The following is a 44,338-nucleotide window of genomic DNA, read 5'->3' on the forward strand; positions in this document are numbered from 1 at the left end:
GACGGTGCTGAGCGACGTCGTACTCTTCGGAGAGCAAGCCCAGGTCCGAGGCGAAACCCACGGTGGTGCGCATCAACCGCTGGGCGTCCTCGATGCGCCCGGAACGTGCGTACTGCTCGATGAGCCAGAACGTGCAGATCAGGAACGGGTACTCCCGCCCGGACAGCCCGTCCATGGACGTGCCCGAATCGGTGGTGCGGTAGCGCCACACCTGTCCCTCCTCGCCCTGCAACTCGTGCTCGATCCGCTCCACGGTGCGCAGCATCGCGGGGTGGTCGGGCGCGATGAACCCGGTCTGCGGCAGCTGCAGGAGGGAGGCGTCCACCTCCGTGTTGTCGTAGGTCTGGGTGAAGTACCCGAGGTCCCGGTTGTCCCCCTTCTCCCAGATCTCACGGTGCAGACGATCGCGCATTCGCTTCCAGTGCGCCACGTCCCCCGTGAGCCCGTGTTCGGTCACGGCCCGGATGCCCTCGTTGAACGCGGCCCACATCATCACGCGGCCGTGGGTGAAGAAGTGGGGCTCCCCGCGCATCTCCCAGATCCCGTTGTCCGGTTCGTCCATGCGCAGCTCGCAGAAGCCCAACAGGTTGCACTGCAGACCCCACGAGTAGTCGTTCTCGGCCACGTCCGCGTCCCGCAGGGTGGCCAGCGCCATCATGACCTCGCCGGCCACATCCGCCTGGTACTGCTCCACCGCGCCGTTGCCGATCCGCACGGGCCGGGAGTTCTCGTAGCCGCTGAGGTGATCCAGCTCCCGTTCCGCGAGGTCCCGGCGCCCGTCCACGCCGTACATGATCTGCAGTTGTTGGGGGTCCCCGGCGACGGCGCGCAGCAGCCAGTCGCGCCACAGCAGCGCACCGTGCGTGTGCCGGTGTTCCACGAGCGCCTGGATGGTCAGGGCCGCGTCCCGCAACCACGTGTAGCGGTAGTCCCAGTTGCGCTCGCCCCCGAAGTCCTCGGGCAGTGCCGCGGTCGCGGCCGCCACGATCCCGCCGGTGCGGGCGTGGGTGAGTCCGCGCAACACGAGCAGGGAACGGGAGACGGCGCCGTCGAACTCGCCGTGGGACTCCACGTCCGAGGCCCAGTCGCGCCAGAAGTCCTCCGTGGCCCGCTGGGCGCTGTCCGGGTCCGCGGGGACGGGCAGCTCCTCGTACGAGTGGCTCCACGTGAGCACCCAGTCCAGGCCCTCGCCCTCGTGCAGCGTGAACCGGCCACGGTGCCCCCGGCGGATCCCCTCCACCACGCGGATGTCGCTGCCGGGATCGTGCTCACGGTGCAGCACCTCCACGGGGTTGCCCCCCGCGTCCTCCTCGTACGGTTCCAGGTCCGGGCCCGTGAGCAACAGGACGTCCGGACCGGCCACCGCCAGCAACCCGTGGTCCGCGCGGGACGTACTCAGCGCGATGCGCGCGGAGATCTCCCGCAGCAGCTTCTTGAAGTCCGGGTGCCGGCCGTGCTGCTCGCCGACTGTCGTGATTTCCGGGTTCGACGCCGCACGGCCGGGTTCCTCGGAGGTCCCCACCGGGTGGGGTTCGGTGGCGGAATCCCCCAACCGCGCCTCGTCCGGGTGCTGGGGGCGGTGGTTGCCCAGCTGCACGCGGCGCACCCACGGGATGACCTTGCCGTAGTCGAAGCGGAACCGCAGATCGTGTTCCACCTCCGCGGTGCCCTCGAGACACGTGACGCGCCGGATCAGGTCCCCTCGGTCGTCACTGGGCGGCAGGAAATCGGTCACGCGCACCCGCCCGGTGGGGGTTCGCCACTCGGTCTCCAGCACGAAGGTGTCCGGGACGTAGCGGCGGGAGACCACGTGTCCGTCCACGGCGCTGAGTTTCCAGCGCCCGTTGCTCTCGTCGCCCAGCAGGGCGCAGAACACGGCGGGTGAATCGAAGCGCGGGAAGCACAACCAGTCCACGCTGCCGTCCCGGGACACCAACGGTCCGGTCTGCAGGTCCGCGAGCAGTGCGTAGTCCTCGAGCGGGGTACTCATGGGCTCATTGAACCACCGCCCCGTCGCGCCCGTCAGCGCCCGCTGGTTAACACGTGCGACCCCGCGGGTGGGCACCCGTGACACTCCTGATCCGGGGGCATACCGTGAGGGCATGGAAGACATCAAGACCCTTGTGATCCTCGGCGGTTCCGGAGACCTCTCGGCGCGCCTGCTGCTGCCCGGCCTCGGAAGCCTCCTGCACCTGCAGCCGGAACGGGAGATGACCGTGATCGGCGCGGCCCTCGGCGAGTTCCCCGGCCCGCTGGGTCCGGACGACGACGTCCGTGGCGAGGACTGGCCCTCGACCGTCGCCAAGGCGTTCGCGTCCGTGGGTGCCTCCGGGCCCTCCGTGACGCACGCGCAGGAGACCACGCGCTGGGTCGACTGCGACGTGAGCGAGGCGTCCGACATGAGGTCCCTGCTCGACGACGTCGAGGGTCCCGTGTGCCTGTACTTCGCCCTGGCGCCGGCGATCACCCGCAAGGCGTGCGAGACGCTCGCGAGCCTGGAATCACTGCCGGACGGGCTGTACCTCGCGCTGGAGAAGCCCGTGGGGACCGACCTCGACTCCGCGCGCTCGCTCAACGCGCTCGTGGGCACCCTCGTGGACGAGGAACACACCTTCCGCGTGGACCACTTCCTGGGCATGCCCGGGGTCCTGGACATCGCCGGGCTGCGCTTCGCCAACCGGATCCTGGAACCCGTGTGGAACCGCGAGAACGTGGAGTCCATCGAGATCGTCTTCGACGAGACCCTGGGCCTCGAGGGCCGCGGTGACTTCTACGATGCGACGGGTGCGGCGCGGGACATGCTGCAGTCCCACCTGTTGCAGGTCATGGCGTTGACCATGATGGACCCGCCCTCGCGCTTCGACCCCGTGGAGGTCCCGGCCAACACCGCCCACGTCCTGCGGGCCACGCGGCTGTGGGACCAGGAATCCGCCCGGCACTCGGACGACGCGCACGAGATCACCCCCGTGGTGCGCGGGCGCTACACGGCCGGCACCGTGGGCGGTCACGACCTGCCGGACTACGCCTCCGAGAAGGGCGTGGACCCGTCCCGCGAGACCGAGACGTTCGCCCAGGTGACCCTGGAGGTGGACACGTGGCGCTGGAGCGGTGTCCCCGTGACCCTGCGCTCGGGCAAGGCGATCGGCAACCCCGCGCAACACATCCGCGTGAACTTCCGCAAGCCCCCGCACTCCTACCACGGCTGGCCGCAGCCCACGGCGGCGGACGCCCTGTCCGTGGGGTTCGAGGAGGAACACGTCCAGCTCGAACTCAACGTGGGCTCGCCGTACGACTCCCGCGGGATGAACCGGCTGACGCTGTCCAGCGCGACCCCCGAGCCGGGGCTCACGGCCTACGGCTCGGTGATGCGCTGGATCATGGCCGGGGACCCCACGTTCACCGTGCGCGCGGACGCCACCGAACAGGGCTGGCGGATCATCGACCTGATCCAGCACGCGTACGACACCTCCGCGCCGCTGCGCGAGTACGCGGCGGGTTCGGGGGGTCCCGTTTCGCTCTGAGAGCTCGCTTGCGAGAGGGTGCCACCGACGGCGCGAGCCGCGTGACCGATGATCGGTCACGCGGCTCGCGCCATGTCAGCGGATGCCCCGGAAGGGTCTCACCGGGACAGCTCGTCCACCACCCGTTGCATGGACTGGCTGTGGTTGCCGAAGCGGTGCATCGTGATGGACACCGCTTGCTCGTGGAGCATGTACATCATCTCCACCCGACCGGAACCCACCACGTGATCCGTGATCAGGGCGATGTCCGGGTGTTCGGCGCGCACGGCGTAGAGCTCGCGCAGGTCCTCATCGGTCCCGCCCCATGGTGAGATCACGCGGACGCGAGCGCCGTGGCGGACGTCCAGAGCGGCGTCGTCCAGGGCGTCGATGTCCGAGAGCTGACCGAGCGGGCCCAGGGAGCCGGTGCCCAGGGCGTGCGCGAAGTCGGCGTCGGACGCCGGGTTGAGGACGGACGCGAAGAGCCCGTGCACCGCGTGCGGCAGGGACTGGGCGGCGCTGAGGACCACCTGCGAACCCGAGCGCACCGCGGCGAGACCCACGCGCAGGACGTCCGTGAGGGACGCGCCTTCCTGCGCGCGCACCACCACGGTGCGGGGGCGGTAGCGGAACAGGTTGGCCTCGCTGAGCAGGGCCGTGGGGTCCTTGACCTGACCGAACTCGCGCTGCCACTCGGACTGGTCGGACTGCGCGGCGCGGCGCAACCACACGAGGTCCTCGTCCGAGACGAGTGGCGTGACCGAGTCCAGCGCGCGGTGCACGCGGGGGTCCAGGACCCACGCGCCGGCCGCGCCGCGATCGGTGCTCGTGGACGTGAAGCCCGCGCGCGTCCACCGACCCAGGGTGGCCAGGTAGTTGGGACCGCCCGCCTTGGCGCCCAGGCCCACGGACGAGCGCTTCCACCCGCCGAACGGCTGGCGCTGCACGATCGCACCCGTGATCCCGCGATTGACGTAGAGGTTGCCCGCCTGGACGGTGTCCACCCAGCGCAGGATCTCGTCCGCGTCCAGCGAGTGGATGCCCGCGGTGAGCCCGTAGTCCGTGGCGTTCTGCAGTTCCACGGCGTGGTCCAGGTCCTCCGCGGCCATGAGCCCCAGCACGGGCCCGAAGCACTCGGTGAGGTGGAAGAAGGACCCCGGCTTCACACCGGTGCGGATCGCGGGACGCCACAACCGTCCGGTGTCATCCAGCTGCTTGGGCTCGATCAGCCATTCCTCGCCGGGTTCCAGCTCGGTCAGCGCACGCAGCAGCTTGTCGCCGGGCTGCTCCACGGTGGGGCCCACGCTCGCCTGCAGGTTCACGGGCCAGTCCACGACCATGGAGGACGCCGCGTCCACGAGCTGGCGGCGGAACCGCTCGGACGTGGCCACGGACCCCACGAGGATCCCGAGCGACGCCGCGGAGCACTTCTGCCCCGCGTGACCGAACGCGCTGGACACCAGGTCCCACACCGCCTGGTCGCGGTCCGCGCTGGGCGTGATCACGAGCGCGTTCTTCCCGGAGGTCTCGGCCGTGAGGGGCCGCTCGGGATCCCAGGACGCGAACAGCTGCGCCGTCTCGTACGCGCCCGTGAGCACCACGCGTTCCACGTCCGGGTGGGAGATCAGCTGCTGACCGGCCTCCCCCTCCACGGGGGCCACGAGCTGCAGCACGTCCCGGGGCACACCGGCCTCCCACAGCGCCTCACACATGGCGGTGGAGCAGCGCCGCGATTCGGGCGAGGGCTTGTGGATCACGGCCGAACCCGTGGCCAGGGGCGCCACCGTGGTGCCCGTGGGGATGGCCAGCGGGAAGTTCCACGGCGGGGTCACCACGGTCACGGCGTGCGGCACGAAGTCCCCGCCGTCCACGGCGGCCAGCTCGAGCGCGCGCCGCGCGTAGTAACGGCAGAAGTCCACCGCTTCGGAGACCTCCGGATCGCTCTGCTCCAACACCTTGCCGGTCTCCGCACCGGCCACGGCCATGAGGTGACCGCGGCGCGCGGCCAGGATGTCCCCGGCGCGGTTGAGGATCTCGGCGCGCTCGCGAGCGGGCGTGGCGGCCCACCGCTGCCCCGCGGCCTTGGCGGTGGCGACGACGTCGTTCACGGCCTCGACCGCATCCCCCGAGTTCTCCTCGACGTCCCGCAGCAGCTCCGGGACCGCCAGCGATTCGTACCACTGCGGGTCCCCGATGCGTTCGGCGATCTCCTCCGCCCACTTCTGGTTGGCGGGGACGGAGACGTCCGTGTCAGGTTCGTTGCGGAACGGCTCGTCCAGGGGGATCGTGGGGGTCTCCCCCGCGGTTTCCGCGCGGCGGTCCTGCACGCGCCGCGGGTCGAGCGCCTGGGGATCGTCCTCGAGGTCCGCGAGCGCCGCCCGGAACCGGGCCTCCTCGCGCTGGAAGACCCAGTTGTCCGGGCCCAGATCGAAGATCCCGGACATGAAGTTCTCGTTCGCGGAGTTCTCCTCGAGCCGGCGCACCAGGTAGGACACGGCGACGTCGAACTCCGCGGGCTTGACCGCCGGGACGTAGAGCAGCAACTGGCCCACGTCCTCGGAGACGGCGTCGCTCTGGTTGGTGGCCATGCCCTGGAGCATCTCGAACTCGATGCGGTCGGTGACACCGCGTTTCGCGGCGAGCAGGTGGGCGAACGCGATGTCGAAGAGGTTGTGTCCCGCGACCCCCAGGCGCATACCGCGCATGCGCTCGGGGTGGAACAGCCACGAGAGCACGCGCTTGTAGTTGGTGTCCGTGGCCTGCTTGGACTCCATGGTGGCCAGCGGCCAGCCGTGCATCTCCGCGTCCACGTTCTCCATGGCCAGGTTGGCACCCTTGACCAGGCGCACCTTGATCTGGGCGCCGCCGTCCGCGACCCGGCGCGCGGACCACTCCGAGAGGCGTTCGACGGCGCTCAGCGCGTCCGGGAGGTAGGCCTGCACCACGATGCCGGCCTCGAGGTTCTTCAGCTGGGGCTTGTCCAGCAGCCGCTGGAAGACCTCCAGGGTCAGTTCGAGGTCCGAGTAGACCTCCATGTCCAGGTTGATGAACATGGTGCCCGTGCCCTTGGTGGCCGCGGTCTCGTACAGCGGCAACAGCCGCTCGACCACGCGCTCGGCGGTGCGATCGAAACCCCAGTGGGACAGTTGCGGCACCACGGAGGAGACCTTGAGGGAGACGTAGTCCACGTCCTCGCGGCGCAGCAGGCCCTCGGCGTCCGCGAGGTGCTTCTTGGCCTCGTCCTCACCGAGGACTTCCTCGCCCAACAGGTTGATGTTGAGCCGGTGCCCGTGCAACCGCAGGGCCTTGACGGACTTGCCGAACGGGCCGGGGCGGGCGTCCACGACCATGTGTCCCACCATTTGCCGCAACCGGGTGCGCGCCGCGGGGACCACCACGGAGGGCAGTACGCCGGACAGCGCCGTGCCCGCCTGGATCTGAGCCCGGTCCGCGGCGGGCATGGACTGGGGGGTCAACTTCGCGATGTCCTGCAGGGCCTTGGCCGCGGCCTTGGTGTCCTCGGTGCGGACCACGCGGTCCACGAATCCCACGGTGAACTCCAACCCGTTGGGGTCCTGGAGCACGGCGGCCAGTCGGTCCTCCGCGGGGTTCTTCTGGGTGTTCTTCCGCTGGTTCTCCTGCGCCCTGAGCAGCCACGTGCGCACGAGGTCCACGGCGGGATCGGCGAGGGCGTGAGGATCGGTTCCGGTATTGACGGTGCGTGCCATTGCAGCGCCTCCAAAGTCTCGGCCCGGGAAAGGTGCCGAGGCACTCCCTCGGCCACCAGCCGAGTCTCACCGGGCCCGGCGTGGCTGGTCCTCACACGCTATCGTGATCCCCGCCACGGCGAAGAATCGCCGGTCTACGATCGGTCGGACTCCGCCTGCAGGATGTCCAGCACCCGGATGAGGTTCAGGTGGCCCTCCACCTGCGGGAAGTTGCCGGTGGCCCGGCGCTGGGACGGCGAATAGGTGGAGGGCAACAGACCCAGCTCGTTGGCCGTGCCGAGCACGAGGTCCGTGAGCCGCGTGGCATCGCCCGTGTGACCGCACAGCGCCAGCTGCTCGGCCAGCTGCAGGGTCGCGGACACGGACGGCACCGACTGCCCCGCGAAACCGTCCTGACCGATCGAGGACGCGAACGCCTCGGCGTCGTCCAGGTCGGTGAGCTGCGGGAGGTTGCGGTAGCGGTGCAGCAGCCCCGAACGGTCCGTGAGCTCCTTACGGATGCGCGCCACGGTGCCGAGCATGCGTTCGTCGTCGTAGGCCACGAAACCCACCGTGGGTAGCTGCAACAGGGAGGCGTCCACGTCCGTGGAGCCGTAGTACTGCACGAACGAACCCACCTGGGGGTCGTAACCGTTGGTCCAGATCTCGTGCGCGAGCTGGTCCCGGTGTTCCTCCCACGTCTCCACGTCCCCGGGCAGCCCGTGGATCCGCACGGCGTCCACGCCGGCCTGCAGCGCGGCCCACATCATCACGCGCGAGTGCGTGTAGTACTGGGGTTCACCGCGCATCTCCCAGACGCCCTGGTCCTTCTCCTCGTAGTTCGCCACGACGGCGCGCAGCAACGCCTGCTGCAACGGCCAGGACAAGTGGTCCTCCTGCACGCCGCGCCGGCGCAGCATCTCGAAGACCCGCAGCACGTGACCGGCCACGTCCGCCTGGTAGTGGTTGCCGGACGCGTTACCCTCGCGCACCGGTCGCGAACGCGCGTAACCCGGCAGGTCCACGAGGCGTTCGCGGATCTGCCCGGAGCCGTCCAGCGTGTAGATGTTGGAGGGGTTGTCCACGTCCCCGGCCACGGCGCGCAGCAACCAGTTGCGCAGTTGCGCGGCCTCCCGGTCGTGGCCGTGGTCCAGCATGATCTCCAGCGCGGAAGCCGCGTCCCGGGGCCACGCGTGGCGGTGGTCCCAGTTGCGTTCCCCGCCCAGCACCTCCGGCACGGACGTGGTGTCCGCGGCGATCAGTCCGCCCGTGGCCTGGTGCATGAGCCCGCGCACCACGAGCAGGCTGCGGCGGATGATGTCCTCGGGGGCGTCCTGGGTGCTCGTGAAGTGCACCGTCTCCTGGGCGTCGGCGTCCGCCGGGCGGTCCCCGTGACGCCCCACGTCCCGGCCGGATGCCGGCTCGCCCGCGTCTCGTCTTTCCGTCGACGACGCCGCCCACGCGCCGTCGTCCCCGTCCTCCGGGAGCTCGGGGTCCGCGGTGGGGTCCGTGAGCGGATCGTACGGTTCGTACAGATCCGTCCACTCCTGCCACAGATTCAGCGTGGCCGTGAGGGTCTCGTTGACGTCCACCGCTTCCGGCGGGACGCCGTGGGACGGGAACCACGTGAGCGTAAAGTCCCTGGTCTGGCCCGCGGCCACCGTGAAGGAGCCCGCGTGGCGGCGCTTACTGCGGTCCGGGTCCGCCTCCGGCAGCGGGTCACCGTGGAACACCACGGAATCGGGGCCGGCCATGCCCACGAGCACGGACTCCGCGACCGCACCCTCCTCCGATTCCTCCTCGAGGACGTCGAAGCGGCTCAGCCACGGGACCGACGAGCCGTAGTTGAAGCGCAGCCGCAGGTCCTGGAACATCTCGACCTCGCCCGTGAGCCCCTCGACCCGGCGGATCAGTTCCGTGCGGGAGTTCAGGGGCATGAAGTCCGTGACCCGCACCGTGCCGGTGTCCGTGGTCCACACGGTGTGCAGCACGAACGTGTTCTCCGCGTAGAACCGCTCCACCGCGGTGACGCCGGGCAGGGAAAGGTCCACCGCGGCGTCGTCGTTGACCGCGCAGTACGGTGCCAGCAACCAGCGGCCGTGGTCCGGGGTGCCCAGCAGCGCCGCGAACAGCGCGGGCGAGTCGAAGCGCGGGACGCACCACCAGTCCACCGAGCCGTGACGGGAGACCAACGGCCCGCTGCGCATGTTGGAGAGCAGGGCGTAGTCCTCGATCTTGGAAGCCATGGACCCAGAATCCCATAAACGCCCCCGGCGGCTCACGCCGGGCGGAGGGTTCCGTGGCGGCCCTGGTACGCGGCGGTCCCGGCTGATTGAATGAGCCATCGATTCCACGGCCCGTGACGATCCACCGGCCTCGACGTGACGGGGAGGCTGCATGGCCAGGGGTGAGGGAAAATCCACGCTCTACGACCTCGCGAGCACTATGTGCTTACTGGGGGCGGTCTTCCTGTACTTCTTTTACCATCAGGTCGTCCTGGCGGTGCTCGCAGTGGTCGCCTCGTTCATGCTGAGCCGCTTCTCCGGGCGTGCTCTGAAGGACGGGCGGATCGACGAGGCCCTCGAGGCGAAGGCCGCGTACGACCGGCTGCACCCGGAGGAAGCCGCCTCGGAGGAGGAGCGAAACACCGATCCGCGGGACCGGTGATGGGGGAAGTCTGGCCGGATGGCCACTGTGTTCGGTGACGTTGCGCCGCTAACGTGGTTTGTTCGTTGTCCGCGTTCCCGACAGGAAGAACCCCATGACGTACCCGGCTCAGCCGCTCCCCCGCTCGACCCAACCCGGTGAGTCCGTGGGGCCGCTCGGCGCGGTCCGCAACTACGTGCGCAAGGGTTTCCGGTTCTCCGGTAGGGCGTCCCGGTCCGAGTACTGGTGGGTCGCCCTGTGGACGGTCGTGATCTCGCTGCTGATGGAGCTGGGCAACTTCCGGTTGCCCGATAAACCGGGGGGATCGAGCGCCCTGGGGTTGATTCTGGCATTGCTGCTCTTCGCTATCTCGATCTTCGTGGTCATCTTCAGCCTCTCGCTGTCCGTGCGGCGGCTGCACGACATCAATGCTTCCGGGTTGTGGGTTCTGCTGATGTTCATCCCGTTGCTCGGCCATCTGGCCCTACTCGTGATGGCGGCGTTCCCACCCAATCCGCGGGGCGCCCGCTTCGACAACCAGACGATTCCCAACGGGACGCCCGCAGCGGCCCACGACCGGGGGCAACGCCCGGTGTGAGCGCGGCCGTCGCCGTGAACTGAACCCCAGGAAGAGGTGTTCCCCATGCTCCCCGCCCTCCTCGCCATCGCGGGGTCCGTCCTGTTCTTCTACGCGACCCACGTTCTCAGTCGCGCCAACCCGCACTCGAAGATCCCGGCGTGGATAGGAAACCCGCCGGTTGTCCCGGACAGAGTTTTCGCATGTCGCTTCTTCGGGATGGGGTTCCTGGTTTTCGGCGCCATCCAGGTGGGCACAGCCGTCTGGTACTGGGGTCCTGTGCTCATCGTCGTGCTGATGATTCCCTCCGTCGTGCGCATGGCGCTGCACAACCGCAGGGTCGCCCGGTCGGCAGGCACTCGACCCACCGGGTAGCCATCCGGTTTACGGATTGGTGAGGCCCGGACCCCGGTCGGTGCTCCTCAGCGACCCTCTTGACCCATACCCCCCTAGGGTATAATTTGGACCCATGAGCAGCCCCGAGACCCCCACCCGCGGGTACACCCAGGACAAGGCGGCTTATGCCCGCCGCCTCAAGCGCATCGAGGGTCAGGTGCGCGGTGTGCAGCGGATGATCGACGAGGACACCTACTGCATCGACGTCCTCACCCAGATCTCCGCGATCCAGTCCGCCCTGAAATCCGTGAGCCTGGGGCTCATGGAAGAGCACCTGGGTCACTGCGTCAAGCACGCCGTGGAGGCCGCCCACGACTCCGGGGACACCTCGGACATGGACGCCAAACTCGCGGAGGCCAACGCCGCGATCGCGCGGCTCGTTAAGAGCTGAGCGGGCGCCGTCGGCCCACGCCGCGGCCACCAGGACTTCGGGCCGTACGGCCCGGCAGGAGAATCACGAGCATCGAGGAGAACCCCATGAACACCACCGTCAACGTTTCCGGCATGACCTGCGGACACTGCGTCGCCTCCGTGAAGGAGGAACTGGCCGAGGTTCCCGGTGTCACCTCCGTGGCCGTGGACCTCAACGCCGGCGGCGTCTCCCCCGTGACCATCGAGAGCTCGCGCGAACTGACCTCGGACGAGATCTCCGCGGCCGTGGAAGAGGCCGGGTATGCCGTCGTCTGAACCGGCCATTGCCGAGCCGCAGGTGCACGGGCCGCTGCGTGATCTGGACCTGCAGATCACGGGCATGACGTGCGCGTCCTGCGTGGGGCGGATCGAACGGAAGCTACGCAAGATCGACGGCGTGGATCCCGCGGTCAACCTGGCCCTGGAGTCCGCGTCCGTCAAGGTCCCCGGGGACGTCTCCGACGAGCAGATCCTGGACACCATCCGCAACGCCGGTTACGGCGCCGAGATCACGGGTGGGGATCGCGTCCAGCGGGCCTCCGCTCCTGCCGAAGCGCCCGGACAAGCCGACGACGCCGCGCGGCCGGGTAGGCGGGCTGCGGCGTCGTCGTCCCGTTCAGCGGCGGGAACGAACGGCGCCCCCGCGAACGGCGCATCCCCCGAGGGGAATGCGACCACCGCGCAGGACGACGAGGAGGCCCGGCGGGCCGAGAACGAGCACCGCGACCCCGCGCTCGAAACCACTCCCGCGCAACGGCGCATGAGCGACCTCAAGAAGCGGTTCATCGTGGCCGCGATCTTCTCCGTGCCGGTCTTCATGATCTCCATGGTCCCCGGCGCGCAGTTCCCCCACTGGGGCTGGGTGGCCGCGCTGCTGACACTGCCCGTGGTGACCTGGGCGGCCTGGCCGTTCCACAAGGCCACCGCCGTGAACGCGCGCCACCTCTCCACGACCATGGACACCCTCGTGTCCCTGGGCGTGGCCGCGGCCTACCTGTTCTCGCTGGGCCACCTGCTCGTGGAACCGGACATGACCGCCCACGCCCACCCGGGCATGGCCATGGACATGTCCAGCCACCAGCTGTACTTCGAGTCCGCGGCCATCATCACCACGTTCTTGTTGCTGGGCCGCTGGCTCGAGGCGCGCGCCAAATCCCGCTCGGGTGAGGCACTCAAGGCGTTGCTGGACCTGGGCGCTCAACAGGCCACCGTGGTGGATCCGGGCGGCACCGAACGCACGGTGCCCGTGTCCGAACTGCGCGTGGGAGACACCTTCACGGTGCGCCCGGGCGAGAAAATCGCCACGGATGCCGTGGTCGTGGAGGGCGAATCCGCCGTGGACGCCTCCATGCTCACCGGGGAATCCGTTCCCGTGGAGGTGGGCCCGGGTGATGAGCTCACGGGTGCCACCGTGAACACCACGGGTCGCCTGCTGGCGCGAGCCACGCACGTGGGCGCGGACACCGTGCTCGCCTCCATGAGCCGCACCGTGGCGCGCGCGCAGGCCACCAAGGCCCCCGTGGCGCGCCTCGCCGACCGGATCTCTGCCGTGTTCGTGCCCGTGGTCATGGGTATCGCGGTGCTGACCTTCGCGATCTGGTGGCTCGCGTCCGGGGACCTGAACCATGCGTTCGTCGCGGCGGTCTCCGTCCTGGTGATCGCGTGCCCGTGCGCCCTGGGTCTGGCCACCCCCACGGCCATGCTGACCGGGACCGGACGTGGCGCCCAGCTGGGCATACTGATCACCTCCGCGGAGGTCCTGGAGGACACCCGCTCGGTGGACACCGTGGTGCTGGACAAGACCGGGACCGTGACCCACGGGGACATGGCCGTCACCGCTGTGACCCCGGTGAACTCGTGGTCGCGGGATCAGGTCCTGGACCTGGCCGCGGCCGTGGAGAGTTACTCGGAACACCCGATCGCCCACGCGATTACCGCAGCCACGCCCCACCGCTACGAGGTCTCGCGCTTCGAGTCCGCCCCGGGTGGCGGCGTCAAGGGGTACGTCCCGGACGGCATGAACGCGCGCGCCGTCGTGGTGGGCCGGGAGTCCTGGCTCGCCCAGAACGGGATCCGGCTGACCGCGGACGAGTCCGAGGCCCTGCGCCGCGCGCGCGAGGACGGGTTCACCACCATCCTCGTGGCCGTGGATGGCCGTGTGGCCGGGTTCATCGACCTGCAGGACACCGTGAAGGACGAAGCCCCGGCCGCGATCGCGGAACTCCAGCGTCTTGGCCTGCGCCCGGTACTGCTCACGGGGGACAACGCCGCGGTGGCCCGTTCCGTGGCCGCCCACGTGGGGATCGCCCCGGAGGACGTGATCGCGGATGTCACCCCGGACGGCAAGGTCCAGGCCGTGGAAGAGCTGCAGTCGCAGGGCCGCGTGGTGGCCATGGTGGGCGACGGCGTCAATGACGCTCCCGCCCTGACCCGCGCGGATCTGGGCATCGCCATGGGTTCCGGCACGGATGCGGCCATGCAGGCCGCGGACATCACCGTGGTGCGCAGTGACCTCACCGCCATCCCGCTGGCGATCAGGCTCTCCCGCCGGACGTTGCACATCATCAAGTCCAACCTGTTCTGGGCCTTCGCGTACAACACCGTGGCCATCCCGGTGGCGGCCCTGGGGCTGTTGAACCCCATGATCGCGGGCGCCGCCATGGCGTTCAGCTCGGTGTTCGTGGTGCTGAACTCGCTGCGGCTGAAGCGGTTCGCGCGCTGACGAGCCGGCCGAAGGGCCGCACGACACGAGTCACGCGTTAAGAAAGCGAGGCCCCCGGGGAACCACTGGTTCCCCGGGGGCCTCGCTCTGTCCAGGAGTCTTACGTGCTGCGGTCAGCGAGCGCTCGAGCCCGGCTCCTCGCCCTTCGTGTCCGGGCGCACGCGCTGGCCGAACTGGGGTTCGTCGGTGGTTGCCGCCCCCGCGGCACCGGCGGTACCGGACGACGTCGCCCCCGAGCCCTCCCCGCGCGCCTGCTCGGCCTGCCTGCGGGCCTTGTTCTCCGCGTAGAGCTTGGCGGAGGAACGGTTCACGCCGGTGCCCTGGCCGAGTTCTTCCGCGTTGGGCTTCTCGAGCAGCATGAGGGTCGCGCACACCACCACGGAGGCGATGAACGCGATGCCCGCCGCGATCAGGCCCAGGCCCACCCGGGCGGCGTTGTCGGTGCCACCCGCGGCCACCACGGACACCACCACGAAGGCCACGACCGCCAGAACGGCCGAGATGATCAGAGGCCCCTTGATATCGGTTCTGCGCCGGCCGTTGTGCTCAGTGCGCTGGGCCACGTGATTCCTCCTGGCGGTGGTCGGGGTGCGGGGCGGGGGTAGGGGATCCGCCCGCGAGTTCAACGTGTCAGTCTACGCGCTCAGGCCGTACGGCCCGGGTCCGTCAGGGCCTTGTCCGCTGCCCGCGCATCGTGGCGCAGGCTCAGTGCGGCGATGAGCTGGGTGACGCCGATGATGATGGCCGCACCGCCCACCACTCCGAGTTCAGCCTTGGTCCCGAGGGTCTCCACGAGCACCATACCCATGGCCGCGAACACGGTCACCACGCCGCACAGCGTCCAATCACGGCCCAGCGGGAACTGTCCGCGGAAACGCATGCCCAGCACCAGTTCGGTGATCCCGCACAGGCCCAGGATCACGGCGGAGAACAGGACGAAGAGCCAGTCACTGCTCGCGACCACCGCGGTGAGCACACCGCCCAGGACGTACAGCACACCGTAGGACTGCGGGATGTTCCGGCTCGGACCCAGGTCCACGTCCTCGCGACGGTTCAGCCGCAGCTGCAGGAAGATCGCGGAGACACCCGTTCCCACCAGGAAGAACGCCATGACCCACCGGCCCGCCCCGAGGGACGGCTCCTGCCAGAACACGGTCACCGCCGCGAAGATCAGCGCCACCACGGCGCGCAGCAGGGTGGGTCCCCACAGGTCGTGGCGCACATCGGCCCCGCGGGACCTGCCGCGGTCCTGCCCGCCGTGCGGTGCGGAAATCTGTTGGGGCACGCCGAGAACTCCTGAATCAGCCGGGGATGTCCCGCCCAGTCTAACGAGCTTCCCTGGACGGGTTCAGGGCTCTCCCAGCACCTCCCGCAGCAGCCGGGCCCCGCGTTCCACGTCCCGGTCCGGCGCGGTCAGGCCCAGCACCACCCCGCCCCGTTCGTCGACTCCCCGGCCCGCTTCCGCTTCCGCTTCCGTTGACGACGCCGCTGCCCCACCACGTTCACCACCCGCGCGGCCCTGCCCCGTCCAGTACTCGCCCAGGGCACCCACGAGGACCCCGCGGCGTCGTGCGCGCTCGATCGCGGCGGTCTCGTCCGGGACGGCGAGCACCGCGTGGGCACCGCCGGCCATGGGCAGAACGCTCACGTGCGGGAGGTCGCCGAGGACATCGGAGAGCAACGAGCGGCGCCGTCGGAAGGAGCGGCGCATCCTGGCCGTATGGCGCTGGAACTCCCCCGTATCCATGAACCGCGCGAGCGCTTCCTGGGCGATGAGCGAGACGGGCGAACCCAGCTCCGCGCGCGTGCGCTCGAGGTCCGGGAGCAGGGAATCCGGGGCCACGAGGTGCCCCACGCCCACGGAACTGCCGAGCACCTTGGCGAAACTGCCCAGGGTCACCACGGTGTCCCGGGCGGTGTCCAGCGCCCCGAGGGCGGGCAGGGGTTGGGCGCTGTGGCGCAGTTCGGAGTCGTAGTCGTCCTCGAGCACGAGCGCGCCGTGCTCACGGGCCCACGCGAGCAGTTCCATGCGACGCGTCACCGGCATGGTCCCGCCCAGCGGGTACTGGTGACCGGGCGTGAGCACGATGGCGTCCGGCGCGGGTGCGACGTCCCAGCGCCCCGCCCCGCCCCACCGGCCGCTGGGCAGCTGTTCGGGTACGAGACCGTGCTCGTCCACCCCCACCGGCAAGGCGATGTGCCCGAGCGCCCGCACGACCCGGCGCAACGCGGGGTACCCGGGATTCTCCACGGCCACGCGCAGTCTCCTGCCGCGCGCGAGCCCCAGCACCCGCAACGCGAGCTGTAACCCGTCCCGCACACCCGCCGTGACGAGGATGTCCTCGGGGGAACGGACGATTCCCCGATTGAGCCGCAGGTAGTCCGCGAGGTGGTCCCGCAGATCGGTGCGCAGGGTGCGTCCCGTGGCGACGCCGCTCGCCGCGTCCCGCCACGCCCCGCGCCACGCGGGGGTGTCCAGGGACGTGATGGCGCTCTTCCCCGGGCGCAGGTCGATCACCTCGGGCCGCGCCGCGGACCGACGGGCCGTGCGCGGTGAAGGGGGCGCGGGCGACGTCGTCAAGGCGGGAATGCGCGCAACCGGCATTCCAGGGCGAGGCGACGTGGGGGTGGAATGCTGTCCGACGCGGGGCGACGCCGCGGCGTCGCCCCCGGGTGCCGGGCCGGACGGGCGGGCCCGGTGAGCCTCGGCGGTCGTAGCGACAGCACGGGCGACGGGCCCTGTACCGCGCCGCATTTCCAGGTGCGGGGTGATCCGCGTGGCACCGCGATCGGCCACGAGGTAGCCCTCACCCGCGAGGACGTCCCACGCGGCGGTGACCGTTCCGCGCGAGATCCCCAGCCGGGCGGCCAATGCGCGGGACGAGGGCAGGGGGTCGCCGGGGCGCAGCACCCCGCGCGCCACGAGCTCGCGGATCTGCCGCACCAGCTGCTCCCCCAGACCCGTGCTCGCGGTGCGATCGACGGTCAGGGGGAGATCGGTGTCCCTGGCGTGCCTCATTCCCGGGACTGCCGTGCGATGAAGCCGGCCATGCCGGGAACGGTGAACGCCACCTGACCGTGATCGGGAGCGTAGATCATCCCCTTCTGGATCAGTTGCGCTCTCGTGGGGCCCAGGCTGCTGGCCTTGGTACCGAGCCGGGCTGCGAGTTCACCCGTGCGGGAGGGGCCCGCGCCGTCCACCGCCATGACGCTCATGTACTCGCGCTCCTTGGGCGTCGCCCTGCCCCAGCGGGCCGGAAAGAATCCGGAGTCCAGTTGCGCCCACCCCTTCTCGATGGCCACCCTCGCGTCCTCGACCGTGAACGGCGTGGTCGGTGCGACTTCCCACACCGCTTTCCCGAACTCCTGGATGAAGTATGGATAACCGCCCGAGGCCGCGACGACGGCGTTCAGCGCCTCGGTGTCGAAGTCCGCGCCCACGTCCTTGGCCGGGCGTGCCACCGCGTATCGCGCCTGCTCCGGGTCCAGCGGCCCGATGACCCGGTAGTCGAAGAGTCTCTCCGCATAGCTGCGTGTGGCGCTCAGGATCGTGGGAAGGTTCGGCAGACCGGCGCAGATCACGTAGAACGGCCAGTCGCGCTGGCCCGCGATGTGCTGGACCGTGACGATCGCGCTCATCATGTCCGGGTCCAGGTCCTGCATCTCGTCGATGAACAGGCCGAACGCGCTGTGCTGCGCCTTCAAGGGTTCGCTGAGATCCTCGACCAGCTCCTCCAGATCGATGTCGATCCGGCCGGACTGCGCCCGCACGGGATGAAGATCGACACTGGCCGAGACACCGCTCGCCCCCACGGAGACACTGAAGGACTGGATGGTCTTGAGCGCATCAGCGAAGAGCTGACCGGGATGACGGCCGAGATGACGCCGTGCCGCCACCACGAGTTCCCGGGCGAACCTGTCCCTCACGTCCTGCCTGCCCCGCGCCTCCGGTCGCCCCTCCAGCTGAACGGTGAGCCACCCGTGATTGTCCGCGTGAGCACGCAGGACGTTGAGCAGGACGGTCTTGCCGACTCCTCGGAGACCCGTGAGCACCATGCCCCTGTTGGGGCGGTGGAGCTTGGCGCGCGCGATCATGAGGTCGAAGGCGGAAACCTCTGCCTCCCGGCCACTGAGCACCTTGGGACGCAGCCCGGATCCGGGGCTGTAGGGGTTGGCTGCGAGGTCCATGTACCGAAGTGTAAGGCACTATACGAATATTCTTATACTTACTTAGACTTCGATAGCGTCTCAGTCAGCCGCTGTCGAGAGACGCGGAATGAATGCCGAACGTCGCCTGAGTGGACCACTACATTTCTTCGATTTTGGCTCTGTCACTAGACCACCCGCGCCGCCAGGATGGAGGCCATGACCGAAACCTTGCAGACCTCCGCCCAGAACCCCACCCCCGTGACCGGATCGCGCCTCGTCAAGCGCGGCCTGGCGGACATGCTCAAGGGCGGTGTGATCATGGACGTGGTCACCGCCGAGCAGGCCCGGATCGCCGAGGACTCCGGGGCCGTGGCCGTCATGGCGCTCGAGCGCGTTCCCGCGGACATCCGCTCCCAGGGTGGCGTGGCGCGCATGAGCGATCCCGATCTGATCGAGCAGATCATCGACTCCGTCTCCATCCCCGTGATGGCCAAGGCGCGGATCGGGCACTTCGTGGAGGCGCAGGTGCTCGAGCACCTCAAGGTGGACTACATCGACGAGTCCGAGGTGCTCTCCCCCGCCGACTACGTCAACCACATCGACAAGCACCGCTTCAACGTCCCGTTCGTGTGCGGTGCCACCAACCTGGGTGAGGCGCTGCGCCGGATCACCGAGGGCGCGGCCATGATCCGCTCCAAGGGTGAGGCCGGCACGGGGGACGTCTCCGAGGCCACCAAGCACATCCGCACCATCCGTGCCCAGATCGCCGAGCTGCAGGGGCTCTACTCCTCCACCCCGGACGCCCTCTACGTCAAGGCCAAGGAACTGTCGGCTCCGTACGAGCTCGTGGCGGAGGTCGCCCGCACGGGCAAGCTGCCCGTGGTGCTGTTCACCGCCGGGGGCATCGCGACCCCCGCGGATGCCGCCATGATGATGCAGCTCGGTGCGGACGGCGTGTTCGTGGGCTCGGGCATCTTCAAGTCCGGCAACCCCGCCGAGCGCGCCCGCGCGATCGTGGCCGCGACCGCTTACTACGACGATCCCGCCCGCATCGCGGAGGCCTCCCGCGGACTCGGCGAGGCCATGGTCGGGATCAACGTGGCCGATCTGCCCGCACCCCACCGCCTCGCGGAGCGCGGCTGGTGAGGTGCCGCTGGGCGGCGGGTTCGCCCCGCTGACCCGCGATCCTCGGAATTTGGTATAAAAAGTTATACCCTTGGTTCCATGAAGACAGCGATCAGCCTCCCGGACCAGGCAGCCCTGCGCTTCGACCGGATAGCCCAGCAGTACGGGATGTCGCGGTCGGAGTTCTACCGGCGCGCCGCCGAGCACTACGCGGACACCTTGGCGGATGCGGACCTCACGGCCCAGATCGACGACGCGATCGAGGCCGTGGGGCAACCCGGTGAGGACTCCACCGAGCTGCGGCGCGCCGCCAACGCGCGCCTGGCCGAGGCATCGGACGAATGGTGATCCGGCGCGGACTCGTGTGCTGGGTGGATTTCGGCGAGCCTAGGGGCAGCGCTCCCGCCAAACGGCGCCCCGCCGTGGTGGTCCAGTCCGACCGCTACAACGCGTCACGGATCTCCACGGTGGTGATCCTGCCCATCACGTCCAATACCGCCCTGGCACGACACCCGGGCAATGTCTTCCTGCCGGCATCCGCTTCCGGGCTGCCGAAGGATTCAGTCATCAACGTGTCCCAGCCCATGACCGTGGACCGTTCCGACCTGGAGGACACAGGCTTCGTCCTTCCCGACAGCCTGATGCGCGCGGTCGATGCGGGCCTTCGGCGGGTAGTGAACCTGTGAGGATCCGATAATGCACATTCACGAAGAATCAGAGCTGACACCCGGCCAATCTGCCCCCACCGTCGGTGTCCTGGCCCTGCAGGGCGGGGTGGCCGAGCACCTGGCGATGCTCGAATCGCTAGGTGCCCGGGCGGTTCGCGTCCGTTCCGTGTTCGATCTGCTGGGGGACGACGGCGCTCCCGCCGTGGACGCGCTCGTCCTGCCCGGGGGTGAGTCCTCCACGATGGACCGGCTGTGCCGCACGTTCGGCCTGTTCGAACCCCTCCAGCGGGTCATCCGCGCCGGCCTGCCCACGCTGGGCACGTGCGCGGGACTCATCATGCTGTCCACGCGGATCGCGGATCCCGCGCCGGGGCAGCAGAGCCTGGGCGTCCTGGACGTCACGGTGGACCGCAATGCGTTCGGCTCCCAGGTCGACTCCGCGGAGGTCTCACTCCCCTGGTCCGGCACCGCCGGCCACGCACGGTCGGACGACGACGCCGCGGCGGCCCCGAGCGGCGTCGTCCGCGCGGCCTTCATCCGGGCACCCTCGGTGACCGCGGTGGGGGACGGCGTGGAGGTGCTGGCCCGCTACCGCGACACGGTGGTGGCGGTACGCCAGGCCAATGTCCTGGGCATCAGCTTCCACCCCGAGCTCATGGGCGAGACCACCGTCCACGAGGAGTTACTGAACATGGTCCGGGTGGGCGCGAACGCCTGACGCGGGCCGCCGCCGTGAGCTGCTGCGGGTCCCCGCCAGGTGTGTACCGGGGCACTCACCCCGGGAACGCCCGGGCTCAGAAGCTCCCCGACGCGCCTCCACCGGTGAACCCGCCACCCCCGCCGAAGGACGAGGGGGACGAGCTCCCGAACGACGACCCCGCCGAAGATGCCGCCGAACCGTTGTACACCGCCGGGTACATCACGTAGAGCGGTAGCCACGAGCGGAACGTGGGCGCGTACTGGATCTCGTGCTCGATGCCGTCCGCATCCTTGGCCCTGTTGGGTTTGTCGTTGAGACCGGGGGCTTTGCGATTCTGGTAGCGGTACTTGTAGTACGCCTGGCGCATCCCGTCCGTGATCTCCTCGTCCGGATGCTCCTGCTGGAACTGTTCGATCTCGCGGTCCGCCTGCTCTCGGATCTGCTTGCGCTGCCGGTGATGGCGCCACCAACTCAGCAGGCCCACCAGGACCGCCACGCCCACGACCCCCAGGATCACACGGGCCCACATGTTGCTCGTGGCCTCCCGATCAGCGGCCGCTTGCGGATTCGCCTCGTCGTAGACCTCGGTGATGGTGTTCGTGAACGCTCCCGCGTAGTCCTCCTTCTTGAACCCCGGTTCCAGCTCGTCCTGCATGATGTTCCGGGCGTCCCTGTCCGAGAGCACCTCGCGGGCCCCGTCCGCCACCTCGATGCGCAGCTCACGTTCGCCCATGTCCGCGACCACGAGCACCCCGTTGTTGCGGCCGTCGTCCCCCACACCCCAGTCCGTGGCCACCTTGCGGGAGTAGTCCTCGATGCTTTCGCCCTGGGTCTCGTCCACCGTGAGCACGGCCGCCCGGATGTACTCGTTCTCGGAGTTCTTCTCCCCGATCAACCGATTCAGTTGTGCTTCCTGGTCCGGGGTCAACAGGTCCGCCTGGTCCTGCACCGCACCCTCGGTGGGGCGGGGTGGCACGTCCAGGGCGTGGGCCGGAGCGGCGACTCCGGTGACGAGCACCGCCCCCAGCGCGCCGGTCGTGATGATGCGCCGCAGGGGCGCCATCCTGAGCGTTTCGGTGTCCACGGGTCCTCCCGGGTCTCGTCGAATGCTGTTCGGCACAGGTTCTCGTAGGCCAGGGTACGGCCCGCGCCCGGTTCGCGGAACGACCCCGGCACGACCGTGGGCCGGCTCCCCGAGAAGGGGAACCGGCCCACGACGGCGCCCGAGCGGCGTCGCCCGCGAACGGTACGTATGCCTTGGAAGGCTGCGGGTACGACGACGCCGCGCGGCCCGGCGGACTCGACGGCGCAGCGGTCTCGTTAGCGCAATGTCGCGTAGGAGCGGCTCAGCGGCGCGCGGTGGGGACCACCATCACGGGGCACTCGGCATCCGCGAGCGCCGCCTGGGACACCGAACCCATGAGCAGACCGCGGAACCCGCCGTACCCGCGGGTGCCCATGACGAGCAGCTCGGCGGTGCGGGAGGCGTCCACGAGCGCGTCCGCGGGGCGGCCCTCCAGCACGCGGGTCTCGATCTCCAGGTCCGGGAAGTCCTTGCGCAGTTCCTCGGCCACGGAATCGGTGAGCTCCTTGGCCGGGGCCATGAGCTGTTCCTGCACGGCGCGATCCAGCTCGGCGGAGTTCATGGGCAGGTAGCTCGTGGTGGGGACCACGCTCACGATCGCGAGCCGCAGCCCGTGATCCGCGGCGTACCGGGCGGCCTGCGGGACCGCCTTGTTCTTGGCGCCGAGCTTGTCCACGCCCACAACCACGCGACCCTCGAAGCTCTCACCTTCGGGCCGGGTCTCACGTTCGCCAGGGTGCCACCCCTCCGGGAGGATCACCACGGGCGCGGCGGAGTGGGCGGCCACCGCGGCGGAGACCGAACCCACGCGCCCGCGCACCCCGTGGTGCCCGCGCTTGCCGAGGACCACCACGGAGGCGTCCTGGGCCTCGTAGACGATCACGCCGGCGGCATCGCCGCGCTCGATGATGCCCTGCCCGGTGACGCCGCCCGCCTTGGCCTTCTCCACGGCGCGCGTGGCCAGCCGCTCCGATTCCTGGTGCAGCGCATCCGCGAAGGCTCCGTAGATGGACTGGTCCAGGCCGGTCTGACGGCCCGTGGAGAGCACGATCTTCAACGGCTCCTGCCGCTTCTGGGCCTCGAGGATCGCCCAGTCCAGGGCCCGCTCACTGTGATCGGAACCGTCGTATGCCACCACGATGTTCTGTGTCATCTGTCTGCACCTAGTTTCTTGACTGTGTTTCGAGGGGGAATGCGGATCGGGACTCAGCGCCCGCTGGGGACCACCATCACGGGCCCGGCAGCGGAGCTCAGCACGGCCTGGGACACGGATCCGAGCAGCAGACCCGTGAACCCGCCGATCCCGCGGGAGCCCACGACCACGAGGTCCGCGGTCCGGGTGGCCTGCACGAGCACCCGGCCGGGGCGGCCCAGGAACGCGTGCTGCGTGACCCGCAACCGGGGTTCCCGCTCTGCAATGGTGCGCGCCAGTTCTGAGAGCCGTTCGAGCGATTCCTGGAAGTAGTAGGTCTGGTTGTACTGGTCCTGGAACCACTCCGGGGTCCCGGACAGGGCGCCGTTCACGGAGACCAGGCTCAGGGTCGCGTCGTGGGACAGGGCGTACTGGATCGCGTGCGCGACCGCGGGGTTCTTCTCCCCCGCGCCGTCCACGCCCACGACCACGGAGCCGGAGAAGTCCATCTCGGAGGCCGGGGTGCGGGTTCCGCCCTGGGCCTCGTCATCCGAGACGCGCACGTCCTTGCCGTCCCGGGCCTCCTCGCGGGCGAGCTCGGCGTCCGAGTCGTCCTCGTGGGTTCCGGGCGGGACCACGATCACGGGCACGGGGCTGTGGGCCGCCACGGCCGCGGAGACCGAACCCAGCCGACCCCGCAGGGCACCGCCCTTGCCGCGCTTGCCCATGACGACCAAGCAGGCATCCTTGGCGGCGTGCAGGACGGCCCGAGCGGCGTCGCCCTCGCCCAGGACCTTGCGGATCTCGACGTCAGGGGCGTGGGAGCGGGCGTACTCCTCGGCGGCCTCGAGATGGGATTCGCTCTCCGCCTTCACGGCGTCGTGGAAGCGCTGTTCCAGGCCGGGATCCCCCACGACCGCGACGGGGAACGCGCACAACAGGCGCACGGGGGCCTTGCGGGCGGTGGCCTCCGCGAGGGCACGGTCGAGGGCGCGCAGCGCGATCTCGGAACCATCGATGCCCACCAGGACGGGAGCGTTGGACGAGGTGTTCAGAACGTCATTGTTCATACCTCCAGAATAGTCTCCGCGCCCTGCAACGGCGCGGTCCACCACGCGATTTCCGGCCCGTGACGACGCCGCACGGAGCGTCCTCGCGCTCCTCTCGCCGGGCCGGCTCCGCGGGCCGCTCACGCCATCGCGAACATCCACCGGTCCCCGCGGATGCGCAGACCCAGGGTCACGGCACGGGCGCCCATGTACCCGCCCGCGTACGCGAGCCACAACCACGCCGCTCCCGCAGTGTCACTCCCGCCCCGTTCGAGAACGAGCCACAGCAGGGGCGCATACACGACCAGGTTGATGACCCCGGCCAGGGCGAGATAGCGAGCGTCGCCGGCGCCGATCAGCACGCCGTCGAGCACGAACACGAATGCCGCGAGGGGCTGACCCACGGCCACGACGATCAACGCGACCCCGAAGATCACCTGGACGTCCCGCGACGGGGTGAAGAGGAAGCCCAGGTGCGGTCCGAGCAGACCCACGATCACGCCCGTGACCACGCCGAAGCCCAGACCCCAGCGGATCAGCCGATGCATGAGCCGCCGGACATGTTCACGTTCCTCGCGCCGTTGCAGGTCCCTCGCGCCGAGTTCCTTGCCCAGCAGCGCCTGGGCGGCGATGGCCAGGGCGTCCAGTGCGAAGGCCAGGAAGTTGAAGATCGTCATGGTCAGTTGGTAGGCCGCGAGGTTCTCGGCCCCCTGCGCCGTGGCCACCACCACGGTCACCAGGATCGCGGCGCGCAGGGACAGGGTGCGCAGCATGAGCCACGACCCCACGGTGAGGTGCGTGCGCACCCCGGCCCAGGACGTCGCGAGGCCCACGCCGCGCCGTCGGAACTGTCGCGTGAGCATGATCAGGTACGTCACCGCCATGGCCCACTGCGTGATGCTCGTGCCGATCGCCGCGCCAGCCACGCCAAGCTGCGCGCCGTACACGAGCGCCACGTTCAGCCCCGCGTTCACGGCGGCCCCCACGCCCGCGATCACGAGCGGGGTGGTCGTGTCCTGCAGGCCCCGCAGCACACCCACGGCGGCCAGCACGATCAGCATGGCCACGAGTCCGGGCAGGGACCACAGCGCGTACGACGTCGCGTGCTCCAGTACCTCGCCCTCCGCCCCCAGGGCGCGCAGCAGGGGACGCATGGCCACGGCGCCTCCTGCTGCGAGCAACACCCCGAGACCCGCGGCGGTCCACAGTCCGTCCCGGCCCACGCGCAGAGCGTCGGCGAGTCTGCCGCCACCCACGTGCCGGGCCACCGCGGGGGTGGTGCTGTAGGCCAGGAAGACCATGAGTCCCACGACCGTCTGCACCACGGTCGCGGCGATCCCCACCCCCGCGAGCTGCGCCGTGCCCAGGTGGCCGATGATCGCCGAGTCCGCGAGCAGGAACAGCGGCTCCGCGATCAGCGCCCCGAACGCCGGGACGGCGAGCGCGAGGATCTGGCGGTTCAGGCTCTTCCCGGCCGCGGTCTTGGACGGGGTCACGGGATCCGACGGCGTTGCCGAGTCCTCGGGCGTCACGGGCTCCTCGGAAGCTGCGGGGCCCCCGCTGTGGAGACCGCCGGGACCAGGCTCCGAGGGGCGGGCGTCACGGGGCGCGCGGGAGTTCGGGCGTGAGCGGAAGGAAGGCACCGCACCAGGGTAAGGGGATCAGCCACCCGCCGAGGCGGGGAGGGTCAGCGTCCCGGGGCGGGTTTCACCGCGATCACGGGGACGGCGGATTCCAGGATGATCTGCTGCGCGGAAGAGCCCAGGAAGATCTTGCCCGCGGGGGACCGCCGTCGGACCCCCACCACCACGGCGTCGATCTCCGCGCGGTTGGTGGCGTCCACCAAATCCCCCACGGCATTGCGGCTGCGCGCGGCGGCGTGCTCCACGCTCACGCGTTCGTACGGGATCGCCGACAGGTCCGGTTCGTTCCCGTCCACGGGGAACACCACGAGGTCCGTGTCGCGACGCCGGGCTTCCTGCACGGCGAAGTCGCGGGCGGCGTGACCGGCCGGAGTCTCGGCGGCGGCAAGGATGATGGCCATGGGTCCTCTTCTCTGTGCGCGATCCATCTGGGGGCAGGTTCCGGGGCGGGGCGAGATCGCCCCCGGGTGGTGAACCGTTGCCGGCCCGGTGAATCCCGGGGTCCGCGTCGGTACCGCCTCCCACGTGGGGGTATGTGTATCCTAAGTCACACTTCTCGCGGCCCGTGGGCGGCGGGAATCCCCCTTACCGCGAATCCCGGGAGAATCCATGAGCTCCACCCACTCCCCCGACCGCCGCACGTTCCTGACCTACGGTCTCGGGGGACTCGTGGCCCTGGGGACCATCGGAACCGCGACGGCGGGGTCCATCGCATCGGCCTCCGGCGGCAACGACCTCCGTTCGTCGCTGACCATCATCGCCCCGGCGGCCGCGGGCGGCGGGTGGGACACCGTGGCCCGGGAGATGCAGCAGGCCCAACGGGCCAACGGCATCGTGAACAACACCCAGGTGGTGAACATCCCGGGTGCCGGCGGGACCATCGCACTCGGGAACCTGGAGATCCTCTCCGGCAAGGCCAACAACCTCATGGTGGGTGGCACGGGCCAGTTGGCGGCCACCATCCAGTACGACTCCGCCACCACCTACGCGGACGTGAACCCCCTGGCCGTGGTGGTGGAGGAGTACGACGTGATCGTGGTCCCCGGTGATTCCCCGTACACGTCCTTGAAGGAACTCATGACGGCGTGGGCCAAGACCCCCGGCAAGGTCCCGTGGACCGGAGGCGGTTCCTTCGACCAGCTGGTCGTGACCGAGATGGCGATCAGTGCCGGGTTGGCACCCAAGGACATGATCTACGTGTCCTCGGACGGCGGCGGTGAATCCACCCAAGCCCTGCTCAACGGCACGGCGGCCGCCGCGGCCAGCGGGTACCCGGATTCCATCGACCAGATCGAGTCCGGGCGGTTACGGGCTCTGGGCATCGTGGCGCGCGAGCCCGTGCCCGGGGTGGAGATCCCCACGACCGTGGAGCAGGGCTTCGACGTCACCCTGGCCAACTGGCGCTTGCTCGTGGCACCGGGTGGGATCACGCCGGAGGAGAAGACCGAGCTCGAGACCATCGTGCGGGAAACGATCGCCACACCGCAGTGGCGGGAAGCCATCGAACGCTTCAACTGGAACGAGAACGTGATCACGGGCGAGGAGCTCACCCGTTTCCTCGCGGACGAGAAGACCCGCATCCAGGGCCTCTACAAGGAGTTGGGACTGTGACATCACAGGTGACCGGGCCGGCCCCGGCGTCCGCACCGCCGCCGCAGAGCGAGCCGCCCACCACACACCGGTCGCTGCTGGCCGAGCTGACCATGCCCTTGGTGCTCGCGGCTTTCGCGACGTACCTGCTCGTGGGCATGCTCAGCATGTCCGTCCCGGAGTCGGTGGACTTCCCCGGGCCCCGGTTCTTCCCGGCCGTGGTGACTGCCGTGATCTACGCCCTGGTGATCGTGGAGGTGCTCTCGATCCTGCGCCACCGGTCCGCGGCCCGCGCCCCTGAGGGCCATCCGACGACGTCGGCGGGAAGTTCCGCGCCCGCCTCCCCCGCCGTGGACGACGCCGCCCCCTCGGTGGACGATCCCGGTTACGAGTTCGTCGGTGCAGATGAGCCCGCCACGCCCCGATTCTCGTGGCGGTCCTTCGCCTGGGTGGTGGGCGGCTTCCTGGTGTTCGCGCTCCTGCTCGAATTCCTGGGGTGGATCATCGGGGCCGCCGTACTGTTCTGGTGCGTGGCCCGCGGCTTCGGCTCCACCCGCCCGCTGTTCTCGCTGGTCGTGGGGCTGACCGTGAGTTCCCTCGCGTACATCGCCTTCGACATGGCCCTGGGATTGTCCCTGCCCTCCGGCCTCCTGGGGGGTGGGTTCTAGATGGAGACCCTCTCGCTGTTGCTGGACGGTTTCGCCGGGGCGCTCACCCTGCAGAACCTCTTCTGGGTGGTGCTCGGTTGTTTCCTGGGCACCGCCGTGGGTGTCATGCCCGGCCTGGGGTCGTCCATGGCCGTGGCCCTGCTGCTGCCCGTGACGTTCGCCCTGGATCCCACCGCGGCGTTCATCATGTTCTCCGGCGTGTATTTCGGCGGGCTGTTCGGGGATTCCACCATGGGCATCCTCATGAACACCCCGGGGCAGGCCTCGGCCATTGCGTCCACATTCGAGGGCCACAAGATGGCGCTCACCGGCAGAGCCCCGCAAGCGCTCGCCACGGCGGCCATCGGGGCGTTCATCGGCGGTTTCGTGGCGTCCGTGGTGGTCGTGTTCTTCGCGCCCTTCCTGGCCGAGTTCTCCACCCAGTTCGGTCCGGCGGAATTCTTGGCGCTCGCCCTGTTCGCGTTCGTGGCCACGTCCTCCGTGGTGACGGACTCCGCGGTCAAGGGTCTGCTGTCCCTCGCCCTGGGGCTGGGGATCGCCGTGGTGGGCATCGACTCCGTGACCGGCATCCCGCGGTTCACCATGAACTCCCCCTACCTCTTCGACGGGATCTCCCTGGTGACCGTCACGGTCGCGGTGCTCGCGCTGGGCGAGGTGATCTACTTCGCCACGACCGCCCGGTTCCAGAGCCAGGGAAGGATGCTGAAAGCCCAGGGACGGCCCTGGTTGAGCCGCAAGGAACTGCGGGAGGCCACCCCGGCATGGTTGCGCGGCACGGCCATCGGCTTGCCGTTCGGCGTGGTCCCGGCCGGCGGTGCGGAGATCCCCACGTTCCTGGCGTTCGGCGCGGAACGCAAGCTGGATCGACGTCGTCGTGACCCGCAATTCGGCAAGGGCGCCATTCGAGGTCTTGCCGCGCCCGAGGCCGCGGGCAACGCCACCACCGGTATGGCCATGGGCGCGCTGCTCGCGCTGGGCCTGCCCATCTCCGCGACCGCCGCCATCATGCTCGCCGCGTTCCGGCAGTACGGGCTGCAACCGGGACCGCTGCTGTTCGAGCGCGCCCCGGACCTGGTGTGGGCACTCCTGGCCAGCTTCTTCATCGCGATGATCGTGCTGCTGATCATCAACCTGCCGTTCGCGATGGTGTGGGCCAAGCTGCTGCTCATCCCGCGCCCGTACCTGTACGCGGGCATCACGGTGTTCTGCGGCCTGGGCATCTATGCGACGTCCGGCTCCACGTTCGACCTGCTCATGCTCCTGGGTGTGGGGCTCGTCGGCTTCTTGATGCGTATGCATGATTATTCGCTCGCGCCGCTGATCATCGGGATGGTCCTGGGTCCGCTCGCGGAGACCAGCCTGCGGGACGCCCTGATCAGCGCGGACGGGGACGCCTCCGTGCTGGTGAGCGGTCCAATCGTGGTCGTGCTGTACGGGGTCCTGCTGATCGTGCTGCTCCTGACGCTGCGCAGCAAGGTCACGAGCCGCACCCGCAGGGACGTCTGAGCCGGCCCATCTGCCCGGCAAACCCCGCCCTGCCCCGGCGTGGGTGTACTGATTTTGCTGAGCAAAAGCACACCGACCCCCTCTCGGAGGGCGGTTCGCTGCTTCAGCTCAGCAAAATCACACCCCACCGCGGCCCTCAGGCGCCGGGCGGAGATGCCCGATCAGAACGGGTACTGCGGGATGTCCGGGCTGAGGGTGACCCACTGCAGCTCGGTGAACGCCTCGATGTTGGCGTCCGCTCCACCGAAGTGCACACCCGTGCCGGAGGCCTTCATCCCACCCATGGGTGCGGTGGCCTCGTCCATCACGGTCATCTCGTTGATGTGGATCTTCCCGGCCGTGACGCGGTCCGCGACCTTCATGGCCTCCCCCACCTCGCCCAGGATCGACAGGGACAGCGCGTACTCGGAGGCGTTGGCCAGCGCCACGGCCTCGTCCACGGAGGACACCGCGATCACGGGTGCCACGGGGCCAAAGATCTCCTGGTTCCACGCCGGCATCTCCGGGGTGAGGTCGGTCAGCACCGTGGGGCGGTAGAACAACCCGTCGTGGGTGGCACCCGCCCGGATGGTGGCTCCGGCGATCACCGATTCCTGGACCTTGGAGTCCACGGACTTCAGCTGCTTCTCGTCGATGATGGGGCCCAGGTGGACCTGCCCCTCGGAGGGGTCACCGACCACCAGGGCGTCCGCCTTGTCCGCGAGCCGCTGGACGTAGTCCTCGTAGACGTCCCGGTGCACGATGTGCCGACCCGTGGTCATGCACACCTGGCCCTGATGGAAGAAGGTCCCCATGGCGCCCACGCTCGCGGCCAGGTCCAGGTCCGCGGAGGGCAGCACGATCATCGCGTTGTTGCCGCCGAGCTCCAAGTGGGTGCGCTTGAGGTGCTGAGCACCGGCCGCGCCCACGTGCCGCCCCGCCTCGGTGGAACCCGTGAAGGACACGATCCGCACCTCGGGCGCGTCCACGGCGGCCGCACCGGCGTCCCCGCCGCCGGGCAGTACGTGCAGCACGCCCTCGGGAAGCCCGGCCTCCTCGAAGATGCGCGCGATCAGGACTCCGCCGGTCACGGGCGTGCGCGGGTCCGGCTTGAGCAGCACCGCGTTACCGAGCGCGAGCGCCGGTGCCACGGAGCGGATCGAGAGGATCAGGGGGAAGTTGAACGGGGAGATCACCGACACCACACCGGCGGGCAGGCGCCGTGCGAGCGACCAGTGCGGGTCGTCCGAGGCCAGCACCTGGCCCTTCGCGTGCGTGGGCAGTGCGGACGCCTCGAAGCATTCCTGCGCGGCCACGTGGGCCTCCATCCCGGCCTTGGGCTGGATCGCGCCGGTCTCGCGCACGACCCAGTCCACGACCTCGGCGGCGTGCTCCTCGAACAACTGCCCCGCCTTGCGCAGCACGGCCGCGCGCTCGGTGGGCTTGAGCGCCGCCCAGGACTGCTGGGCCGACGACGCCGCTGTCGCCGCCCGGTACACGTCCTCCGGCGTGGCCGCACCCACGTGACCCAGGACCGCTTCCGAGGCGGGGTTCAGCACCGTGATCGGCTCACCGGAACCCTCCGCCCAACTCCCGTCGAAGATCTTCCCGTCCCACCGGCCGTCCTCGAGAATCGCCATGTCCCTACCTCCTGGTGTGCCACGTGATGGACCTCCATTGTGCGGGAGCCGGCCCCACCCTGACCACGGGGCCGGGTGATATCCGCGGCCCGCGAACGGCAGCGGGGCCGTGGGCGAATCGACGGTGAGCGGGCGACCCAGGGGTACGCGAGCGCCGTCGAGCTGGGCGGGCGGCATCGAGGTCAGCGGCGGGCAGGGTGGTGCGCGAGCGGCGTCGCCCCCGGGTACGAGCTACGTCAGGGAGTGCGAGCGGTCAGGGTTGCGGGTCGCGGGCGTCGTAGCGCATGAACCCGGGGAACATCCGCACGAGCAGCAGGACGAGCAGGAAACAGATCACCGCGCCCACCAGGGCGGCGAGCCCGGGACCGAGCCACTGGCCGCCTGTGCCCATGACGGCGTCGCCCAGGCGGGGACCACCGGCGACCACCACGATGAAGATGCCCTGGAGCCTGCCGCGCAGCGAGTCGGGGGTGGCCGCCTGCAGGATGGTGGTGCGGAACAGCATGGACACCGAGTCCATGACCCCCGCGGCCACGAGCACCAGGCAGGACATGATGAGGGGCCACGCGGTGTCACGACCCCAGCCGCCGCAGGCGACCAGGATCACCGCGCCGAACGCCATGATGCATACGGCCCACGCGGCCACGGCGGCGGCGCACGCGCGCCCGTGATGATTGATGCGAATGAATGTTCCTGAGAAGACTCCCGCGAGCACGGATCCCGCCGCGAGCGCCGCGGTGAGCAGCCCCACCGTGAACTGGTCCCCGCCCAGTACGGACGCCCCCAGCACGGGGAACAGCGCGCGAGGCATCGCGAAGATCATGGCGGCCAGGTCCAGCAGGAACGTCATGCGCAGGTTGGGGCGGGTGGCCAGGAACCGGAACCCCTCCACGACCGAACGAAAACCGGCCTTGCTCGTGGCGCCGTCCTCCCCGGGGATGGGCGGCAGGGACGGGAGCTTGTACATGGCCCACAGGCTCACGGCGAAGCTCAGGGCGTCCACCGTGTAGGCCCACCGGAATCCCAGTCCGGCCACCGTGAGCGCGCCCAACAGCGGGCCCACCATGAGGCACGAGCCCATGGTCAGTTGGAACAGGGCGTTGGCGGCGGGCAGTTGTCGCATGGGGACCAGGCGCGGGACGATCGCACCGCGCACGGGCTGGCTCAGTCCCTGCGCGAAGGAGTGCAGGGCCACGATGCCGTAGAGCACCGCGACGCTCGCGATGTCCAGCCACGCGTGCGCGGCCAGCGCCACGGTCATGATGAACAGACCGAACGTGGTCCACAGGCCCGCCGAACGCCGGTCGGTGGCGTCCCCGATGCTGCCCCCGTAGAGACCCGCGATGATCAGGGGCACGAGCGCGAAGAAGCCCACCATCCCCACGGCGAACGTGGATCCGGTCAGCTCGAACACTTCCAGGCTGATCGCGATCACGGTGAACTGGCTTCCGAGCATCGACAGCGTGGACCCGATCCACAGTCGCCGGAAGGCGGGGATGTCGCGCACGGGGGCGATGTCGAGCAGGAAACGGGCCACGGGTCGATCCTAGGGGCAGGTGCGGGCGCGCACCTCACCCGTCACGGTGCAGTACGGCCCGTAGAGCCCGGACAGCACCGGGGGCCTCCGTGGACCCGTGGTGTTCACCGCGCGGTTCGCCGCCGCACGTCGAATCATGGGTAGGGAGGGGTGCGCGCATGTGAAAGCATCGGACCAACCCGGGCATGCGATGCCCTCTCACCACACCGCATGGAAGTAGAGCGAGCAGCAATGCAGGATCACCACTTCAGCCCCCGGCTCCATGAATCGACAGCCCCCTTCTCCCACTTCGTGAAGCACGGGGACACGGGCTACACCGCCGGGATCATCGGTCAGCGGGCGGATGACGGGTCCCTCGTGTCGGAGGACGTCAAGACACAGTGTGAAGCGATGATGGAAAACCTCGGGACCCTGTTGAGCGATCTGCATCTGGAGTTCTCGAACATCCTCCGCACCACGATCTACCTGGTGGACTACGCGGATTTCGAGCTGATCAATTCCGTCTACGGCTCGTACTTCGAGAAACCGTTCCCGGTTCGTACGACGGTTCAGGTGGCCGCCCTTCCCCTGGGTGCCAAGGTGCAGATCGACACCGTGCTGGCCCTGCCCTAGCCCGCGCCGGAAGGCCTGTTCATCACGGGCGGCCGTGACGTCCCCGCGAAAGCACCCCAGGACATCCGCCGTCCACGCGGTGAGCGATGCCCCCTGAGTCCTCGTGCGTGTCCCCCGCACCGCATACCCTGGGAGCACCCTTCTTCCCCGGGATCACAGGAGTCCTCATGCGCACACGCGAACAGCGCCGGGCCGCGCGGTCGGCCCGCGGTTGGCCGCGGTTGCGCGTGCACGCCGTGCGCAACGGGGTGGGGGCCGTCATCCTCGGGGCGCTTCTCCTGTGGGTGACCCACGGACCCTTGCGGTTCCAGAACTTCCCGGCCGGGGACGTGGCCTGGGTGTGGCGCGTGGTCGCCCTGGTCGTGGCCGTCCTGCTGCCCTACGTGCTGCTGGCCATGGGCGTGTACCTGCTGCTCGCCGGCTTTCTGGCGACCAACAGGGCGGCACTGGCCGCCGGGCGGGCCCGCACCGTGGTGCTCGAGCCCGAGGACCCGGAGGATCCCCCGGTCACCACGCACCGACTCTCGGAGCACACTCCCCCGGGTGTGAAGATCCGGGCCCACACGGTGCACGGTCGCCATCACGACAGCCGCTACACCCGCGATCTCCTGGGCCTGCTGCCCGTCCAGTCGCCCGTGGCCCTCGCGCCCCTGGGGGTGGGGATCGTGGCGCTCATTGCGGCCTCGATCTACTACTCCACGGGCTACGCCGAGCCCGCCGCCGTCCTGCTGCTGGGTGTGCTCTACCTCGGCTGGAAACTCTTCCGGGGTTGGCGCAGCCACCGCGTCTTCGCGGACACGCCGTGGCAGGCGCCGCGGGAAGTCGACACCGGTTCCGTCCCGCGCGTCACCCCGCTGCGGGACCAGGACACCGCACACCACCCCGTCACCCGGGTCTCCTACGTCACGGACGACGACGCCGCGGCGCCGCGCGTACGGGAGCGAGCGGCGTCGTCGTACGAGATCGACGACCCGGAAGAGCCGTACGAGACCACCGACGAGCTGCCCGTGATCGAGAAGATCCGCGACCGGTACACCGAGCCCCGCCGGATGAGTGCGTCGCAGCGACGGTTGGCGGAACGGGCGGAGCGCGAGGCGATCCGGCGGAGGCTGCCGCGCGTGGTAGAGGCCGAACGGGCGGACACGGACGCCACCGCCCCGACCCCCCGGGTGGTACGTGATTCGCAGCGCACCGACCCGCGGGACGGCTACGAGGCGGATCCGCAGTGGGAGGCCGCGGAGCAGGAACAGCAGCGGCTCAACCAGAAACGCTACGAGGACCACATGCAACGCCACCGCGACAAACGCGAGGACCGGTTGCGCAATGCGGAAGCCCGGCAGCCCGAGGAGGCGCCCTCGCTGTGGGGCTACGCCAAGAACCGGCTCACGCGCCGAGGGGACCGTTCCTAGCGCTCGACCGTCGCTGGGACCGTTCCTGGCGATCGACTACCGCTGCGGAGACGACTCCCGGTCCGCGGCGCTCGGCACAGGGGCACCGGGCCGGGCCGCGGGTGCGCCCAGCTGCCAGATCCGCCGCACGGTCCAGCCCAAGAGGATCACGAGCAGCACGTTGCGTAGGGTCAGCACCCCGGCCATGATCGGGTTCGCGTGGATCAGCGGTGTGTAGAACAGCGGGTAGATCACGAACGTGGTCGCGGCGATGCCCAGGGTCAGCAGGGCGGGGATGCGCCACCGGACGCGGTCATGCAGCAGACCCACCATGATCACCGGGGCGAGCCAGATCATGAACTGCGGGGAACCCACCTTGTTGAACACGATTAGCACGATGGTCAACAGCAAGGACCCGGCGTAGACCAGGAGGGCCCTCTCCGCACCGCGCCGCAGTGCCCGGATGAGCAGCGCCGCTGCGGCGAGCACGGCCAAGAGCAGCAACGGCTGCATGAGGGAGGCCATGATCTCCACGCCGGGGCCGTAGACCTCGGTGGAGTTGATCGCGGTGTTGTCCGCGATCCGGGAATCCGCGAGTCCCAGGACGGCCGCCCACACCCACGGCGTGGAGAACGTGGCCTCGAGCTGCATCCCCCGGGAGCCCTGGTTGAGCAGGAAGTCCGCGATCCGCTCGATCCCGCCCAGCATCAGCACACCCAGCACCACGCACAGCGTGACCACCACGCCCGCCGCGATGATGCGCACGCGCTGCTTGAGCGCAATGACCATGGCCAGCAGCACCGCCGCCGGCCACACCTTGATCCACGTGGCGATACTCAGCAGCGCCGATCCCACCACCGGATGGCGCACCGCGTAGAACAGGCCGATGAACACGATCGGCGCCGCCACGCCCTCCACACGCGCGAAGCTAAGGTAGCCCAGGAACACGGTGAAGACGACCCACCACCACCCGGCCAGCACACCGCTGCGCGGGGCGCGGTGGAGGAGGAACCACATGGCCACGGCGTTCAACGCGGTGATCATGAGCGTCCACGCCAGGAGGTAGAGGTCGTGCCCCGCGATCCTCGGGAACATGATGGGCACCTGCGCGAGCACGGGGTAGACCCACGGGCTCACGGAACCCTGGTCGGGGGCGTTGTACCCGGCCATCGCCCATTCGCGGTACTGCTCGGTGTCGCTGAACGCCCACCCGTGCAGGAAGAACGTCGCCATCCAGGCCAGGAAGTACACGTGCACCACCGCGAAGCCCACCCACACGGCGGCGGGGCGGTTCAGCCACGCGGGCGGACGACGGCGCTGCGCCCCGCGCCGCGCGACGGTCGCCGGGTGAGCGGCGTCGTCGGAGGCATCACCGGCACGCGGGGCAGTTCCAGTGGCAATGGAGCCGGCGGCAGAGGCGTCGGCACGCGGCACACCGGTGCGGTGGGCGGCTCCGGGGGCGGGAGCGGCGTCGTCGTCAGGCGTGCGGGCCGGCAACCGGCTCTCCCTTCGCGGCGGAACCGGCGGACCCGGCCGAACCCAAGCGGTACAGCCCGCGCGCGGACCACCACAGCAGGACCACGAGCAGCAGGTTGCGCAGGGTCAGCACGCCGGCCATCACGGGGTTGTTGTGGCTCAGCGCGGTGTAGAAGAGCGGGTAGATGAAGAACGTGGCGATCGCGATCAGCACCGCGAGGAACGCCGGGGTGCGCCACACCTTCCAGTTGTGCACCAGACCCACCGCGATCACGGGGCCCAGCCACACCATGAACTGGGGCGAGCCCACCTTGTTGAACACGATGAAGGCCGTGACCATGGTCAGCGAGCCCGCGAGGAACAGGGCCGTGCGGTCCAGGGCACCGGTGTGCACGCCGCGACGCAGACCGCGGGCGATCAGCACCACGACCACCACGGCGGCCACCACGAACAGCGGCTGCATGAGCCGGGACATCACGTCCGAGCCGGGGCCGCTGACCTGCATCGAGTTGATGTCCGTGTTCATGTACATGCGGGAATCGCCCACGCCCAGCACCGAGAGCCACAGCCACGGGGTGCTGAAGGTGGCCTCGAGCTGCATGCCGCGGTCGCCCTGCTGGGTCATGAAGTCCGCGATCTGGCGCGGCGAACCGGACACGAACGCGGCCGCCACGGCGAACAGCGTGACCAGGATCCCGGCGAGCAACACGGCGCCGCGGCGTCGTGCGGCGGTCAGCAGGGCGATCACGACGGCGGCCGGCCAGACCTTGATCCACGTGGCCAGGCTGAGGATCGCGGAGGCCACGAACGGGCAGGACACCCCGTAGACCAGGCCCAGCAGCACGAGCGGGGCCGTGAGACCGTCCACGCGCGCGAAGCCCAGCCAGCCCATGAGCAGGATGAACATGAGCCACCACCAGCCGGCGGGCAGGGCGGCGCGGTTACGACCCCAGTCGGTCAGCTTGCCCATGGCCACGGCGTTGAGCACCGCGATGATGAGCACCCACAGGAAGAAGTACGGGCCCGGTCCCGCGATGCCCGCGAGCCCCATGGGGATCTGCGCGAGCACGGGGTACACCCAGGGGCTGGGACCGTACGCGATGTTGCGGTCGTCGAAACCCGCTTCCGCCCACGCGCGGTAGATGTTGGTGTCGCTGAAGGCGTTGCCCTGCAGCGAGACGATCAGGGCGAAGATCAGGAAGCCCACGTGCACCAGCAGGAACCCCACGAGCAGCGCGCCCGGTGTCATCAGACGATCCTGCGCGGCGCGGGGGAGCACGGCGTCCCGTGCCCGGGTGGCGGCCGTGAAATATCTCTCTGTGGGCACGAATGAGGTCCTTGTCCGAATGCGCGCGGGATTCTGTTCTGGTCCGGGGGTGTGCACTGGTCCCGCTCGGGGGTGTGCGGCGCCCGAGGGTCCCGGCGCCTCGGACATACCGGTTCCGATTCTATGGGGAACCACTCCGGGGACCGCATACGGCGCCGTGATGCGCTCACCCCGCCCCCAGGGAACCCCCAGAACGCGCACTGTTCGAGTGCAAACCGTCCTGTAAAGTCAGGGGTCGGAGCCGCTGGACACCTCGGCTCGCCCACCACTGGTTGGCTGAGGGGGCTGGAATCCATGACCGCGACCGGTTCTCGCCCCTCTCCCGCGCACACCGGTTCCACCGCCAAGAATGATTCGCGCGCCCACATGGCGATCATCCAGGGCGTCATCGGTTCGCTCATGATGCTCGTGGGTTCCGTGGGGACCGGGTGGATCGCCAACGGCTCCCCCATGGTCCGGCACCCCCTGGTCATCGAACTGCGCGTGAACGTGTGGGGCGTGTACGGGTGCACCGTGCTGCTCACCGTGGGCGCCATGTTGCTCATCCGGTCGTGGTTGCGCCTCGGTCAACGCCTGCGGGGGTGGCCGCAAGGGTCGTTGCGCACCGTGATGATCGCCGTGATCGCGTGGTCCCTGCCCCTGTTCCTCGCCGTTCCCATCTACTCGCGGGACGTGTACGCGTACATCGGTCAGGGCCGGTTGATGTTGGCCGGCAAGGACCCGTACGTGGAGGGGATCTCCTCGCTCGACAACTGGTTCATGCTGGGCGCGGACCCGGAGTGGGCGGAGGCCCGCACCCCGTACGGCCCCTACTTCCTGTGGATCGCCGCCGGGGTGGTCCGGTTGACCAATGCCCAGCCGGACGCCTCTGTGATGCTCTTCCGCGCGGTGGCGTACGTGGGCGTGGTGCTGTGCATGATCTACGTGCCCAAGCTCGCGCGGCTACACGGCGTCAACGGTGCCCGTGCCCTGTGGATTGCCGTGGCCAACCCGTTGTTCCTCATCAGCTTCGTGGCGAGCGCCCACAACGACGCACTCATGGTGGGTCTGGCCGTGGCCGGCGTGTACGCCGCGGCCACCAGACATCCCCTTCTGGGCATACTTCTGGTCACGGGGTCCATCGGGATCAAACCCATCACCATCCTGCTGCTGCCGTTCATCGGTCTGCTGTGGGCGGGCAAGGGAGCCTCATGGCCGCGGCGGTTCGTCATCTGGGCGGCCACCGCACTGCTCAGTTTCGGGATCCTCGCGGTGAGCGGTTACGCGGACAACCTGGGCCTCGGCTGGGCCTGGGCCCTGCTGGACCCCACCCCCGGGCACACGGGGTACTCGCCGTCCGGGTTCCTGGGACAACAGGTGGAGCGCGTGGGAAACTTCTTCGGCCTGCCGGGGGACGCCCTCGCATCGGTGTTCCGTCAGGTGCTGCAGTACGCGGCCATCGCCCTGGTCCTCGTACTGATGTTCGTGGGTGGGGACCGCAGGATCGTGCGGCGAATGGCCCTCGCGTTCTCCGCCGTGGTGCTGCTGTCCCCCATCATCCAGCCCTGGTACATCCTGTGGCTCATCCCCCTGCTGGCCGCGACCGGCATCAAGGACAACTGGCAGATCCGCATCCTGTACATCGTGATCACGTTCTTCGTGGTCTTCGGCGCCCAGGACCAGCTGTCCGTGTGGCCGTTCATCGACCTCAGCGTGAGCGTGTCCCAGGTGGCGTTCGTGATCACGGTGGCCTTCACGCTCTACCTCGCGTTGTTCGACCCCCGCACCCGCACTCTGCTGACCCACGGCGGGTTCCGGGGCTGGGTGGATCCCGGTCCCCCTCAGGTGGCCGCAGGTACGACGGCGCACAAGGACTAACGCAGGCCCCTGAGCCTTTCGAGCTCGCGGCGGTCCTTCTTGGTGGGCCGCCCCGCGCCACGGTCTCGGCGGGCCACCGGCACACTGAGTTCCGCGGGTCGCGGCGGGGAATGGTCGATGTAGCACTGGGCCGCCACGGGGGCGCCCACGCGCTTGACGATCAGCTTGGTGACCTGGAATTCCTGCTGCCACCCCGGGCGGCGCACACTCACCCGATCCCCCACCCGCACCGGCTGCGCGGCCTTCACGGGGGCGCCGTTGAGCCGCACGTGTCCCGCACGGCATGCGGTCGTGGCGGCGGAGCGGGTCTTGAACAACCGCACCGACCACAACCACACGTCCAGGCGGGCGCTACCGGGTTCGTTGGCTGGGGCGTTCATGGGGTCCACCGTACTCGGGGGCGACGACGCGGCTGCCGCCCGTCGCCAAGGGAATCACCGGATCATCCGATTCATGGACCAGCCCCCACCATCCCTGTGCGAGGTCCGTAGCTCACGGGAGAACTCCTGGCTCTTGTGAGCAATATCACGCCGTGGTGGGTACGGTGGGAGTGGGGCTGCACAAGGACGTGAGCCCCGAAGCATCTGCGAAAGACGCAGAGGCGGTTGAGAACGGGGGTTGAGCGCTCATGCTCAAGAACTTCATCAACAACACCTATGTGGAATCCGCATCCGAGGAATCCTTCGACCTGGTCAACCCGGCTACCGGTGAGGTAACGGAACAGTCTCCCAACTCGAACGAGCAAGATGTCAATGCCGCCTACGAGGCAGCCGCAAAGGCGTCCAAGACATGGGGGCGCATGACCCCCGGTGCGCGTCAGCTCGCCATGCTCCGCATCGCCGATGCCCTCGAGGCCCGGGGGTCCGAACTCGTGGACGCACAATCCCGCAACACGGGCCAGCCCAAGTACCTGATCCAGTCCGAGGAAGTCGATGTCTCCGCGGACCAGATCCGCTTCTTCGCCGGCGCCGCCCGCATGATGGAGGGCCTGGCGAGCGGCGAATACATGGAGGGTCTCAACTCCGTGATCCGTCGGGAACCCATCGGCGTGGTGGGCCAGGTGACGCCGTGGAACTATCCCCTCATGATGGCCGTGTGGAAAGTGGGGCCCGCCCTGGCCGCCGGCAACACCATCGTGTTGAAACCGTCGGACACGACTCCGGAGTCCACCCTGCTGTTCGCTGAGATCGCCTCGGAATTCCTTCCGGAAGGCACCTTCAACGTCGTACTGGGGGATGGCAAGACCGGGGAAGCGGTCGTCTCACACCGCACGGCGGGACTCGTCTCCATCACCGGCTCGATCCGAGCGGGCCTCGCAGTGGCCGCATCCGCGGCGAAGAACCTCACGCGCGCTCACCTGGAACTGGGCGGAAAGGCGCCCTGCGTGGTGTTCGGGGACGCGGATCTGGACTCCGCCGCCTCCACGCTCGCGGAGGCCGGTTTCTTCAACGCCGGCCAGGACTGCACCGCCTCCACCCGCATCCTCGTGGAGGAATCGGTGCGTGACGAGTTCTTGGAGAAGATCACCCAAGCCGCGAAGGACACGGCATTCGGCACCCCGGACAAGGAAGACATCCTCTATGGCCCGCTCAACAACGCCAAACAGCTCGAACAGGTGTCCGGGTTCATCGACCGGTTGCCGGAGCACGCCACGGTGACCACGGGTGGCAAGCAAGCGGACGGCCCGGGCTTCTTCTTCGAGCCGACCATCGTGGCTGACCTCAAGCAGGATGACGAGGCCATCCAGAACGAGATCTTCGGTCCCGTCATCACCGTGCAGACGTTCTCCACGGAGGAGCAGGCTGTGGAGATGGCGAACGGGGTGGAATACGGGTTGGCGTCATCCGTATGGACCAAGGATCACGGCCGCGCATTGCGGATGTCCCGCGATCTGGACTACGGCTGCGTGTGGATCAACACCCACATCCCGTTGGTCGCGGAGATGCCACACGGCGGCTTCAAGCATTCCGGTTACGGCAAGGACCTGTCCAAGTACGCCGTGGAGGAATACACCCGCATCAAGCACGTGATGAGCTCGCTGGACTGACGGCGGCAACGAACGAGGGAAGGAGCGCATCATGACCGACATTCGAGATCTCGTGCTCACCGCGGACCGCGAGCTGTTCACCGAACACGACCTGAGCACCCTGGACCGCAATTTCTCCGAGGACTACGTGGAGCATTCGCCGCTCGTGGCCAACGGCAAGGACGGCTTGCGGGAGCTGGTCACCGACGCGGGCGAGGGCCTGCGGCACGACGTCGCGCGCGTAGTCGTGGACGAAAAGGCCGGTTTGGTTGCGCTGCACGGTGCCTATCCCGGGTTGGATCCGGACACCGTGTTCGTGGGGTTCGACATCTACCGCGTGGCCGACGGCAAGATCGTGGAGCACTGGGACGGCCTGGTGGATCAGACACCACCCAACGAGTCGGGCCACACCCAGCTGGACGGCCCCACGGAGGTAGACGCATCCGCCGACACCGAGGCCAACAGGGAGTTCGTCAAGCGGGCCTGGGCCACGTTCTTACAGGGCCAGGACTACGACGCCGCGGGCGATTTCACGCGTTCGGACGGGCGGTTCACGCAGCACTCGGGTGACATCGCCGACGGTGTGCAGAACATGGTCGACTTCTTGAAACAACTCAAGGAGGACGGTTCTGCACTGACCTACGACACATTGCACCGCACGGTGGCTGACGGGAACTTCGTCCTGACGTTCTCGGAAGGATCCATCGCCGGTGACCGCCACTTCTTCTGCGAACTGTGGCGCATCGAGGACGGCGCGTGGGTCGAACTGTGGGACGCCATCGGACCGGTTCCGTCGGATGACGAACTGGCGCACCCGCACGGTGCGTTCACGTCGGTAGCGGACTGAACCTGACCGAGACGACCTGACAATGCAGTGGCCCCGTGGACGCGTAATGGCGTCCACGGGGCCACTGCCCGATCTGTTCCAGTGATCGAGGAGCACATCATCCGGGACCGTCAGCGCCCGGGCCCGCCGTGACCTCCGGCGTCCGCAGGGGCACCCGCTGAGGGAGCGGCGTCGTCGTGGACATGGTCGTGACCCTCGTGGGAACCGTGCCCGTGGGAACCGTGCCCGTGCGCCTTCTCCTCCCGCGCCGGAGCCTCGGGCTTGCCCGTCACCACCGCGAGTTCCACCGGCGTCTGCGGCAGGTCGATGGTCTTGGCCACTTCACCCTTGGCCAGATCCACCACGTGCAGTTTCTTGTTCTGCGCATCTGTCACGTAAGCGCTCGAGCCGGCCACCTTGATCGCGGGACCCGCCTCCTGCCAGTCCGCCTTCTCCTCCCACGGCTGGATCACGTCGATCTTCCGGACCACCTTGCCGGACTCCTCGTCGATCACGTTGAGCTTGCCGTCGTACGTGAGCACCAAAGCCTCACCCTCCGGCCCGCGGGCCAGCGAACGGAACCAGTAGGACGAGCCCAGATCCACCAACCCGTGCGAGCCGTCCCGGGTGTCGAAGAGGGCCACGCGCGTGGGTCGCTCCTGCTCGGCATCCTCGTCCACCTTGTAGTCGCCCAGCACGATCGGCGACGTCTCCGAACCCGCGAGGTTACCCGAGCGCGCGTAGGCGTCCGCCACGGCCACCTTGTGGAACTTCCCGTCCCGGTAGATCACGGGCCCGTTCTCGCAACCCGCCATCACGGTGTCGGTGCTCGCTCCCGGCGCGGCCGCCGCCTCACCGTGCACACCCGGGCAGTCCGTCGTCTCGGCTTTGACGGCGCCGTCCTTGCCGAGCACCCGCACGGTGTGCCGTTCATCCTCCGTGCCCTGGGTCGTGAACAGCGTGCCGTCGGCCAGCTCGAGCGCCACACCGTGGTGCGGGTGCTCGGTCTTCCGCTCGGTCGCGTCCGGCGCGCCGTGCTTCAGCGCCTCGGACTCGAAGGTCGTGATGGAACCGTCCCCGTCGCCGAACAATGTGGTCTTGCCGTGGTGGACCACCACGTGCCCGGCGTGCGGAGCGTCGAAGGTCACGTCGGTCAGCTCGGGTGCGGATTGGCGGTAGTGGTAGTGGTCGCCGTGCTTGTGCGCGTCCAGGCCGGTGTCGTGTACGCGGAACACGTCGCCGTCGCTGACCATCACGTGCCTGCCGTCCCCGGCGTTGTTGAGGCGCAGGAACCCATCCTTCTCAGTCTTGTCCAGGACCTCGCCGGACGCCGTGTCCACGGTGAGCAGACCGCCGTCGTACGCCACCACCGCGCGCGGGGTGAGTCGCGAGACCTCCTTGGCCGCGGCCTTCGTGGTCTCCTCGGCGCGCGGGGACGACGACGCCGCTCCCGCCAGCTCCGCGCCCCCCGCCCCACACGCGGTGAGGGCGAGGACCCCGACGGCCAGCGCGGCCAAGGTGACGGGCCCCCGGCGGTGCATGGTGATGAATCCGAGCATGGACGAGCGAGCCCCTCCGGGGGCGGTGTGTTCGATGGTGTGCATGCGAGCACTGTAACTTAAGTGAGAATCATTCTTATTTAACTGGTTACCGTGTCGTCAGCCTGACCGGTTTCCTCGACCCTCCGGGTGGGCCCGGCGGTTCCAGCTGCAGACCGCCCCTCCGTGAGATGTCATTACGCCCCCGGGAGCGGATGGTGAGCATGACTGCGGGAGGCTCCATGTCGTGCCCCCCGCGTATCGCTCAATCACTGGCCGGCATTACTCATCCGCTTCGTAGGAGAAATACGAATGGAATGGCGCACTATTTTCATGAGGGTGATCCTGCTAGACTGAATCCTTATAACCACGTATGACAATGGAATTCACAAGGTGCGAGGAGTGAATAATGGATCACCTGGCCATTCTTATCGGCTTGATATTGCTTATCATTCTGGTTGCCGGCCTCATTTATTTTTTCGGAAGTGTCCTTAAGTCCGCACTGTTCGGCGGCTCCAACCGGCCATCCAACCCGGATAATCCACGCCGGCGCCGATGACCGAGCGCTCGAGACGCCGGGATCGGGGCGCGGCCCCGCAATGCACGTAATGCAGTCATAAATCCAGTCACAATTATCCCGCCCATAAGGGTTGGAATGTGTCCTCGGCACCTCCCATGGCGATAACCCGCTGCCGTCCGGTTCCACCGAATTAAAGATTGCAAGAATTTTCCCGGCAGTACAAACACCATTCCCACTTCGGTATTTCCGTTGGAGGTAATTCGGCCCTTCACAGATGAGCATGGGTAGGGGTCTTGCGCCACGGCCGGTGTCCGCCGGCGGCGAGCAGGGCGCGTAGGC

38 protein-coding genes (1 of these 38 cut by a window edge) are annotated in these 44,338 nt (G+C 69.1%); 20 read left to right on the forward strand and 18 right to left on the reverse strand.

Annotated features, from left to right (window positions below):
- Positions 1 to 1,990, reverse strand: partial view of a glycoside hydrolase family 15 protein gene (locus AS25_RS02450; RefSeq protein ID WP_035960918.1) — the 5' portion only. 122 nt of this gene lie to the left of the window's left edge; 1,990 of the gene's 2,112 nt are visible here — the first part of the coding sequence; it begins with the start codon at positions 1,988 to 1,990; its stop codon lies beyond the left edge, outside the window.
- A gap of 112 nt (positions 1,991 to 2,102) precedes the next feature.
- Here AS25_RS02450 and AS25_RS02455 point away from each other — a divergent pair, with 112 nt between their 5' ends.
- Complete coding sequence (locus AS25_RS02455; RefSeq protein WP_035960919.1) at positions 2,103 to 3,521, forward strand: glucose-6-phosphate dehydrogenase; 1,419 nt, start codon at positions 2,103 to 2,105, stop codon at positions 3,519 to 3,521.
- Between the two features lie 98 nt (positions 3,522 to 3,619).
- Here AS25_RS02455 and AS25_RS02460 read toward each other — a convergent pair whose 3' ends face one another.
- A complete protein-coding gene (locus tag AS25_RS02460; RefSeq protein ID WP_035960921.1) occupies positions 3,620 to 7,228 on the reverse strand; it encodes a bifunctional proline dehydrogenase/L-glutamate gamma-semialdehyde dehydrogenase in 3,609 nt (1,202 codons plus the stop codon).
- A 134-nt stretch (positions 7,229 to 7,362) separates the two neighbouring features.
- A complete protein-coding gene (locus AS25_RS02465; RefSeq protein ID WP_035960922.1) occupies positions 7,363 to 9,453 on the reverse strand; it encodes a glycoside hydrolase family 15 protein in 2,091 nt (696 codons plus the stop codon).
- Between the two features lie 151 nt (positions 9,454 to 9,604).
- Between AS25_RS02465 and AS25_RS02470 the strand changes: the two genes are divergently transcribed.
- The 6 genes from AS25_RS02470 (at position 9,605) to AS25_RS02495 (ending at position 13,959) form a co-directional block, all read left to right on the forward strand.
- Positions 9,605 to 9,874, forward strand: coding sequence for a hypothetical protein (locus tag AS25_RS02470; RefSeq protein WP_035960923.1), 270 nt, complete (start codon positions 9,605 to 9,607; stop codon positions 9,872 to 9,874).
- Between the two features lie 94 nt (positions 9,875 to 9,968).
- Positions 9,969 to 10,451: a DUF805 domain-containing protein gene (locus AS25_RS02475; protein ID WP_052160638.1), complete on the forward strand. Its 483-nt coding sequence runs from the start codon at positions 9,969 to 9,971 to the stop codon at positions 10,449 to 10,451.
- Positions 10,452 to 10,496: 45 nt separating this feature from the next.
- Entirely contained in the window at positions 10,497 to 10,805 is a 309-nt protein-coding gene (locus AS25_RS02480) for a hypothetical protein (protein WP_156960866.1), read from the forward strand.
- A gap of 94 nt (positions 10,806 to 10,899) precedes the next feature.
- Positions 10,900 to 11,217 carry a metal-sensitive transcriptional regulator gene (locus AS25_RS02485; protein WP_035960928.1) on the forward strand — a complete coding sequence of 106 codons (318 nt, stop codon included), beginning with the start codon at positions 10,900 to 10,902 and terminating at the stop codon, positions 11,215 to 11,217.
- A gap of 86 nt (positions 11,218 to 11,303) precedes the next feature.
- Positions 11,304 to 11,513 (forward strand): heavy-metal-associated domain-containing protein, encoded by a 210-nt coding sequence (locus AS25_RS02490; RefSeq protein WP_035960929.1) that lies wholly within the window; start codon positions 11,304 to 11,306, stop codon positions 11,511 to 11,513.
- Complete coding sequence (locus AS25_RS02495) at positions 11,500 to 13,959, forward strand: heavy metal translocating P-type ATPase (RefSeq protein WP_035960930.1); 2,460 nt, start codon at positions 11,500 to 11,502, stop codon at positions 13,957 to 13,959. Before AS25_RS02490 ends, AS25_RS02495 begins: the two co-directional genes overlap by 14 nt.
- A gap of 113 nt (positions 13,960 to 14,072) precedes the next feature.
- Here the strand turns inward: AS25_RS02495 and AS25_RS02500 are convergent, their stop codons facing one another.
- The 4 genes from AS25_RS02500 to AS25_RS02515 all read right to left on the reverse strand — a co-directional run bounded on the left by AS25_RS02500 (position 14,073) and on the right by AS25_RS02515 (position 18,147).
- Positions 14,073 to 14,522, reverse strand: a complete 450-nt coding sequence (locus tag AS25_RS02500) for a hypothetical protein (protein ID WP_035960931.1) — start codon at positions 14,520 to 14,522, stop codon at positions 14,073 to 14,075.
- A gap of 80 nt (positions 14,523 to 14,602) precedes the next feature.
- On the reverse strand, positions 14,603 to 15,244 hold the full coding sequence (locus AS25_RS02505; protein WP_253270443.1) for a hypothetical protein: 642 nt from the start codon (positions 15,242 to 15,244) through the stop codon (positions 14,603 to 14,605).
- Between the two features lie 63 nt (positions 15,245 to 15,307).
- Positions 15,308 to 16,978 (reverse strand): aminotransferase-like domain-containing protein, encoded by a 1,671-nt coding sequence (locus AS25_RS02510; protein ID WP_052160639.1) that lies wholly within the window; start codon positions 16,976 to 16,978, stop codon positions 15,308 to 15,310.
- Complete coding sequence (locus AS25_RS02515) at positions 16,975 to 18,147, reverse strand: ATP-binding protein (RefSeq protein ID WP_035960933.1); 1,173 nt, start codon at positions 18,145 to 18,147, stop codon at positions 16,975 to 16,977. Before AS25_RS02515 ends, AS25_RS02510 begins: the two co-directional genes overlap by 4 nt.
- A gap of 177 nt (positions 18,148 to 18,324) precedes the next feature.
- On the opposite strand from AS25_RS02515, the gene pdxS reads away from it, so the two are divergent.
- From pdxS to pdxT, 4 genes are all read left to right on the forward strand, one after another.
- Positions 18,325 to 19,254, forward strand: a complete 930-nt coding sequence (gene pdxS / locus AS25_RS02520; protein ID WP_035960934.1) for a pyridoxal 5'-phosphate synthase lyase subunit PdxS — start codon at positions 18,325 to 18,327, stop codon at positions 19,252 to 19,254.
- A 78-nt stretch (positions 19,255 to 19,332) separates the two neighbouring features.
- Positions 19,333 to 19,581, forward strand: a complete 249-nt coding sequence (locus AS25_RS02525) for a ribbon-helix-helix protein, CopG family (protein WP_035960935.1) — start codon at positions 19,333 to 19,335, stop codon at positions 19,579 to 19,581.
- Positions 19,575 to 19,919: a type II toxin-antitoxin system PemK/MazF family toxin gene (locus AS25_RS02530; RefSeq protein WP_035960936.1), complete on the forward strand. Its 345-nt coding sequence runs from the start codon at positions 19,575 to 19,577 to the stop codon at positions 19,917 to 19,919. Before AS25_RS02525 ends, AS25_RS02530 begins: the two co-directional genes overlap by 7 nt.
- 10 nt (positions 19,920 to 19,929) lie before the next feature.
- Positions 19,930 to 20,619, forward strand: a complete 690-nt coding sequence (gene pdxT / locus AS25_RS02535; RefSeq protein WP_172644395.1) for a pyridoxal 5'-phosphate synthase glutaminase subunit PdxT — start codon at positions 19,930 to 19,932, stop codon at positions 20,617 to 20,619.
- 76 nt (positions 20,620 to 20,695) lie between these two features.
- Here pdxT and AS25_RS02540 read toward each other — a convergent pair whose 3' ends face one another.
- The 5 genes from AS25_RS02540 to AS25_RS02560 all read right to left on the reverse strand — a co-directional run bounded on the left by AS25_RS02540 (position 20,696) and on the right by AS25_RS02560 (position 25,910).
- Positions 20,696 to 21,685 carry a TPM domain-containing protein gene (locus AS25_RS02540; protein WP_035960938.1) on the reverse strand — a complete coding sequence of 330 codons (990 nt, stop codon included), beginning with the start codon at positions 21,683 to 21,685 and terminating at the stop codon, positions 20,696 to 20,698.
- Positions 21,686 to 21,947: 262 nt separating this feature from the next.
- Positions 21,948 to 22,838, reverse strand: coding sequence for a universal stress protein (locus AS25_RS02545; RefSeq protein ID WP_035960939.1), 891 nt, complete (start codon positions 22,836 to 22,838; stop codon positions 21,948 to 21,950).
- A 53-nt stretch (positions 22,839 to 22,891) separates the two neighbouring features.
- On the reverse strand, positions 22,892 to 23,887 hold the full coding sequence (locus tag AS25_RS02550) for a universal stress protein (RefSeq protein ID WP_035960940.1): 996 nt from the start codon (positions 23,885 to 23,887) through the stop codon (positions 22,892 to 22,894).
- A gap of 119 nt (positions 23,888 to 24,006) precedes the next feature.
- Positions 24,007 to 25,362, reverse strand: a complete 1,356-nt coding sequence (locus AS25_RS02555) for an MATE family efflux transporter (RefSeq protein ID WP_035961033.1) — start codon at positions 25,360 to 25,362, stop codon at positions 24,007 to 24,009.
- Between the two features lie 191 nt (positions 25,363 to 25,553).
- Complete coding sequence (locus AS25_RS02560; RefSeq protein ID WP_035960942.1) at positions 25,554 to 25,910, reverse strand: universal stress protein; 357 nt, start codon at positions 25,908 to 25,910, stop codon at positions 25,554 to 25,556.
- Between the two features lie 208 nt (positions 25,911 to 26,118).
- Here AS25_RS02560 and AS25_RS02565 point away from each other — a divergent pair, with 208 nt between their 5' ends.
- From AS25_RS02565 to AS25_RS02575, 3 genes are read left to right on the forward strand one after another with little or no spacing between them, the layout of a single operon-like run.
- The gene (locus AS25_RS02565) at positions 26,119 to 27,120 is read left to right on the forward strand and encodes a tripartite tricarboxylate transporter substrate binding protein (RefSeq protein ID WP_035960943.1); all 1,002 of its coding nucleotides are present in this window, start codon (positions 26,119 to 26,121) and stop codon (positions 27,118 to 27,120) included.
- On the forward strand, positions 27,117 to 27,767 hold the full coding sequence (locus AS25_RS02570) for a tripartite tricarboxylate transporter TctB family protein (RefSeq protein WP_052160640.1): 651 nt from the start codon (positions 27,117 to 27,119) through the stop codon (positions 27,765 to 27,767). The genes AS25_RS02565 and AS25_RS02570 overlap by 4 nt, the downstream gene beginning before the upstream one ends.
- Complete coding sequence (locus tag AS25_RS02575) at positions 27,768 to 29,273, forward strand: tripartite tricarboxylate transporter permease (RefSeq protein WP_035960944.1); 1,506 nt, start codon at positions 27,768 to 27,770, stop codon at positions 29,271 to 29,273.
- A gap of 161 nt (positions 29,274 to 29,434) precedes the next feature.
- Here the strand turns inward: AS25_RS02575 and AS25_RS02580 are convergent, their stop codons facing one another.
- Positions 29,435 to 30,892 carry a benzaldehyde dehydrogenase gene (locus AS25_RS02580; RefSeq protein ID WP_035960945.1) on the reverse strand — a complete coding sequence of 486 codons (1,458 nt, stop codon included), beginning with the start codon at positions 30,890 to 30,892 and terminating at the stop codon, positions 29,435 to 29,437.
- Between the two features lie 253 nt (positions 30,893 to 31,145).
- Positions 31,146 to 32,429, reverse strand: coding sequence for an MFS transporter (locus tag AS25_RS02585; protein ID WP_035960946.1), 1,284 nt, complete (start codon positions 32,427 to 32,429; stop codon positions 31,146 to 31,148).
- A 231-nt stretch (positions 32,430 to 32,660) separates the two neighbouring features.
- Here AS25_RS02585 and AS25_RS02590 point away from each other — a divergent pair, with 231 nt between their 5' ends.
- Positions 32,661 to 33,041: a RidA family protein gene (locus AS25_RS02590; RefSeq protein ID WP_052160641.1), complete on the forward strand. Its 381-nt coding sequence runs from the start codon at positions 32,661 to 32,663 to the stop codon at positions 33,039 to 33,041.
- A gap of 167 nt (positions 33,042 to 33,208) precedes the next feature.
- Entirely contained in the window at positions 33,209 to 34,450 is a 1,242-nt protein-coding gene (locus AS25_RS02595; RefSeq protein ID WP_035960947.1) for a hypothetical protein, read from the forward strand.
- 36 nt (positions 34,451 to 34,486) lie between these two features.
- On the opposite strand, the gene AS25_RS02600 is transcribed toward AS25_RS02595, so the two are convergent.
- Together AS25_RS02600 and AS25_RS02605 are read right to left on the reverse strand one after the other, a co-directional pair.
- Positions 34,487 to 35,725 (reverse strand): glycosyltransferase 87 family protein, encoded by a 1,239-nt coding sequence (locus tag AS25_RS02600; RefSeq protein ID WP_052160648.1) that lies wholly within the window; start codon positions 35,723 to 35,725, stop codon positions 34,487 to 34,489.
- A 181-nt stretch (positions 35,726 to 35,906) separates the two neighbouring features.
- Complete coding sequence (locus AS25_RS02605; RefSeq protein ID WP_035960949.1) at positions 35,907 to 37,232, reverse strand: glycosyltransferase family 87 protein; 1,326 nt, start codon at positions 37,230 to 37,232, stop codon at positions 35,907 to 35,909.
- A gap of 294 nt (positions 37,233 to 37,526) precedes the next feature.
- Between AS25_RS02605 and mptB the strand changes: the two genes are divergently transcribed.
- Entirely contained in the window at positions 37,527 to 39,089 is a 1,563-nt protein-coding gene (gene mptB / locus AS25_RS02610; protein WP_035960950.1) for a polyprenol phosphomannose-dependent alpha 1,6 mannosyltransferase MptB, read from the forward strand.
- On the opposite strand, the gene AS25_RS02615 is transcribed toward mptB, so the two are convergent.
- Positions 39,086 to 39,469 carry an RNA-binding S4 domain-containing protein gene (locus tag AS25_RS02615; protein ID WP_035960951.1) on the reverse strand — a complete coding sequence of 128 codons (384 nt, stop codon included), beginning with the start codon at positions 39,467 to 39,469 and terminating at the stop codon, positions 39,086 to 39,088. The two genes, mptB and AS25_RS02615, sit on opposite strands and share 4 nt — an antisense overlap.
- 248 nt (positions 39,470 to 39,717) lie before the next feature.
- Between AS25_RS02615 and AS25_RS02620 the strand changes: the two genes are divergently transcribed.
- Both AS25_RS02620 and AS25_RS02625 read left to right on the forward strand, forming a co-directional pair.
- On the forward strand, positions 39,718 to 41,136 hold the full coding sequence (locus AS25_RS02620) for a gamma-aminobutyraldehyde dehydrogenase (protein WP_035960952.1): 1,419 nt from the start codon (positions 39,718 to 39,720) through the stop codon (positions 41,134 to 41,136).
- Positions 41,137 to 41,167: 31 nt separating this feature from the next.
- Positions 41,168 to 41,962 carry a nuclear transport factor 2 family protein gene (locus AS25_RS02625; protein ID WP_035960953.1) on the forward strand — a complete coding sequence of 265 codons (795 nt, stop codon included), beginning with the start codon at positions 41,168 to 41,170 and terminating at the stop codon, positions 41,960 to 41,962.
- A 110-nt stretch (positions 41,963 to 42,072) separates the two neighbouring features.
- On the opposite strand, the gene AS25_RS02630 is transcribed toward AS25_RS02625, so the two are convergent.
- Positions 42,073 to 43,545: a hypothetical protein gene (locus AS25_RS02630; RefSeq protein WP_253270444.1), complete on the reverse strand. Its 1,473-nt coding sequence runs from the start codon at positions 43,543 to 43,545 to the stop codon at positions 42,073 to 42,075.
- Between the two features lie 343 nt (positions 43,546 to 43,888).
- Here AS25_RS02630 and AS25_RS14495 point away from each other — a divergent pair, with 343 nt between their 5' ends.
- The gene (locus AS25_RS14495; RefSeq protein WP_156960867.1) at positions 43,889 to 44,038 is read left to right on the forward strand and encodes a hypothetical protein; all 150 of its coding nucleotides are present in this window, start codon (positions 43,889 to 43,891) and stop codon (positions 44,036 to 44,038) included.
- Positions 44,039 to 44,338: the final 300 nt, after the last annotated feature.

The organism is Kocuria marina, from assembly GCF_000786655.1.
Classification (GTDB): Bacteria; Actinomycetota; Actinomycetes; order Actinomycetales; family Micrococcaceae; genus Kocuria; species Kocuria marina_A.

Bases quoted from the DNA above. Each gene is read 5' to 3' on its own strand.
- AS25_RS02455 (WP_035960919.1), top strand. From the start codon at position 2,103: ATGGAAGACATCAAGACCCTTGTGATCCTCGGCGGTTCCGGAGACCTC.
- AS25_RS02460 (WP_035960921.1), bottom strand. From the start codon at position 7,228: ATGGCACGCACCGTCAATACCGGAACCGATCCTCACGCCCTCGCCGAT.
- AS25_RS02465 (WP_035960922.1), bottom strand. From the start codon at position 9,453: ATGGCTTCCAAGATCGAGGACTACGCCCTGCTCTCCAACATGCGCAGC.
- AS25_RS02470 (WP_035960923.1), top strand. From the start codon at position 9,605: ATGGCCAGGGGTGAGGGAAAATCCACGCTCTACGACCTCGCGAGCACT.
- AS25_RS02475 (WP_052160638.1), top strand. From the start codon at position 9,969: ATGACGTACCCGGCTCAGCCGCTCCCCCGCTCGACCCAACCCGGTGAG.
- AS25_RS02480 (WP_156960866.1), top strand. From the start codon at position 10,497: ATGCTCCCCGCCCTCCTCGCCATCGCGGGGTCCGTCCTGTTCTTCTAC.
- AS25_RS02485 (WP_035960928.1), top strand. From the start codon at position 10,900: ATGAGCAGCCCCGAGACCCCCACCCGCGGGTACACCCAGGACAAGGCG.
- AS25_RS02490 (WP_035960929.1), top strand. From the start codon at position 11,304: ATGAACACCACCGTCAACGTTTCCGGCATGACCTGCGGACACTGCGTC.
- AS25_RS02495 (WP_035960930.1), top strand. From the start codon at position 11,500: ATGCCGTCGTCTGAACCGGCCATTGCCGAGCCGCAGGTGCACGGGCCG.
- AS25_RS02510 (WP_052160639.1), bottom strand. From the start codon at position 16,978: ATGAGGCACGCCAGGGACACCGATCTCCCCCTGACCGTCGATCGCACC.
- AS25_RS02515 (WP_035960933.1), bottom strand. From the start codon at position 18,147: ATGGACCTCGCAGCCAACCCCTACAGCCCCGGATCCGGGCTGCGTCCC.
- pdxS (WP_035960934.1), top strand. From the start codon at position 18,325: ATGACCGAAACCTTGCAGACCTCCGCCCAGAACCCCACCCCCGTGACC.
- AS25_RS02525 (WP_035960935.1), top strand. From the start codon at position 19,333: ATGAAGACAGCGATCAGCCTCCCGGACCAGGCAGCCCTGCGCTTCGAC.
- AS25_RS02530 (WP_035960936.1), top strand. From the start codon at position 19,575: ATGGTGATCCGGCGCGGACTCGTGTGCTGGGTGGATTTCGGCGAGCCT.
- pdxT (WP_172644395.1), top strand. From the start codon at position 19,930: ATGCACATTCACGAAGAATCAGAGCTGACACCCGGCCAATCTGCCCCC.
- AS25_RS02545 (WP_035960939.1), bottom strand. From the start codon at position 22,838: ATGACACAGAACATCGTGGTGGCATACGACGGTTCCGATCACAGTGAG.
- AS25_RS02550 (WP_035960940.1), bottom strand. From the start codon at position 23,887: ATGAACAATGACGTTCTGAACACCTCGTCCAACGCTCCCGTCCTGGTG.
- AS25_RS02560 (WP_035960942.1), bottom strand. From the start codon at position 25,910: ATGGCCATCATCCTTGCCGCCGCCGAGACTCCGGCCGGTCACGCCGCC.
- AS25_RS02565 (WP_035960943.1), top strand. From the start codon at position 26,119: ATGAGCTCCACCCACTCCCCCGACCGCCGCACGTTCCTGACCTACGGT.
- AS25_RS02575 (WP_035960944.1), top strand. From the start codon at position 27,768: ATGGAGACCCTCTCGCTGTTGCTGGACGGTTTCGCCGGGGCGCTCACC.
- AS25_RS02580 (WP_035960945.1), bottom strand. From the start codon at position 30,892: ATGGCGATTCTCGAGGACGGCCGGTGGGACGGGAAGATCTTCGACGGG.
- AS25_RS02590 (WP_052160641.1), top strand. From the start codon at position 32,661: ATGCAGGATCACCACTTCAGCCCCCGGCTCCATGAATCGACAGCCCCC.
- AS25_RS02595 (WP_035960947.1), top strand. From the start codon at position 33,209: ATGCGCACACGCGAACAGCGCCGGGCCGCGCGGTCGGCCCGCGGTTGG.
- mptB (WP_035960950.1), top strand. From the start codon at position 37,527: ATGACCGCGACCGGTTCTCGCCCCTCTCCCGCGCACACCGGTTCCACC.
- AS25_RS02615 (WP_035960951.1), bottom strand. From the start codon at position 39,469: ATGAACGCCCCAGCCAACGAACCCGGTAGCGCCCGCCTGGACGTGTGG.
- AS25_RS02620 (WP_035960952.1), top strand. From the start codon at position 39,718: ATGCTCAAGAACTTCATCAACAACACCTATGTGGAATCCGCATCCGAG.
- AS25_RS02625 (WP_035960953.1), top strand. From the start codon at position 41,168: ATGACCGACATTCGAGATCTCGTGCTCACCGCGGACCGCGAGCTGTTC.
- AS25_RS02630 (WP_253270444.1), bottom strand. From the start codon at position 43,545: ATGCACACCATCGAACACACCGCCCCCGGAGGGGCTCGCTCGTCCATG.
- AS25_RS14495 (WP_156960867.1), top strand. From the start codon at position 43,889: ATGGATCACCTGGCCATTCTTATCGGCTTGATATTGCTTATCATTCTG.